Genomic DNA, 57,671 nt, shown 5'->3' with positions numbered 1-57,671 from the left:
ATTACCAGCAGTTCTTAAAGACCTTTGGCAGGGATGGTAATACGGTTGTCGTTGGGATTCATTCGGAAAAGTTCTTCGATACAGCAACTTTTAATCAGGTAGCTGAGCTGCAAAAAAATATCAAAGCAGCCAAAGGTGTGACAGGGATATTAAGCGTCCCTACAGCGGTAGATCTGATTAAAATGGACAGCCTTGAAAAATTTCAGCCGGAAGTAATATTCCATGCACCTTATACGGATCAAAATGCCCTGGATAGTAATACTGCCGAGTTTCTAAATCTGCCTTTTTACCAGGGACTACTCTATAACAAGCAAAACCAGGCTTATCTGATTGCCGTATCGCTGAATGATACCTTGATTAATAGTAAGGAAAGAACGCATATTATTAATGGGATTATGGCTCCCATTGAAGCATTTGAGAAAACTTCGGGTATAAAAGTGCATGTCAGCGGACTGCCTTATATCCGAACGACGGTAGGTGACAAAATCGCTCACGAGCTTAATTATTTCTTACTGGGATCTTTTATACTGTCGGCTATTACACTATTACTTTTTTTAGATCCATTAGTGCCATGCTGATGAGTCTGGCTGTTGTGGCAATGGGGGTGATATTTAGCGTGGGCACCATGGTACTGCTGGGCTATAAGATCACTTTGTTGACAGCGCTTATACCGCCTTTGATTGTGGTGATCGGGATACCAAACTGTATTTACTTTTTTAATAAATACCACAGTGTCTATAAGGAGAAAGGCAATAAATACCAATCCATTATAATGATGGTGGGCAAAATGGGTATTGTGACGCTGTTTTGTAATATTGCTGCTGCCATTGGTTTTGCCGTATTTGCTTTTACCAGTAGTGATCTATTAAAAGAATTTGGGGTCGTGGCCGGGATAAATATCATGGTGTTATTTATTATCTCCTTGATCTTTATTCCAGCGGTACTCAGTATGCTTGCGGCACCCAAACCAATCCACATGCGGTATCTGGATAATAAATATCTGACACGGGTACTAATCAAAATTGAAAAATGGGCCTTTTATCATGTAAAATATGTGTATGGGATCACAATTGTACTGCTAGTTGTAGCTGTTATAGGCACACTGCGAATGAAAACAGTCTCCCATGTGGTAGATGATCTGCCACATTCTGATAAAATTTATACTGATTTAAAATGGTTTGAGCAGAATTTCAACGGAGTAATGCCCCTGGAGATTGTTGTAGATAGTAAGAAGAAAAACGGCTTATTTCGCAACCTGAATACGATCGGTAAGATTGATCGGTTCTCTGGCTATTTAGAGAGGCAACCGGATGTAGCCAAGCCGCTTTCTTTTGTAAATGCATTAAAATTTGCCCGTCAGGCTTTCTATGAGGGTGACAGCTCTTATTATGGGATACTTACCCAATTTGAAGTGCCTTTTATGGGCAATTATATTAAAGGCATCAGTAAACAGTCTAAAGATGTGGCATCCAGTAATAGCGCGCTCAGCTCCATGGTCAGCCGCTTTATTGACTCCAACAAGCAGGTAGCCAGGATCAGTGTTAATATGAAAGATGTTGGTACGACCAAACTACCGGTTTTACTAGATAGTTTTAGGCATGAGGCAGATAAGATCTTCGATTCCGCGCATTATAAGGTTACATTTACGGGGTCAACAGTTACCTTTTTGGAAGGGTCGACCTATATTGTAGAAGGGTTGGGAGAAAGTATTTTCTGGGCTTTTATACTGATTGCCCTGGCAATGCTTTACTTGTTTAAATCTACAAGGATGCTGTTTTGTTCTTTGATTCCCAATGTTATCCCTTTAATTGTCACCGCAGGCGTTATGGGCTGGTTGGGTATTTCTATAAAACCGTCCACTGTACTGGTTTTTAGTGTGGCACTGGGTATTGCCATAGATGTGACCATCCGGTTTTTAATTAACTATAAACAGGAATTGCCTCATTTAAATAATGATGTGGATGCAACCCTGAAACAAACCATTACCCATACGGGTATTAGTATTATTTATACCTCCCTGGTTCTGGTGGCGGGATTTATTATATTTATATTCAGTCAGTTTGCCGGAACCGAGAGCCTTGGTTGGCTGACCTCTTTAACGCTGGCAGTGGCCACCTTCACCAATCTTGTATTACTGCCGGTACTGATAAAGTCGTTATCGGGCAAGGGGGCTAGAAGGAAGGTGAATAAAGCAAAATAAGCCTGCAACGCTGTTTGAGCAGTCAATCAAACAGGTGTGCATAATTATACTTGCAGGATATCCCTTGTTCTGACTATATTTGATTTATGCAAACAAGTCATCCGATAGGCGTTTTTGACTCTGGTTATGGTGGTCTGACGATTTTACGCCAGATAAGGACTTCTTTGCCTGACTATGACTATATCTATCTGGGTGACAATGCAAGAGCTCCCTATGGCTCCAGAAGTTTTGAGACCATTTATGAATATACTCTGGAGGCAGTTAAATGGTTTTTTGACCAGGGCTGCCCGCTGGTTATTCTGGCATGTAACACAGCTTCTGCCAAGGCGCTGCGAACCATCCAACAAAAGGATCTGCCAGGTCTCGCCCCACAAAATCGCGTATTAGGTATTGTCCGACCAACCAGCGAAGTCATCGGCGATATGAGCGAAGGAGGTAATATTGGCATACTCGCTACCCAGGGTACGGTAGAATCACAGTCTTATATTCTGGAGATCAAAAAATTCTTTCCCGAGGTAAAAATAGAGCAACAGGCCTGCCCTATCTGGGTTCCGTTAGTAGAATATGGAGAGCAGGATAGTCCGGGAACCAACTATTTTATTAAAAAATACATAGATCTCTTACTGAAAAAAGATGCCCAGATCGATACGGTATTACTAGCCTGCACGCATTATCCACTGCTGGAAACAAAAATAAAGGAATATATGCCAGTGGATATCCAGGTCGTTACACAAGGGAAAATCGTGGCAGATAGTCTGTTTGACTATCTGAACCGCCATCCGGAAATCAGTGAGCGTATTACACAGGAAGGAGCACTTTCTTTTTATACTACGGAGCAGGCTACGACTTTTAATCAGCAGGCAGCAAGATTTTTTGGAGCGGAAGTAAATGCAACGCAGGTTCATAAATTGTAAGTGGTTTTACAGCAAATTAGCTAAAAGTGCTGCGCCCCAAATTAGGTTCATGCGGGCAGGAAGCAGTGAAAATTATATTATTTATATACATCAATTGTAAGAAATATGGCAGGTACGGACCAATTTATAGAGACTATTATTGGAGGTTATCAGTTTAAGGGAGCCTCGGTAAAAATAGGGGTAGGGATGCTTGACGGTAAGGCTGTCCCCGGGGCCAACGTAAATCTTTATTTGAAAATGATGAACCGCCACGGCCTTATTGCGGGCGCAACCGGCACGGGTAAAACCAAAACCCTGCAAACTATCAGTGAATTTTTAAGTGATGCCGGGGTACCGGTATTGCTGATGGATATTAAAGGCGATTTAAGCGGACTGGCGGCGGCCGGGACTGCCAATGATAAGATCAAACAACGCTATCAGTTATTGGACCTGGATTATACGCCTAAAGCCTTTCCTGTAGAGCTTTTAACCCTGAGTCATGAAAAGGGGGTGCGTCTGCGCGCCACGGTCAGTGAATTCGGGCCGATCCTGATTAGTAAGATTCTGGATTTAAATGAGACGCAAAGCTCTCTGGTGGCCGTAATTTTCAAATATGCGGATGATCAGAAACTGCCACTGGTTGGACTCAAAGATCTGATCAAACTCTTGCAATATGTGAGTGATGAAGGGAAAGATGAAATAGAAAAATCATATGGGAAGATTTCTACTTCTTCTACTGGTACGATCCTTAGAAAAGTAATTGAACTCCAGGGGCAGGGGGCCGATGTTTTTTTTGATGAACCCAGTTTTGAGGTCGCTGATCTGATGCGGACGACCAGCGATGGGAAAGGAATGATCAATATATTACGCGTTACTGATTTACAGGACCGTCCAAAGCTATTTTCAACCTTTATGTTGCAAATGCTGGATGAGCTGTACGCCAGCAGCCCGGAAGAGGGTGATCTGGATTTGCCAAAACTAGTCTTATTTATTGATGAAGCGCATTTGCTCTTTCAGGAAGCCACAGATGCCTTGCAGGAAAAAATAGAGACAGTCATCAAACTTATTCGCTCCAAAGGGATCGGTATATTCTTTTGTACGCAAAACCCGCAGGATGTACCGGCGCCCATCTTAAGCCAGCTGGGACTAAAAATACAGCATGCACTGCGCGCTTTTACGGCTAAGGACAGAAAGGCAATTAAGACAGCCGCAGAAAACTTCCCTGAGACGCCATTTTATAAAACAGATGAACTACTAACTCAAATGGGGATCGGTGAGGCGCTGGTGACCATGCTGAATGAAAAAGGGATCCCGACTCCGCTGGTCCATACATTGCTTTGCTCCCCCAGGAGCCGGATGGATATTTTGAGCGCTGAAGAGATTGAAAAGGTGGTGGCAGGCAGTAAGCTGGTTGCTAAATATGACCAGGTGGTGGATGAGAAAAGTGCCTATGAAATCCTGACAGACAAACTGGCACATGCGGCCCAGCAGTCTTCAGATCAAAGTGCACAAAAACAAACAAAGAAGCAGGACGGAGGCTTTTTCAGTAACCCAATTGTGAAGTCCGCTGCCAGAACCGCGGCGGTGACTATTACCGGTTATATTACCCGAAGTATTTTGGGCGCACTCGGCTTAGGTGGCAAGCGTAGAAAATAAATTATCCTTGGTTTATATTTGGGGCAAAACGGTGCGTTGAACAGCAATTGTTGCAAACGTAGTTTATTCGACTTAGCTGAGATGGATCTGGCGAAATAGTGCTGAAAAACTGAGTGCCGGCGTAGAGCATAAATGCCAGCGGTCATTATTTTGGCGGGTATTGCAATTATTATATTTTTTTTAAGATTATGTATAACAATAGGTTTAGAGTAGGTGTTTTTGGTGCGGGGCATTTAGGAAAGTTTCATATTAATAATTGGCTGGAACTGGACAAAGCTGAGCTGGTCGGTTTTTATGATCCCAGTGACCAGATCTCAGCGGCGGTTGTTGAAAAATATGGCCTTAAAAGGTTCGAGTCGGCTCAGTCACTGATTGAGGCAATTGATATTGCGGATATTGTAACGCCGACTAATTTCCATTTTGAAATGTGTGAGCTGGCCATCAAAAATGGCAAACATGTATTTGTGGAAAAGCCCCTGGCCTATACCCTGGAAGAAGGTAAACGCTTAATTGAGATGATCAAGGAGGCCAATGTTAAGGTCCAGGTGGGTCATGTAGAGCGTTTTAACCCTGCCTTTGTGGCGGCCCGTAAATACAGTCAGAACCCGATGTTTATCGAAGTGCACCGACTGGCGCAGTTTAACCCCAGAGGAACCGAAGTCAGTGTTATCATGGATCTGATGATCCATGATCTGGATATTATTTTGAGTCTGGTTAAAAGTGATGTGAAGCATATTTCTGCTAGCGGGGTCTGTGTTTTGACAGATACACCTGACATTGCTAATGTACGTATTGAGTTTAATAATGGTTGTGTGGCCAATTTGACGGCCAGCCGGATCAGTATGAAAAAAATGCGCAAAATCCGTCTTTTTCAAAAGGATGCCTATATCGGCATTGATTTTATGGAAAAAAAGACGGAAATCATTAAAATGAAAGGTGAGGCTGACCAGGATGCCTTTAGTTTTGATATTGATGTGGCGGAAGGGAAGAAAAAGACCATTGCCATAGCGAACCCCAAAATCATGGAAACGAATGCAATAAAAGAAGAGCTTTCAGCGTTTATTAGTTCAATTGAAAACGGTAAACCAGTTATTGTGAGTGAAATAGATGGCTATCTGGCTATGGAGGTCGCTCATAAGATCCTGGAAAAGATTGGTAAAAACAACGCTATTGCACCCCGGTAATAATTTGCTCGGTCGTGCATAACCTATATTGATGCATGAATGAGAAAGCCCTAATATTAAAGAACAGAGCCAAAACCTATTATTTTCTATTAGATTTCTTATCCATTATACTGGTATGGATTTTAATAGCTCAGGTGCGTTCGACACAATTACATTCCAGCCATCATGGCCTCTTAAGCACCGTGGCGCTCATTAAATCTGCCGCTGTTTTTGCCTTCTGGATCCTGCTTTTTACGATTACGGGAGCTTACCGCTATTCTATTTTTGAAAAGTCCCGTTTAAACGAGTTTTTCATTACTTTATTTCAGACCCTTTTTGGATGTCTGGTCATTTTCTTTCTACTTTTTTTACGTGATAAGGAGGATTATGGCTATCATTTTAAGATTTTCTTTTTGTACTGGTGGATGCAGATGGGGCTTACTTTTTTTCTAAGAGTGATGCAACTGCGCTGGGCCAAGCAAAAGATGAAAGTGGGGGAGTTTTCTTTCAGGACGCTGCTTATTGGGAATCGGTTTAAGGCCCTGAAGGCCTTTTATTCTGTGGAAGATTATTACAAGAATCTAGGCTACCGGATTGTGGGATTTTTAACCACCAGCTTTGCAAGTTCGCCGGTTACGGCCACCCTGGAGACCAGGATCAAAAAATTGGGTATGGTGGAAGACCTGAGCCTGGTGATGAAATCCAATCAGGTCGATCAGGTAATTGTTGCCCTGGAGGAAGATGAGATTCAGGTGATGCAACCACTCATCAGTATCTTAAGTGAACATGATGTCTTAATTCGGATAGTGGCGGAAGATATGGATATCATTAAAGGCGCAGTAAAGACTTCTAATGTTTTGAATGCACCTTTTATTACGATTAATACGACGGTCATGGTGGACTGGCAGTATAACCTGAAAATGGTTATGGATAAAGTATTTTCAGTGTTGGGTATCATTTTATTAAGTCCGGTGATCTTGTTTGTGGCGTTACGAACCTATTTTTCAGGCAAAGGTTCGATCATTTATTCACAGGAAAGAATTGGTTTTAAAGGAAAGCCTTTTAAAATATATAAGTTTAGATCCATGGTACCATCTGCGGAGAAAGATGGGCCACAACTCTCTTATGACGATGATCTCCGCATTACTTCCTGGGGGAAAGTCATGCGCCGCTGGCGCCTGGATGAGCTGCCTCAATTCTGGAATGTCCTCAAAGGAGAAATGAGCCTGGTAGGCCCCCGTCCGGAAAGAGCGTATTTTATTGATCAAATCATGGAGCATAACCGGTATTATAAGTATCTGCTGAAAGTAAAGCCAGGGTTGACATCCTGGGGAATGGTCAGGTTTGGATACGCTTCCAGTATCCAGGAAATGATGGAAAGGATGCAATACGATCTGATGTATATAGAAAATGCCTCTTTGCTGATAGATTTTAAGATTATATTACATACACTGAAAATTATATTTTTAGGGCAGGGAAAGTAATACTGTGCCACTTAATTGAGCGTTTATTTACTTTACTGGAAAGAAAATTTCTACATGAATACTGTTAAAAATGCTTTGTTCACAACCATGCATATCCAGATAAAAAGGCATATTTCCGTTGCAGGTAAAATGGTGGGGAGTCTGGCTATGCTGATAATAATGATGCTCAGCCTTATAATGACATGCCCAGTTGTTTCTTTGGGGCAAAGCCTAAAGGAAACAAAGACGGCAGTAAGGGCCGATCGGAATCAAGTCTCCCTGGAGGTTCATTATGTGATATATGCGGCTTTAGATCCTGCAAATGAGCCCATTGCAAGTAATGACAAAAGACCGGCCGGAAAGGTGATTGAAGCAATGGAGCAAATCCATTTGGTGAATACAGGTAATGCGAGTTTGACGCATCTCTGGTTGTATATATATCCGAACAGTTATAGCAGTGATAGTACAGTGCTTTGTGAAGCGTTGCTAAAGGCAGGTGATCTCAGACTGTATTTTGCAAAGCCTGACCAGTTGGGTGGGGTATCTGATCTGGATATTATAAGTGTAGGAGCCATTAATGGTAAATCTCAACATAAATTAGCGGTAGCAGATCCCACGGGTACCCGCGAAAGGTTGCTGTTAACGCTAGCTGAACCCTTAGGACCGGGAGATAGCCTTAATTTACAGACGCCCTTTTCTTTGCATTTGCCTGAAAAACTACTGGATTTAGGATATAATGATGGCGTGAGTTATTTGGAAAACTGGTTTGTGCAATTAGATCCGTCTTATAAAATAGATCAATCATCGGTACATGTCATCCTAACTACAGGTGGGGATCAGCAACTGTATGTGGATGGTCAGCTACAAAGACCAACTGATAGGGTGACGTCGGGAACAACTCAAAGTTCCAGTGAAATAGTTGCGCGCTCCGAAAGTGATCAGTTGCGTTTTGACTTACAAGTAGCTCCCCGGTCTACCATTGCAGTTAAAGCCTCTGATAATAGTACGTCTATTCTCGAGACTGGAGCCCACCCTTACTTTGATTCAAAGAGTGGCCAAATAGTCAGACCTTCCAATGATTTTTTTCAAAAGCTTTTACCTGGGCCTTTGGCGGCCAAAAGACCGCTTAGGCCCGATAGTGTTTTTGCGCAAATGAGGGCCGCTAGAAACGGGGATGCTCCCAAAATAACCAAACCAGTGAATCTGGCTTTTCTTTTTAATCTGAAAGAAGCGGATACCAAAAGCTATCTTTCCTTGAGTCCCGCTATTGGCTTTAATAATTATGATAAGTGGATGCCTGGTTTGCTGATACATAATTATGGATTGCCTGTTAGGCCATTTAATTTTGTATTGGCGCCATTATATAGTACAGGTGATCATACTTTAAGTGGGTTAGGACATTTAAGTTATACAAAGCGTAATGTTTCCAGCGCCTGGCAGATAAGTCTGGACGGTAGTAGCTATGCTTATAGTGCTTATAATAGCTGGATAGACGCCGCGGGTAAAACCCATGAAGCGGGTAAAATGCGCCTGTTAAGAATCGTGCCTGCCATGCGCTATAAGTGGTCACCTGATCCGGATCAACCTGAAAAACAGTGGCGTTTGGAAGCCAAAACTTTTGTCCTTAAAAAAGATATATGGAAGCCCGGAGAAGCAAAAATAATCAGTCCGACTACTTCAATCGGGGAGTTGGATGTAGCACTAAACAATAACAGAGCGCTGTATCCTTATGCAGTGAGCTTGCAAGTCCAGGGGACGGATCAGTTTTTAAGGGCAGGACTTACTGGGAACTATTTTCTGAATTATGACGGCCAGGGAAAGGGATTGCAGTTGCGCGGTTTTGCGGGTAAATTCTTTTATTTGCAACAAAAAGATATCCTGAGCAGTTATAATCTTGGCAATTATTTTTTTAACCTGAGTGGATCAAACGGGTTGCAGGATTTTACAAATAGTGATTACTTTGTAGGCCGATCTGAATATCAGGGGTGGATGAGTCAACAGATGACGACTACGGGAGGATTCTTTAAGGTGGCTACCCCTTATTTAACCGAGCCGATTGGCCAGACAGATGATTGGCTGGCAGCGATTAACCTGACATCGGATTTGCCGGATGGGATCAACCCGTTTTCCGTATTGCCTTTTAAATTGCCTGTCCGGGTTTTTATGGATTTAGGCACTTATAGCAATTTGTGGTCAGAAAACCCTGATGCTGGTCGTTTTCTCTATGACGCCGGCCTGCAGGTGAGTATATTTAAAGAGGCTGTGACCATTTATTTTCCGTTATTGTATAGCAAGTTCTATAGAGATACCTATAAATCTATGGGAGATTTAGGAACCTATTCAAAGCGGATTCGTTTTTCCATTAGCCTGGGTAAGTTGTTGCCAAAAAGGCTGCAAAAGGACATTAATTTTTAGTACAAGATTCATGGGAAATATTCAGATTATATCTAATGCATCCATTAATATGCAGAAGTGGGATCGGCTGGTTTTTGGGAAAAATCGACTTTACCAGGGAAATGTTTTTGCCAGCTATGAATATTTAAATGCTATGGCTGAAAAATGGTATGGTGTAGTCCTTGGAGATTATGTTTCTATTATGCCATTAATTTGTAAAAAGAAAAATGGATTCCACTATTTTACCAGTCTTGCTTTTGGTCGTCAACTTGGTCTGATAGGGGATGAGCAGGTTAGTTTCCAAAATATTATTAACAAGGCAATTGGAGTATGTAAATATGGGGATTTAATTTTTAATGATGCAAACTATGACATTTTATTTCAGAATTTTGAACATTTTAAACATAAAGGTCAAGGTCGACTTATAAAACAACCTAACTTTTTACTACCATTGGATACTACTTATGAAAAAATTTGGTCTGATTACGCAACTGTACTTAAAAGAAAAATAAGGAAAGCGAAGAAATCAAATTTATGCTTTGTTATGCCAGGCATTACTTCAGAGCCAGGCAGACTTTCGATGGATCGTGAAACCTTGGTTAGAAAGGTGATTGCTGTCAATCGGCATTTTCTAGCAGAAAAGATGGGAAATCATTATAATCTGGATCATGCATTAAATGCTTTAGAGGTTTTGATGCTGACAGATTTTGGCCAAAAATATTTTTTCCCGTGTGCTGTTCTTGATAACGAGGGGACAATACAAATGATGGATGTTTATGCAATCGACCATCGCAGAGTATATAAAATGTTAAGCGTGCTAGTTAATAATGGCAGGGCGTTAAATGCGATGGCATTTGGGGTGGATGCATTTTTTCAATTATTTGAGCGACAGCCGTACGTTTTTGATTTTATGGGTTCTTCAATACCTTCTGTTAGAGCATGGGTAGAGGATTTTGGTGCAAAAGAACAGCCAAATTATGTTTATCGGTACAATGCTTTACCGTGGCCTATAAATTTATTAAAAAGTATATAGTGATTTTTATACCTGCGCTCTTTGTTGTAATACCGCTTCCGCTACTATTAAGTCAAATGGGCGGGTGATCTTTATGTTTTTCGGGTCACCCTCCATTAAATATACAGGTTGGCCCATCGCCTCTACCACGGAAGCCTCATCTGTGAAGCTGTTTTCATAGGGCCTCGCAAACGCTTTTTTCAAAAGAGTGGATTTAAAGCTCTGCGGGGTCTGCACCATTCGGATATTTTCCCTATCTATACTATGAGAGGTTTGACCTTCTTCCTGGGGGATAATTGCCCGCAGACTGTCAGACACCGGTACGACAGGTATCGCGGAGCCTTTACTGGCTGCCCCTGCAAAAGAACGCTTAATCAAATCAGGCGTGATCAGGCAGCGTACACCGTCATGGACGGCCACCAGGCTGCCTTCCGGGACGAGTGCCAGTCCATGAGATACGGACTGGAATCTGGTATTACCGCCTGCTGTAAAGGTCAGCTGATCCTTATAGGCCTGGTTTTGAACCAGTGTTTTGCAATACGCCAACTGATTTTGTGGCAATACCAGAATGATTTTTATGCCGGGCACTGCCTGAATAAAAGCCTCTATTGTGTATAAAATAATAGGTTTTCCTGCAAGCAGCAGAAACTGCTTGGGCAGATCTGACCCCATACGGGTACCTGCGCCGGCGGCAACAATGATTGCAATTTTGTCCATAACCCAAAAGTACCTAACTTTCGCATAAAAATACGATGATCCCTTTATATGTAGTTTTAGCCGTGCTGATTATTATCATCTTCAGCGGATTAGTAAGTGTGAATCAGGGCACCATTGCAGTGGTTACGATGTTCGGCAAATACAGGCGAATATTGCCGGCTGGCCTGAACTTTAAAATTCCGCTCTTGGAGCGGATTTATAAGAGAATCAGTATTCAGAACCGTTCCATAGAAATGGAGTTTCAGGCGGTTACTTCTGATCAGGCCAATGTTTATTTTAAAACCATGCTGCTCTATGCAGTAATGAGTGCGGATGCGGAAACCATCCAAAAGGTCGCTTTTAAGTTTATAAATGACAGGGAGTTGATGCAGGCCCTGGTCAGAACCATAGAAGGCAATGTCCGCTCTTATGTGGCCACAAAAAAACAGGCGGAGATATTAGCCCTGCGCCGCGACATTGTGGGATCCGTAAAACTAGAAGTAGATCAGGTACTGGAGGAATGGGGATATCATTTGTTAGATCTGCAGATCAATGATATTACCTTTGATAAAGTCATCATGGAATCTATGAGCAAGGTCGTGGCCAGCAATAACCTAAAGGCCGCGGCAGAAAACGAGGGTCAGGCCCTTTTGATCACTAAAACAAAGGCGGCAGAGGCGGATGGGAATGCCATAAAGATTTCCGCAGAGGCGGAGCGGGAAGCGGCCAGACTCAGGGCCAAGGGGTGGCTTTATTCAGAGAAGAAGTAGCGCGTGGTATGAGCGATGCGGCCGAGCAGATGAAACAAGCCAATTTGGATACCAATGTCATTTTATTTAGTATGTGGACGGAAGCCATTCAGAATTTTGCAGAATATGGCAAAGGCAATATGATATTTTTAGACGGTAGTGCAGATGGAATGCAGCGCACCATGAAAGAATTAATGGCGATGATGCAAATGAATGGTGAGCCGCAACATTCCGGTACACAATGGCAGTCGGCAAAAAAACAGCAAGGGCCACAGGGACATAGCCAGAATCCTCCGCCGCTCCAACCATAATCAAAAATAAGGATGGATATCGTCCTTTTAATAACGGATTTATGGTGGCCATCCTGCGAGCTGTCCCGTTTAGCCTGATCAATTTTAAGTAGGGTAAAATCGTATCAATAAAAGTTGCAATGAATGAATTTAACGTAAGGGTCTATGGTGTACTTATACACCAGGGTAAACTGCTGGTCAGTGATGAGTATATTAAAGGCGCATTTTATACCAAACTGCCGGGCGGGGGCCTGGAACTAGGTGAGGGTACCAGAGACTGCCTGAAAAGAGAATTTAAAGAAGAAACTGGTCTGGAGGTAGAAGTCGGCCAGCATTTATATACGACAGACTTTTATCAGATGTCTGCCTTTAGTGCAAACCAACAGATTATTTCCATTTATTATTGGGTGCATTGTAGTGATGCAGCTATAATGAGTCTTAAAACACATACGGCTCCCTTTGATTTTGAGGGGGCAGAAAAGAAAAATCCTGAACAGGACATTGAGTCTTTCAGGTGGTTAACCTGGGACAAAGTTACTCCAGAAATCATGTCCCTGCCTATTGATCAGAAGGTGATGGAATTGATTGTTAGTCAACGGCCGGTGGCCGCTCAGACGCTTAGCTCGCAACCTGCTGCTTATTTTGTGCAAAAATCACCTTTTGTCGTACCTACAGAGGACGGCAAATTAATTGAAGAGCATTTTGGCATTGCAGCTACTAAAGGGAAGGGGTAAGCGTGGCACATATGGTCGCTCCTGCCGGTTGGGCAGAGCCGGCCCAATGGCCGCAGTTTGATGAATGGACACTGATTAGTTCAGGCAAAAAGTGTGTGGAAATTAATGGGGAGCAGCTAATACTGGAAGCCGGACAAAGTATCTGGGTCTCAAAAGGTGCAAAAGTAAGGTATAGCAACCCTTTTGATGAACCATGTGATTATTGGAGTGTTTGTTTGCCCGCTTTTTCTCCAAACCTGGTCCACCGTGAGCCGTCATGATGCGATCGAGGGGACCCGGCACAATATTTATTGCAGTTGCAATTTTCAGATAGTAAATTTTTAGGTTACCTTTGCCCTTCAAAATTTTGTTAGTTATGACGCACCACGTACAGATCAAAGTTATGCCTTTAAAAGATTTACTGGATCCGCAGGGAAAGGCGGTTATGGGTGGCCTGGACAATCTGGGTATCAAAGAAGTACAGGATATCCGTATTGGAAAACACATTACCATGGAAATTGATGCAGGTTCCAAAGAGGTGGCAAAACAGATCGCTGAAACAACTGCCACAAAGTTATTGGCAAATCCGGTTATGGAATACTTTGAAATTGAGGTGATTGGCTAAAATGCCAATGGCATTTTAGGAGATCTACCCCTGTTTTTATGCTTTATATTGTACCCACACCCATTGGCAATCTAAAAGATATCACCCTGCGCAGTATTGAAGTGCTGCAGCAGGTGGAGGTGATATTATGTGAAGATACCAGGACTTCTGGCAAATTGCTCAGTCATTATGGTATCCAGAAGCCGACGATGTCCTATCATATGCATAATGAACATAAGGTGGTGGACAGATTAGTCGATCAATTGCTGGCTGGTAAGTCAATGGCACTGATTACGGATGCAGGAACACCCGGGATTTCTGATCCTGCTTTCCTGCTGGTTCGTGCCTGTGCTAAGGCAGGTATCCGGGTGGAGACCTTGCCTGGTGCCACGGCCTTCGTGCCTGCACTGGTTAACAGTGGCATTCCCTGTAACCGGTTTTGTTTTGAGGGGTTTTTACCCCTTAAAAAAGGACGGCAGACGCTGATGAAGCAACTGGCAGAAGAGACCAGGACGATGGTATTTTATGAAAGTCCGATGCGACTGGTCAAGACTTTAAAAGAAATGGCCCTGTATTTTGGAGCTGAACGCTGTTGCAGCGTTACACGAGAGCTTACAAAGCTATATGAAGAGACCATGCGGGGTACATTGCAAGAGGTACACGACTATTACGAAAAGACGGGTGTAAAGGGCGAGATTGTCTTAATTGTTCAAGGCAAAGCATAAGCACCGTTAAATGTGGTATATTTTACGGTAATTTTCTAATTTGTATAAATTACAGCTAACTGTCAGGGATTTTCTGCCTCATAGACCCTGTCAATGCCTAAATTAGCCTTATCGTCTGCAGCGCTTGTGGCCAGCAGGTCACACCTGTTATTATAAGGGTTATCTGCATGGCCCTTTACCCAGTGAAATTTAACGGTAAATTCCTTTGCGATGGCGGCATATCTGATCCAGAGATCCTTGTTTTTTTTGCCACCACTGAAATTTGTCCGCAGCCAGCCGTTCAGCCATTTTTTCTCTACACTGTCTACCACGTATTTACTGTCTGTAAATATTTTTACCGGAATTTGCTTTTTGGTCAGCGATTCCAGGGCGATGATGACGGCCAGCAGTTCCATGCGATTATTGGTGGTCTTTCTAAAACCGGCAGAGAATTCTTTGATGTGTTGTCCAAACATCATTACAACCCCATAACCGCCAGGTCCGGGATTACCACGCGATGCACCGTCAGTATATATAATCAGTTCAGCCATTTGCGGGCGAAGATAACAGATTATTATATAGAGAAATCTAGTGGGGAAAAATTATAGATAGCGGGTTTGTGCCCGACACAAAGTATTTACCAAGGTCTTGACCATTAGTCCCGGGAACAATTTGTAATTTTGCTATATAATTTTATAATAAACCGTTCGCCCGTCCTATAGGTGGACTTCAAAGTACGGGTGGATTTTGTATCATGAATAACAGAGAATTATTTTTACAACATGTCGCACAGACCTCTGATGCCCCTATGGCACTGGAGATGGTATCTGCTGAAGGTATTTATCAAAAAGATATAAATGGCAAGACTTATGTGGACTTAATATCGGGATTTAGTGTTTGTAATATTGGCCATAGTAACGCCAAGGTGATCGCTGCGATCGACAAACAGATCCGGGAATATATGCACCTGATTGTTTATGGGGAGTTTATAGAAGCCCCACAGGTGCGTTATGCTAAAATGCTTTGTGATTTGTTGCCCCCGCATCTTAACAGTGTTTTTTTTACAAATAGTGGTGCAGAAGCCGTGGAAGGCGCCATGAAACTCGCAAAAAGAGTGACGGGACGCAGTAAAATGATATGTTTTGAAAATAGCTATCACGGATCCACACAAGGGGCGCTGAGTCTGATTGGAGATGAATATTTCAGGCAAAGTTTCCGGCCCTTACTGCCTGGGATATATCATTATCCGTATAATGATCCGGCCGTTATTAAGGCCATTGATGAGGATACGGCCTGTGTTATCATGGAAACTGTGCAGGCAGAGGCAGGCATTATCCGACCAGATGGGGATTGGATAAAGGCTATCAGGGATAAATGCACGGTGACCGGTAGTTTACTTGTGCTGGATGAAATTCAGGCGGGTTTTGGCAGAACAGGTCATTTATTTGCCTTTGAAGGCTATGGTATTGAACCAGATATCCTATTGCTAGCCAAAGCCTTGGGTGGGGGGATGCCACTTGGTGCTTTTATCGCAGATCGCGAACACATGAGGCAGTTAACCTTTAATCCAGTTCTGGGGCATATCAGCACATTTGCGGGGCACCCCGTTAGCTGCGCAGCCGGAATGGCCGCAATGGAAGTGCTGTTGGATGGTAATTATATAGCGGAGGTCCATCAAAAAGAACTGATCCTTAAACGTCGGCTGCAGCATCCGGCCATTAAAAAAATACGGACAGCGGGGCTATGGGCCTGCCTGGAATTTAAAGATTTTGACACCAATAAAAAGGTCATTGCGGCCTGTATTAAGGCCGGACTGATCGCAGACTGGTTTTTATTTAACCCTTCAGGATTGCGTATCGGTCCGCCACTGATCATTACGGTTGAGCAGTTGGAGGACGTTTGTGATAAAATCCTGAAAGCCATTGACGACGCGGGTGTCAAATAATTATAAATAATTATGAATCAACAAATTATAATGACTGTTGCCGCTCTGTTAAAAACTATCTATTGTTAGGTTTTGGCGTTTTGTTATGACCGGCAGGTGGATAATTACTGTATCTTCACAGTAGCGATTTTGCTTTCACACTAAATTTAGTCGTCATGGCAAATCTTATTGAATCCGTACAACGTCATCTGGCACTCGCCAGATTAGAAAAAGAAAGTCCCAATAACCAAAAGACCGATAAGCCTGGAAACAGATTTCATCCAGAAAAGTTGGATCAGGCCTGCGTGAGTTCTGTTTTAGCGGGTATTTATCAGTTTACCCGGGAGCAGGAGGATGCCGCAAAGTTGCTCATGCCTAAAATGAATAGGACCTGGCTGGAGGTTATCTTTCATAAATATCCCTCAAAGCTGGAACAGCGGATTGTAGATTATACTGAGTGTGCTTCCAATATTATCCGCCAGCATCTTTATGCGGTCGCTCAAAGGGCGGTTCTGGAAATCAAAAATGCGATAGGCCCGGCTGCTACGGGCAGGGAAGTGAAATCCTATTTGACCAGCCAGCGTATGGCGATTTTAACCAGACTTCCTGCTGAATTAGAAGTAGGTTCACTCTTGCATAATACTACGCTGGATGATGCCACCAATAAGATGCATGGTCCATTTTCTGATTTTATGCATTGGGTGGAAACTTATATGGCCGAGCCGCAAACGCCGCTTTATTAAGCAATGGATTGAACATAGTTGCGTTTTGGGCAATGGGTGGTTATAATGACCAAATGATAAAAAATAAAAAAGAACGTAGGGCAAAAAAATCCCGCTGCCGCTTTATCTACAGCTAATAATAGAGGCTGATAAAGTGAGCAACGGGATTTTAATATTTTGCCTAATGATAGAATCGCATCAAGTAGCATTATCATGCACCTTCTTCAAATTTTATTTTAGATGTATTGGGATATTTTTCAATCTTGTTCTCCTTTTCAGGATCCATAATATGTAAAAGAATCCAGCCATTGTTTATCAATGCGGATAATTTGCTGTCCTCTACTAGTATAGAATCAACAAAATGTTTAGGTGCCTGAATAAGTATACTTATGCGAATGGGATTATGGTAAAACCGCTTATCGGTAACCATCACTGATTGTAGGGGAAGACCCATTTTTAAATCACTTCCATTTCCTTGCATAGCACCATGTTTTCCAGTGATATTTAGGGTGATTTTTGAACCACCTCCTAGTATGTTGTTGTCAACAGTTGAAAAATAATAATGATTGCTAATCCATTGTACAACCACAAGGGGGCCTTGCATAATAGCTTTTAAAATAGAACCGTCTTTATCAATTTTCCAATCATAGGAACTCATAAAGCAATCATTAAAGGTGCCATTTGAGGTGAGGGCCCTTGGCCCTATTATATATCCTGCATGCCCAGATAATCCCCATTCCGGTCTGGACTCGGACCAACTATTTGATTTTATTTTGGCAAGTGAGACTGCATTTTGAGGCTCGTTTAAGCGTGTTTTGGTCATTGACTTTTTTAGCTCGCTCAAATCCCTCTTTAACTGTTGAATAAGATCCTGGTGGCTTTCGGGTATGTTTTGGTCAAATAATATGACCTCATCTGATGAAGTGATATGTTCTGCGGCAATAAAAATTGTTTCATTAGGAATATAAATTCCGTATTTTTCTTTTAATAACTGCCTGACACTGCTACAATTGGCTAATTTTGCCAACATGCGTGCGTTCCTTTTACCAGGATTACCGGCACAGGCGCCACAATCTAAACTGGAGGCGAAGGGGTTATTGGCACTATGGCTTGCGTGTCCAGTAAATACAATTAAGGGGGCAAAGTCTCTCCAGCCACAGGAATCAAATACGCCTTTTACTAAGGCCGCTTTTTCTTCTAAAGGGATATCTGCTCTGGAATCACTTTTATGAATTCTACTTATATGGGGTTCATAAATATGCTCACATCCTTTATGATGTTTAATCGTCAAGCGTTCAGCAGCATTAGGCTTGAAAAGCCGCATCAACATAAAGCCACCATAATAAAGCCCTGCACCCTCTACAAACCCAAAAGCGGAAGGTAAAATGTTCTTAAGCCGCTTTAGGAAGTATTTGTAGGCGCCGATCTGCTTGCCTTCTTTTATATAGCCTTTCGCTTTTGCTTCATTATTAGCCATTGGACGTTCATGTACCATATACTTAGAAGGTACCATGGCCGGAGAGGACTTGTTAACGAGTCCATTTTCCGGGTGACAGTAATCCATAGGTAGACCAAATGCCCCTGCTGATCCAAAAGTTTCATAATTACCTAATTGCTCTAGTGTTCGCCGTAGAAGTTCTGAACGGGTATCCAGGCAAAATACTAATTGTGCAATTGGTTTAACCTTTTGACAATTTATTGATTTTTCTAAACTCTCCTTAATCCTTCTCTCAAAATTGTCCTGCCAGGTGCTTTCCCAGGCCTCCAGCCATAGATACTTTAACGTTATTAAATTGGAGGTCTTATCTATTGGGGGAAGTTTTGGCAAAATAGGAGCGTCCAAACTATAAGCCATCCAAAGTCTGACCGCCAGATAATCCAACAAGCTCACCGGGAATTCTTTATTCCAGATGGAGTTGTTTTCCATTCTAAATTTAATAAACCCCACCCATCCAGGCAAGCTGCTTAGATGTCTTTTTAAGACTTCTATTTGTTGGTTCTCATCAAAACCCTCCAAAACGAAAGTTAATGCCTCGACAGGAGTTTTTGGGATTTTTCTTTTATTTTTCTTCTTGATTTCATTATCAAAGACAATTAATTTGCGCCAGGCCGTATAAAACCCCATTTCTTTAAAAGGCATAGGCCAAGGAGCCATGCCTTCATCCAAAAATAAAGAAAGCCATTTTACGGTAAGTCGGTCTAGGTCGTGATATTCATTTATCTGCTCCATAGCAGACTGTGCTTTGGCGTGCGCTTCCATTTCTAAAAGTGACTGTTGCGCAGATTGATAAAATCCCGCCTTTCTTAACTTAGATTGAATGTGTTCAGGATCAATCTTTTTTGCTTCCCATGCCTGACGAAACATAAAAGGTTCAGGCAGTAGATTAGCGTTCAGTAACTCGCCGGCTTCTCTAATGGCCTCCAAAAATGATAGCTGCTCATAGCCTGATAATGGGTTAGCCGTTACAAAGGAATATAATGGCCAGGTTTTTCCAACCACTTGGGCAGCCTGATTTATTTTATGTAAAAGTCCTTCTTGGTTCATTTTAAAGTTTTTTTATAGCGTAACACCGTTTTTTTAAAGGGCTGAGAGTCATTGACTAATTTTACATATAGCCATGGGAACCCTTCGTATATGCCTAGCTTCATTATAAAAAAGCCGATAAGAAAAATTACGCCAAATACGATTTGTAACACGGACAATGGTTCCGGATGGTCAATCATCGGCATATCCACCATAAACTTTGTTGCACTATTATACATAAGGGCATATAGGCCAATGCTTATAAAAAAAACGATGGGGCCGATAATGGCTTTTTTTACCACGGAAAGTTCCTGGCGTGTTAAAATGTTGTCCATTGCCTGACCGACTGTGATGGCAACGATGAGGGTCAAAAATATGCCTCCGTCTAATTTGAGACCTTTATTTGTCATCCAGGCAAAAAATACTGCTCCCAATAACCCTAGGAAGCATACCAGTATTGCTTCTGCATAATTTAGGGAACCGTGATGACGCTTATTGGGAGAAATGTGTTCGATTTCTTCACCGGAGGATAAAATAAATAAGCTTTATAAAAACCATGCAAAATTAAATGGACTACGGCGGCATTGAAAAAGCCCAGACCACATTGCATAATCATAAAGGCCATTTGTGCTATCGTCGAACATCCTAGTTTTTGTTTGATATTGACCTGAATTAACTTGGCAAACTGGGCTATAATGGCTGTAATGCCTCCAATAATGATAAGCAAAGTCATTGTGTCAGATAAGTAAAACAACGGTGCTAACAAGGTTAATAATATCCCGGCGCTGTTGACAAAGCCAGCATGCATCAATGCGGAAGCCGGTGTGGGAGAGGTCATCGCTGAAAGGAGCCAACGGTGAAAGGGAAACATCGCGGATTGGATGGCGGCTGCAAGGATTATGCATAAGGCTGCAGTAAGTACAATAGGAAAGGATAGATTATGCAATTGTCCCTGAAGGTGCGTGAGGGTATATTGATGGGTATTAAAGCAAAGCAGCAAAATACCGGCTGTAAGTGACAAGCCACTGCAAGTAAAATGCCATTGGCAATATCTGGCGGCCTCCCGAGCTTCTCCCCATTTGTTATTAATGCCTATTAATCTAGACATAAAAAGTCCCATGCCAAACCAAGCTAGCAAAAATATGGCAATGTGGTCTGCAAAGACCAACAGGGAAACCGAAATGGTGAAACCAAGACTCAGTCCGATAAATCGATTATAATAGCTAAAACCTATTAAATATTTCTGTGCAAATGTGCTTACAACAGCGCTAAAAAAAGTTACCGTGGCCCAAATGATTAAGGTTAGGCTATTTATACGGAAAATGCCCTCAAAATTCCATTGTGGTTTGGTTTTATAAAAGATAGCTATTAGGCACAAACAAAAGAAGAATGCGCCCCACAGCAAGTACGTCACAGATTTAAATAGTACACTGGGACGAGGGTTATTGTCATTCATAAACTAATTATTGTTATTATATATCATTCAGATTCATTATAGTTAAGCGGATCTAGCTTTTCATCCCGGCAAAGTAAGAGAAAACTTTTTAATAAAATCTATTTATATTTGCTATGAAATACATTAATTTAATTTATGGAATACACGCTGAATCAACTCCAGATTTTTTTAAAGATCGTACAAAATCAAAGTATTACAAAGACTGCGGAAGAACTTTATATGACACAGCCAGCCGTTTCTATCCAATTGAAAAACTTTCAAAATCAATTCTCTATTCCCTTAACTGAGGTGGTGAGCAGAAAATTATTTGTAACTGATTTTGGATATCAGGTGGCCAATTCAGTAGAAAAAATATTAAATGAGGTAGATGCATTGAATTATAAAACCTCTGCTTTCAAAGGAGAACTTTCAGGAAGGCTCAATATTTGTTCTGTTTCAACGGGTCAGTATGTCTTGCCTAGTTTTCTTTCAGGTTTTATGGAGCGACATAAAGGGGTCGATTTGAGAATAGACGTTACCAATAAAGTGCGTGTAGTTGAAAGCCTGGAACGGAACGAGGTGGATTTTGCCCTTGTTTCCGTATTGCCGAAAAAACTGCATATCGAGCAGGAAATACTGCTCCCCAATCGTTTATTTTTAATTGGGAAAAAATCAAATAAAATAAAAAGCAATAATTCAAATAAGGACTTATTTGAATCGATGCAGTTGATATTTAGGGAGGAGGGCTCTGCTACCCGTGATGCAATGAAAGAATTTATTGCAAAAAATAAATTACCGGTACATAAGCGGATTCAACTGGCAACAAACGAGGCGGTTAAACAGGCGGTTATGGCAGGCATTGGATATTCCATAATGCCAGTGATTGGGCTAAAATATGAATTGAGCAATGAGGAACTTCAGATCATTCCTATTAATGGATTGCCTATTACCACTAGTTGGCGACTAATTTGGCTTAAATCTAAAAAACTTTCTCCTACAGCTCAAGCTTATCTAGAATATATAAGACAGGCAAAGGAGAAGATCATCAAAGAAAAGTTCAATTGGATAGTAGACTATTATTAGTATAATGTTGTGCCAAGCAAAATAGAATCATACGTACACCAAAAAGAATTATTGTATTGCTAAAATGGGAGGCAGTCAAGCCTGAACTAAAAGACATCAGTTGATTTGAGCTAGAAATGAACCTCTATGTCTTGCAATAGTTGCTAATCTTCCATTTTAATTTATCCGATCAGATTGAGTGGGGTACTTATGGAAAATCAATATCAAATTGAATTTACCTCCCATAGGAAATCCGCACGGATACAAAAGTTTATCCTCAATAACTTGACCTCTCATATCGCAAGCTCAGTTAAGGATGTGATTGTTAAAGGTCCACATATTGGACAAAAAAAATCGGGCATTGCCCGATTTTAATAAAATGCTACATATGCATCCCGCCACAGGCACTGATCACTTGGCCACTAATATACGAGCTAAGCTCCGAACCAAGAAATAAGGCGGTATTGGCAATTTCTTCTGCCTTACCAAAGCGCCCGAGTGGTATGCTTTTCAAATAGGCCTCTCCGGCCGGATTATCTTTAAGATAATGGGTCATATCTGTTTCAATAAATCCAGGTGCAATGGCATTACAGCGGATGTTTCTGCTGCCCAACTCCTGCGCTATGGACTTCGTAAAGCCGATAATACCTGCTTTAGAGGCTGCATAGCTACTCTGTCCGGCATTGCCGGACATGCCTACCACGGAGCTCATATTAATAATGGAGCCGGATTTTGCCTTCATCATAGGGCGAATCACCTGCTTGGTTATATTGTATATGCTATTCAGGTTGGTATCTATCACAGATTGCCACTGATCCGGTGTTAGTCTAAGCAGTAGATTATCTTTGCTGATGCCTGCATTGTTGACACAAATATCTACTTTGCCAAAAGTTTCCACGACCTGGGTAACAAAACTTTCTGCTGCAGCATAATCGGCTGCATTGCTTTGCCATGCTTTTGCCTGAACACCGTAGGCTTTTAACTGCTCAGTCAATGTCTCTGCATTTTCCTTGCTGCTGTCACTAACATAGGTAAAGGCAATATGAGCGCCTTGCTCTGCAAATTTTAGGGCAATGGCCTGGCCTATACCACGGGCAGCGCCTGTTATAATGGCTACTTTATCTTTTAATAAACTCATGAAAGGAGATGGTTATATTTAATTTTATTAATTAATAAGGTTTAAATTTTCGGTCAAAATTAAGGATAAGAGGTTAAATACGCTTAAAAACAAACGGGAACTGTCTGGTTATAAATAAAGCTCCCTGGTAAATCTATATCTATCTTATTTGGATTTAAGGACTTAGGGGATCTTATCAGCTTTCTTTATTTTGCTCGTTTTGCTTATGTAGCAGTCCTAATTGTCTTAACCAATACAGACATAAAAGAAACCAACCGAAAAGTATGGCTCCATTGATGTAAATTTTAGTGGTATGATGAAGTCTGACTGCTAAATACAACGAATAACCATAAATCAACATAAAAATGATGGCAACGATAATACCGATCTGGTATTTATTCTCTCTGGGATCTTTTGTCCTGTTATTTGTGAGACTGTGTTTAATTTTACTCTTTTTCATTATTTATTTTAATCTTATTGGAGCACACCCTGGTTTAAACCAGCGTGGTATCTGTGGCCAAAAGGGCGTTGATCTGCTCAATATATTTTCTATCATTGCTCAGCCGGGGTACTTTGTGCTGGCCACCCAGTTTGTTGATGCTTTTAAGCCATCTATTAAAGGTACGCTGAGGAACGGAGCGAATGACCGGTTCGCTCAGCGCGATGCCCTTATGTCTTTTGGCCTCATAATCACTATTGAGTTGTTGTAATCTGCCATCCAGCACTTTTGTAAAGAGCGCCATGTCGGCAGGTTCCTTTTCAAATTCTATCAACCATTCATGGGCGCCGTTGGCGCTTTGACTAAAATAAATGGGTGCTGCCGTATACTCTGATACCTGACAATGGAGTTTGCGGCAGGCATAATCAATAGCCTGATCTGCGTTATCTATAATTAATTCTTCGCCGAAGGCGTTGATAAAATGTCGGATCCTGCCACTGACCTTTATTCTGAAAGGGAATAAAGACGTAAACTGTATGGTATCGCCTAATAAATAACGCCATAATCCGCCGTTGGTAGAAATGACCGGGGCATAGTTTTTATGCATTACGACATCTTTAAGTCCAATGGTTTGGGGTGCAGCTTTGCCGTATTCTTCGATGGGCATAAATTCATAGAAAATGCCATGGTTGAGCAAAAGCAGCATGCCATCGCCCCCCGGGATATCCTGCACCGCAAAAAAGCCCTCACTGGCATTATACATTTCCAGGTAGGAGACCTTGTCGCCCAAAAGTTGTTGGAATTGCTGGCGGTAAGGGGTGAAGGCCACCCCTCCGTGCATATAAAGTTCCAGATTCGGCCAGACCTCTTTTATGGAAGATTTGCCCGTAATCTCCAGAATTCTTTTGAGCAAAATAAGTGTCCAGGTAGGGACACCAGAAATGGAGGTAACATCCTCTTTGATGGTGGACGCGGCCAGGGCTTCCAGTTTAGCCTCCCACTCATCCATCAGTGCAATGGAGAGTTCCGGTGTTCGGAGCCATTGACCCCAAAAAGGCGTGTTTTGTAAGAGCACCGCACTAAGATCACCATAGAATATCTCTTCATTAAGCTGACTGACTTGATGGCTGCCGCCAATGACCAGCCCTTTACCTGTAAGTAAATCACTGTCAGGTTTGTTATGATAATGCAGGGTCAGTACGTCTTTGGCTGCCTGATAATGGCAATTCTCCAGACTCTCTGCGGTGATAGGGATGAATTTGCTTTTATCACTGGTCGTGCCACTTGACTTGGCAAACCAGCTAACGGGTGTATTCCATAGTACATTTTCTTCCCCCAGCATGATGCGGTCAATATAGGGTTTGATATCCGGGTATTCATGAATAGGAACGGCTGCTTTAAATTGCCGGGTTCCAAATAGCTGATGAAAGCCATATTTTCTGCCAAATGAAGTATTTTGACCATGAGTTACCAGGTCCTGTAATACTTCACGTTGGATATCAATCGGGTGTGCCATCCATTCCTCAATGCGCCAATGTCTGAGTCTTGCTAGTCGTGATATGGTCGGACTGAAAATTTTCATTGATACTTGTTTGTCGCTACCCGGTGCCCTTTTGGGGTAAATATAGTGCAAAAAATATTTATTTAACGTTTTTAGCGGAACCCATTCAACAGCCGCTTCCTATTATTAAACAGGTGGCTAATGTGGATGTGCGTATTTGATATTGGGCCGCCAATTGTTTATGGCCATCTGGCACAAGATAATTAATGTTGAAGAATTTTTGAATTGTTAACAGATATTATTTTTTTTCATTTTTTTGTCTTTTCTGGCCTGATTGCAACAGGACCTTACCAATGAGGCATAAAGGCCTGGGGGATTCTTAATTAAAAGTTGAGATAACAAGTTGATAATTAATGTATTTAGAAATAGTGTTAAAAAAAATTGGATAATAATTTTAAAAAGTAGCTGATTTGGTCATTTATTTTTTATTATTGCAACCATCATTGTTCATGTAAAGTTTATCGTAATGGCAAAGAGGCAATTATATTCAATAGAATTTCCGGTTCGTTGCTCTCCAAATATCTTGTATAGTTTTTTGGCTACGCCTGCCGGGTTACAGGAATGGTTTGCTGATCTGGTGGATCAGCGTGACGGTGTTTTTAGTTTTACCTGGGGAGGTGGCAAGCCAGAGAAGGCTAAAGTCGTCTCCACGGAAGAAAATGTCTGCATCAGATATAGCTGGTTGCATGAGGATCCAAAAGAATATTTTGAATTTAAAATCGATACTGCGGAAGTGTCTAATCAGACGATCCTGACTGTGAGTGCTTTTGCAGAAAAAAATGATATTAAAGATGAGTCCATGATGTGGGAGCACCAGGTAAAGGAGCTTTTTCACAGACTGGGCAGCTAATACTTATCTAAAGCTCATTAAAACCTGCTGTGAAGCAGGTTTTTTTGTCGATAAACTTCACTCGCTATTTGTCAAATTTTGGATAATTTTCAAGATTCACGGTTTGCTTTGCGTATTTTTGACCACTGTAAAGCATATCCAGCGTAGATTCATGATAAAAAAGCTAGACAAACTCATTATCAGGTCCTTTGTCGGTCCTTTTATCGCCACCTTTCTGATCGCCAATTTTGTATTGGTGATGCAGGTATTTTGGCTATGGATCGACGATCTGGTGGGTAAGGGCCTGGATTTTTTGGTCGTAATGAAACTTATTGGCTTCATTACGGCAACCATTGTGCCGATGGCATTGCCTCTATCGCTGTTGCTATCCTCTATTATGACATTCGGCAAGCTGGGAGAATCCTTTGAGCTGGTTGCGATTAAATCCGCGGGCATCTCTCTGGAGCGGTTTATGCGCCCACTATTAGTTGTGGCGATTGTATTAAGTGGCGTGGCTTACCTTTTTGCCAATAATATTATTCCGGTAGTCAATCTTAAAAAAGACCGGTTGATGTTTGATATTATATCTTCTAAGCCGGCGCTGAACATTAAGGTCGGTAGTTTTTATGATAAAATTGAAGGCTATGTGATACGGGTGGGTAAGAAAGACAAAGACAGCAAACATATTGGTGACGTGGTTATTTTTGAGAAAAACCATGATATCCAGGATAACCTTTTAACCGCCAAAGCAGGCACCATGGAAATGAGCCCGGATAAACTGACCATGGAATTTACCCTAAAGGACGGTCACCATTATGAAGAATCTGGCCCCCGTTATGGGACCAATACCCAGTTTGTCAGAATGTCCTTTGATACGTATAAGAAGCGCTTTGATATGTCTAGTTTTAAACTCAATAAAACAGACGAAAGCTCATTTAAATACAATCCCCGTATGTTGACCTACCGTCAATTGGTGCCGGCCATTGACTCACTGGAAGGGATGGAAAAGGGCTATCAGAGACGGACCCGGATTATGATGCGTCCTTATTTTGCGACCGCCAAATATCGGGACAGCGCATGGTCTGCCGCGCAGGTAAGGGTAGCTGCGGTAAAGTCTAAAGAACCTGAGCAGGTTTATTTGGGCACTTTATCAGATTCCATCAAACGTATTGCGATCCCCAGCACACTGAGTCAACTGAGTACTGCAGCTAATAATATAGAAATTGTCGCTAAAGATTTTTCTGATCTGGAAAACAGTATCCGGTCCCATTATATAGAGATGTATCGTAAGTTTACCTTATCGGTTGCCTGTATTTTGCTTTTTATGATTGGGGCGCCTCTGGGGTCTATTATCCGTAAAGGTGGTTTGGGATCACCTTTGGTTTTCTCTATCATCTTTTTTGTCTTGTTTTATCTACTCAATACCATCGGCGAACGCTTGGCGAAACAAGGAGTGGTTTCTTGTTTTACGGGTATGTGGCTCTCTTCCTTTGTGTTATTTCCTATTGGGTTATTTTTGACGATTAAAGCGATGCGTGATTCTCAACTCTTCAATAATGAGGCCTATTTTAGATTCTTTAAAAAGGTGAGGGCAACGATCCGGGGAAAACGTGCATTGAAGGCGCAGGCCGCAGCAAAAAGCTGATTTGGCTGGTTTTAAGGATTTTATACAGGTAGTCGTTTGGATAATTAGGTAGGTGAGGGATGAGTCCTAATGGTATAGCAGCGGCATTAATAATGGTGTGGCTGAGATCGCATTATTTTTAAGTAACATGTAACGTAACTTCTATGGAGGCAGCAAAACAGAATTATAGATTACAGCGGTGGATTTGCGGCCTTTCTGTGGTGCTTTTCCTGGTCAAGATCTTTGCCTGGTACCTGACTAATTCTGTGGCTATATTATCAGATGCGCTGGAAAGTATTGTCAATGTAATGGCTGGCTTTATTGGACTCTACAGTCTTTATATCGCTGCCAAACCCAAAGATAAGGATCATCCTTATGGGCATGGTAAAGCAGAATTTATTTCAGCGGCCGCCGAAGGGGCGCTGATTATCGGGGCAGGCATCCTGATTTTATATCAGACAATTACTGGTTTTGTCAATAACAATCCACTTGAACACCTGGATAAAGGCTTGATCTTGGTTGTTATAACCGCTGTTATTAATTATATAGCCGGTTGGATCTGTATCCGGAAAGGGAAAAAGAATAACTCACTAGCTATTGTATCTAGCGGTACACACCTACAGGTGGATACTTATTCAACCCTGGGCATTGTAGCTGGGCTTTTAATTATTTATTTTACGGGCATTAACTGGCTGGATAAACTCATTGCCCTTGGCATGGGTATTCTGGTTTTATTTAACGGCTACCATATTTTGCGTAAATCCCTGGCAGGTATTATGGATGAGGCGGATATGGACTTGCTTAGAACAATGGTGGTGCTATTAAATACCAACCGAAGACCCAATTGGATTGATATTCATAATCTTAGGGTAATTAAATATGGTACTTTATTGCATGTAGACTGCCACCTGACCTTGCCTTGGTATCTGGATCTAAGGGAAGCGCATAAAGAACTGGATGTTTTTTCCAAGCTGATCAGTTCTGAATTTGGGGATTCTATTGAAATGTTCGTGCATTATGACGATTGCAGACCTTCCAGCTGTCCTATATGTACTAAACAGGATTGTCCGGTCAGGGTACATCCTTTTAAGGAAAAACTAAGTTGGACACTGGATAATATTTTGACCAACGAACAGCATACCAGCTAGGATTTATAGGGCATTTTGGGCTCAAAGTGTCCAATCACCGACTTGCAGATAAAAATTGAAAAATATTTTTACTTCATAATCAAACCATTGAATACAATCGATTGGGTAATTTGCCAGCTATCCATGGGATCTTCCTGAAATTTTATAATTTCGCTAACCATTATTCATTTAAAAGTAGCGAAGTGCAGGATCGACATTTGTTAAGCGATGCTGTTTTGATGGAGCAGCTTGTTTTGGATCAGGCTTGGGCACTCCGGGAGATTTTTGACCGGTATTGGGAGCGACTCTATGGTATGGCCTATAACCGTTTGGGGACGGAGCAAGGCGCTGAGGATGTTGTCCAGGAGGTGCTGAGTGCCTTATGGATCAGACGCCATGAAGTAAAAATCGATCATCTTGGCAAATATTTAAGTGCGGCAGTCAAATATGCAGTTTTCTATGAGATCCGTAAAGCCCAAAAACGACGGGTTACCCGGTTAAATACCGATCAGGATCATATAGTAAACCCTGGGTTCACGCCGGAGGATGCCTTACTTTTTAAAGGCTTTACCAGGCAGCTTGAATCAGAAATAAATAGCTTACCGGAAAAATGCCGGCTTGTTTTTCAATACAGTCGGGAAGAAGGCTTGACCAACAAACAAATTGCTGAAAAATTGCAAATTTCAAATAAAACCGTAGAAGCACATATTTCTCGGGCTATCAGGCACTTAAAGACTGTTTTTAAAGGCCCGGGTAGTTTTATCAGCTTTTAAACCAATTATTTTTTGTAGCTGACTAAGGGTAGGGACCCAATTTTATCACTTATATGAAAGAACACAGCATGTCTGCACCTGACAATTTTCCTGAAAGCCTTCTGGATGCCTATTTAACGGGCAACATCAGTCGGGCGGACGAAGTAAGGCTTATGCAGTGGTTTGACGGGTTCTCGGATGAGGAGATAAAGGTGGTACTGGATTCTAAGCGAAGTAAACAAGCCATTAAAGAAGGAATCTGGCGCAAGGTGGAAAAGACTACAGGCGTAAAACTGGCTGAAAACTTGGTAGCAAATAGAAATGTGGACCAAAATGGAAAATTGTCTTATGTCTCTTATGCAGCAGTCGCTGCTGCTGCAGTTATTATGATCTTAGTTGGCTGGTGGGCAGTGCATTTGATTAATAATAAAAATAACGCTGCGCCCGGTCATTTGACTGCCGAAGTGAGGGTACCTGGGGCTGTTCATAACGGGGCAATACTGACGCTCAGCAATGGAAAAGTAGTACGACTGGATAGCTCAGTGGCTGGACAGATTGCTACTGATGGAGGTGCAAAATTACTGTTAGCAGATGGAAAGCTCCGTTATGCAAATCAAGCGGACGAAGCTTCCGCAGCACCCCAAGCATTACTTAACAAGGTGGTTACACCTAAAGGCAAGCAGTTTTCGATGGTATTGCCTGATGGAACCAAAGTATGGCTGAATGCGGCCTCTTCCATTACCTACCCGGTGCAGTTTGCAAAGAACATGAGAAATGTCAGTGTGACAGGAGAGGTTTATTTTGAAGTAGCTCATTTAACCGGGCCGGATCATACAACCAGAATCCCGTTCAGTGTACAGTCGGGAGATTTGAAAATAAAAGTATTAGGGACGCATTTTGATGTGCGTAATTATCCTGACGAAAATGAGGTTAAAACGACATTATTGGAAGGTCAGGTCAGTATAAGTTATGGCCAGGACATGGATGAAAGAAGGATGCACCCGGGACAGCAGGCGACCTTAAATAGAGCGAAACCGAATTCCTTGACTTTTAGAGAAATAGATGCGAACCGAGCGATTGCCTGGAAAGATGGATTATTCGATTTTAAGGATGAACCGCTGGATGATATCCTCAAAGAGGTCTCCAGGTGGTATAATGTTACGGCAACGGCCGATCCTTCAAAAGGAAAATTACGCTTTAGCGGTGTGGTGTCAAAAAGAGCAGAATTAGCCGATTTATTAAATGTGCTGTCTGCCACAGGAGTGGTACATTTTAAAATAAGAGAAAACGAGGTGTATGGATACTAACCTTAGGATCTGATAAAGCAGTCGTTATCGTTGCATAACTGACTGACAATTTACCCACAAAATATAAGGCTGGACATATGGCAATGCCATGTGCTGGGAGACTCATGTGTCAAGCCATTCAATAAAAAGGATAAAACAGGTACAACGCAATGCTTAAAAAAAGAAAATATAGGTGGTCTATCGTGCTGGTGCTGTGCGGGCTGATGATCATTCAGAGCGGTTATGGGCAAAAAGTGAATTTGCCCAAAAAAAATATGCCGCTGGAGGCACTCTTCAAGTTGATCAGAACCCAAACTGGTTATGAGTTTTTATATAATAGTGATATGCTGGAAGGGATTGGTCCGATTAGCATAGAGGCGCATGATTTGACAGTTCAGCAATTATTGGATAAAACCTTAAAAAGCCTGCCGCTTACTTATTCAATCTTAGACGATAAGACAATCGTGATCCGTAAAAAAGCACTTAAAACGGCCACCCCAGATAAAAAAAATGAACCGCAGCCCAAAAAGGAGTTGAGGGGGCGGGTGCTGGATGAAACGGGGACGCCCATTCAAAATGCCAGTGTGGTGATTCAGGGAACAAAAACTGGAACATTAACTGGCATTAATGGTGAATTCCTCCTTTTGGTAGGGGAAAAGGAAATAAATGATTCGGTTATTATCTCCTATGTAGGTTATAGGAGCAGGCATTTAAAGCCAGACTATACCGCTGATGTCACTTTAAAAATCGTGTTGCAGGCTATTACTTATGAGCATGAAGATGTCATGGTTTCCACCGGCTATCAATTGATTAACAAAGACAGTTATACAGGTACGGCTGTTACCGTAAGCGGGGAGCAACTAAAGAAAGTGAATCCGCAAAGTATATTGCAAAGTCTGCAGGTATTTGACCCCAGTTTTAAAATCGCGGAAAATAATCTGGTAGGATCCAATCCAAATAGTTTACCTCAAATCAATGTAAGAGGGTCGACGGCCTTACCCAGTGGGAGTGCCGGTTCTATTATCAGTAGGAATAATCTATCAGGGACAGTTAATCTGCCAACTTTTATCCTGGACGGTTATGAAGTGGATGTACAGAAAATTTTTGATCTGGATATTAATCGGGTAAAAACCATCACTTTGCTAAAAGATGCAGCTGCAACGGCTGTGTATGGTTCAAGAGCGGCCAATGGGGTGGTGGTGATTACGACAGTGCCGCCCAAAGCGGGCAAACTAAGTCTTAGTTACGATGTAAACTTAAATGTCGCTACACCTGATCTCACGCAATACCATGTATTAAATAGCCAGCAAAAGCTGGAATATGAACAAATGGCAGGGCTTTATAGTCGGGATAATAACCCGGGTTTATCTTCCGATCAATTGGATGACTTGTACTATCATAAAAAGATGTTGGTGTTAAGTGGGGTCAATACCGATTGGTTAAGTCAGCCTGTCAGAACAGCGGTCGGGCAAAAACATACGCTTTTTTTAGAAGGCGGAACCGAGGACTTACGTTATGGGCTCAGTCTTCGCTACCAGACTTCTCCGGGCGTCATGAAGGGGTCATCCAGAGATCGTTACAGCACTGAACTGGATCTGGCTTATAATCTTGGACGTAAGTTTTTGTTTAAAAACAGTCTTTCAGTGACCAAAATGAACGGGGAGGATTCGCCTTATGGCAGTTTTGCTGATTATGTTAAGATGAATCCTTATTATCCGGTCTGGGATTCTACAGGTGCTGTTTTGCAATCAGTAGATGATTGGACCAGGACCTATTCAAATGGGTCTATCTATCAGACACCTGTTTTAAATCCGATGTATGATGCAACGCTGGGCGGGTTTAGTAAATCTGAATATCTGGAGTTGATTGATGCCTTTTCTGCGGACTGGACGATGGCCCGAGGGCTCAGACTTAAAGGGCAGTTAAGCTTAAGTCAGGTTAGAAGTACCGGCAATCATTTCGTTTCTCCATTTGCGAATACCTACTTTAATTATCCTACTGACCAGCTGCAAAAAAGAGGACAATATGACTATAATAATCAGATATCTACCAATTTGGATGGGAGCCTGACTTTTAACTTTAATCGGCAGATCGGCCATCATTTTGTAAATCTGGTAGCGGGTAGCAATATTCGGACAACCAAGGTTGATTATAAGGCCTTCACGGCCATTGGCTTTTCCAATGACAAGTTTTCAGATATTGGATTTGCTTCCGGGTACGCAGAAGGCGCAACACCTTATAGTGATTATCAACAGAGCCGTTTGATCGGACTGTTTACCTCAGTCAATTATTCCTATATGGATAAATACCTGATGGATTTTACCTTCCGGGAAGATGGCTCCTCTACGTTTGGTTCAGCTAAACGCATGGCTCCTTTTTCTGCTTTTGGGATTGGCTGGAATCTGCATAAGGAAGCCTTTATGGAAAATACGCCCTTTAGCCGTTTTAAGATTCGCGCCAGTACCGGACTTACCGGATCGGTTTCCTTTTCTCCTTATATGGCGCAAACCACTTATAGTTATTATATGAATAATTGGTATAGTACAGGGCCAGGGGCCATTGTTAATAATTATGGCAATGATCATTTGCAGTGGCAAAAGACCAGAGATTATGATCTGGGGCTTGAGCTGGGCTTTTTGCAGGACCGGTTACAGATTATGCCGCGTTATTATATTAAAAGGACACGTGGATTGATCGCCACCGTCACACTTCCGCCCTCTACTGGTTTTGCCTCCTATCTTGACAATATCGGAGACATGGAAAATAAGGGCTGGGAACTTAGTTTTCAGTATAATTTAATCCGTAGTCAGTATTTTAACTGGAATATTACCTCCAATCTGGTCCACAATGAGAACACCATTGTGAAGATTTCTGATGCCCTTAAAGCTTATAATAATACGGTGGATGAAGCGAGTCAGCTGGCAGGCAATCAAGGTGTGCCATTATTACATTATGTAGAAGGGCAGTCTTTGAATGCGATTTATGCAGTCCCTTCTCTGGGGATTGATCCAGAAAGTGGCAGAGAGGTCTATCTCAAAAAAGATGGTACCAGGACCTTTGACTGGGACGCAAAAGATGTCAGGCCGGTGGGCGTAGATCAGCCCAAGGCGGAAGGTTATTTTGGATCAAGTGTAAACTATAAAGCGTTCAATCTGAGTTTTAATTTTTATACCAGATGGGGCGGGGATCATTATAATCAGACACTGGTCGACCGGGTGGAAAATGCTGATCCGAGAGATAACGTAGATAGTCGGGTCTTTTCTGATAAATGGAAGGCGCCCGGAGATCATACGTTTTATAAAAATATTGCCGATTTAGGGCAGACCCAGACCGTATCACGTTTTGTGCAAAAGGATAATGTATTGGAATTACAATCCTTTTACCTTTCTTATGATTTACCTCCAGCTAAACTAAAAGGATCCAGTCTTAAATCACTTAGAGTGGCTTTTACGACGAACAATCTGATTCGCTGGTCATCCATCACACAGGAGCGGGGTATTGATTATCCCTTTGCGCGCAGTTTTAATATTTCTTTGACAGGAAGATTCTAAAAATAGTAATGATGCAAATGCAATTGAAGTATATATATCAGGGGTTAAAAAGGCAGTTTTTGCCGGTTATATTGTCTGTTACTTTACTGGGACTCGCAAGTTGTAATAAATGGCTGGATATTCAGCCCAAATCTGACATCTCCGCTTCAGAACTCTTTAGCTCCGAGGCGGGCTTTGAAGAGGCGTTAAACGGGGTTTATATACGACTGGCCAGCACAGATTTGTATGGTGATGAACTAACGACCGGATTGTTAGATGCCATGGCCCAGGATTATAGTTTTTCTACTCAATTGGATCCGTGGTCTTATCTTAAGACTGAAAAGTTTGATTTTAAGGATGCTGAATTTATTTCCAGAAGGGATCAAATCTGGTCAGGCCTATATAATGGCATTGTCAATTTGAATCTGATCTTAGAAAACCTGGAGGACAAGCAATCTTTATTTACCGGAAATAATTTTAATCTAATCAAAGCAGAAGCTATTGGGCTTAGGGGTTATCTGCATTTTGATTTATTTAGGCTATTTGGTAGTTCTATCGCCAGTGGTGGTGCCCAGGGAATCCCCTACGTGACAACTTACAGCAATAAAGTGACAAAGACCGCTACCCCCGCAGAAGTGATGGATGCAGTGGAAAAGGATCTGATGGAAGCCAAGGCACTGTTGAAAGACATCGATCCGATTACTGAAAAGGGCTATGTGATAGATTATCCTGGCAGTGATTCAACAACAGAGAATGCGAACCCTGCTTTGTTTATGCAACTGCGACGCAACCGCTTTAATTACTACGCCGTTACAGCTACGCTGGCCCGCGTATACTTATATGATCAAAATAAATCGGCGGCACTTACTAATGCGCTGGAGGTGATTAATTCTGGAAAATTCCCCTGGACAAATCAAAAAGATTTTCTTAATTCAGATCCGAAACAAAAAGATTTATTGCTTTATAAGGAGCTGATTTTTGGTTGGTATGCGCCTTGGAGTGTGCCTCAGTTGCGCGCAAGGTTTGAACAAGGAACAAGCAGTTTGTTTCTTTCCAAAAGTGATGCAGACCGGTTATTTGAAACCTCGGGCGTCGGTGCAGAGGATTTAAGGTATAAGAAATGGTTACAGGTGGATATAAATGGTAATTATGAGTTGCAGAAATATACGAGAAATCCAGATGGTGATCAGCAGGATCCAACCTCCAACCTTTACCCCGAAACCCTTCCTGCCATTCGATTAAGTGAGATGTATTACATCGCAGCAGAATGCAGCTATGATCAAAACCCGACTGAGGCGATGGCCTACGTAGATGAAGTTCGCGCCCACCGGGGCATTGGGGCAAAGCTAAGTACTACAGGAAAACCTGATTTTATTCAACAACTGATCAAAGAAGCACGCAAAGAGTTTTTAGGTGAAGGCCAGATCTTTTATATGTATAAGCGGCTGAACCAGGCCATTGCCAGTCATGCAGGTACGCAGATTGCCGCAAGCCCAAATGTATTTGTACTGCCCATGCCTGAGAATGAAATTGAATTTGGTAACCGTTAATTGGAATAAATAAAAATTATATGCGATCTATAATAGTTATATTTTTTGGGGCATTTATCTGTTTGGTATTGGGACTTACTGGTTGCTCAAAAAGCGATTTAGCCTTATATAATAGCCCTGCCAGTGTCTATTTTGAATTGTCCGCTGCCCAAAGGGACAGTATCTTGTATACATTTGCTTATACACCTGAGAAAGCGAGTGATACCTTATTTTTGCCCGTTAAACTGGAAGGTATCAGAACCGGCGTAGATCGCAATTTTGTACTAAAAATTGATCCGGATTCTTCGACGGCTGTTGAGGGCAAGCATTACGCACCACTCGCTCCTTCTTATACCATACCGGCAAATGAAGGAATTTGCTATGTGCCAATCATACTTTATAATACCGATGAAGCGCTGCAAAAACGGTCGGTAAGTATTAAATTTTATCTGGAAGGAACACCAGATCTAGGGATATCCATGCCAAAACTTTGTCAGGCTAAACTGGTATTTTCCAGTAAACTGGAAAGACCTGATTGGTGGTCGATGTGGATGGGCGATTATTATTCTCAGGTAAAGCACCAGCTTTTTATTATTGTAACTGGCCAAACCACGCTGACTACTGGCACAGAAGGAGGACTGGATGCACCCAAGAACCTTTATTTTGTCAGTTTGCTAACCAGCTTTTTAAATAATCCCGAAGCATGGGTTGAGGCGCATCCTGATAAGGGCTACGTATTGGAACAGATAAATGATACCACCTATCATTTTTACAATAAGGATAATCCTGACAAAGTCATTATTTACCAATTAGACAGCCAGACTGGAGGCTATTATTTTATGGATGAAAACAACGAGCAGGTGCATTAAACTCATTTTAAAATTAAAAGATTATGCGGATAAATAAAATTCTATTAGCCAACACCTTGCTTAGTCTGATTATACTGGGTTGCTTAAGCAGCTGTTATAAGGACAAGGGGAATTACACTTATCAAGTACCACCGGCTCCGGTCATTGAAAATATGGATAGTGTTTATGAGGTGTTTGTTGGGGATAGCCTGATTATCGCTCCAGAAGTAAAATTACAGGGAGAAGCACCCGGTGGGTTGGCATACAGCTGGACAATTCATGTACCGCCCGTCACTTCCTCAGATACGGACCGCCATTTTGTGGGCAAGGATCTTAGGATTTTGTTTGGGTTAGGCCCATCCAGATTTACTGGCCGGCTGGCTATTGAGAATTTGGCAAATGGCATGAAATACTTCAAGGATTTTACAATTATTGGCAAGACCGCCTTTTCCAAAGGCATGACCGTGTTAAGTGATGATCAGGGTAAAACGGTGCTGAGCTTTATTAAGCCGGATACCACGCTGCAACCCTATCTTTTTGAGGCGGTTAATCCCGGAAAAAGCCTACCAACGGACCCCTCGCAAATCCTGGCCATCCCTGTTGCTTATCAGCCCCCTGTTAACAGTTATTGGATATTTGGCAAATCAGGTGCCCAGACGGGTATTCAGGTAGATGCGAATGACTTTAAGGTGATTAAAACACTGAAGGATAATTTCTTTGATGCACCAGGGGGAGCGTAATCGCACGGAAAATATTTGTCAGCCCGATGGGCGTGATCTCTGGCGTCATTGGTGATAAATTGTATAATGGCACTACTTCCACCTGGAATGAAGCGCCGACTTATGGTATGTTTGGTCAGGCTGCCATGGGAGACTATAGTCTTAGCCCGGAGATGGTGTTTAATTTTACGGGCAACTTTGGCCCTGGCAATTATATTGGCTTTGACCAGTTAAAACGCCAGTTTGTGCGCTTCAACCTATATGGGGATGCCACTTATTTTGGTCCTGATTATGTGGTAAAGGGAGATAGTTTTGACCCAAAGAATATGGGCATGGATTTGTTGCATTTACAACAAATTGCAGGAGGCTTATGTTTTGGTTATTTTAAAGCGGCTAATGACAGCATTTATGAATGTAGCATGAATACAAACTTCAATGGTCCCTTTGAATTTGAGGCCCTCTCCAAACGTCCTTTTGTGCGCCAGGACTTAATAAGTGCATCAACACTTATGACTGCTACCACCAGTCAAATCCTGTTTTTTAGTTTTCAGGACAAAGTATATCGCTACAATCCCATTAACGAATCCATAAGCGCAGTGGCAACAGATTTTGGCGGTAAAACAGTCACAATGGTAAAACTCCAGGACCAACAGACTTTAGTCGTTGGAACAGAGGGTGCCCTTTATTTTCTGGACATTCGTACCGGCCATAACGGCACCCTGCTGTATAAGGTAGATGGTATTCCTGGAAAGGTCATCGATATGGCTTTTAGGGAGCAGTAGACATCAACAACCTAAGTTAATAAAGGAGGGTAAAATTCAAACAGTAATAATAATCAGTAATCCAACAATCAGTAATCCAAAAAAATAAAAGATGGAAAATAAACCCAACAGTACAAAGACAACAAAAGCGTTGAAACCGCGCTCGGATAAAAATTCAGTAGACAGGCCTTCTGGCAAAGGTGGTTACGGCCGCGCAATTTTACTGGCCCTAGCCGGTTTATTTATGCTACAGGCAAGTTTTGCGCAGCAGCAAACCTTTTCCTTACATGGACAGATGGCACATTTACAAGACGGGGAAGTTTACCTGGGCTTTGGCACTTTTGGAAAGATGAAGGCTGATACCGTTATGGCTAAGAATGGGAAATTTACGTTTGCTGATAGCATCCAGGAACCTTGTTTTGCCATGTTGTTTAACCATGATTATTCGCTGAAAGTAGACCTTTATCTGGATGGGGGGCAAATTTATGTGAACGGTGATCTGGATTCAATTTACGATACCCAGGTAAAAGGGAGTGCAATTGTAAATGAATATGCCGCCTATACTTTTGCACAGCTGCAAACCAGAAAGCCTGTCCAGGCTATCTATGAAAAGTGGATGCAGGCATATAAACAAGGCGATTCTGTCCTGGCAGATCAATATAAAACAGCCTTTGAATCTGCAAGAGCGGATCAAACAAATAAGTCCAGAGGGCTACAGATGGAATATATTAAAACGCATCCGGGCAGCATTGCTTCCGCCTGGGAGCTGTTGCATTATGTGACAGACAAAACGCTGGCTGAAAGCAAAAATTTGTTTAAAGGCTTTACTGAGCATGTTCGCCACTCGAATCAGGGTAAAGAGCTGGCCGAAAGAATTGCAACGCTAAGTCGGGTCGAAGTAGGTAACCTGGCACCGGGATTTGCCCAGGCGGATACAAGTGGCATTAAGGTGCAGCTTTCCGACTATAAAGGTAAATATGTGTTGCTGGAATTTTGGGCCAGTTGGTGCGGTCCTTGTAGAGCGGAAAGCCCCAATGTTTTAAAGGCCTATGATAAGTATCATGAAAAAGGTTTTAATGTGCTCTCCGTCAGCCTTGATAATGATAAAGGGAAATGGCTGCAGGCAATCCATAAAGACGGGCTGCTTTGGCAGCAGGTCTCAGATTTACAGGGTTGGAAAAACGCCGTCGCTACTTTATATGGAATCCATGCGGTACCGGCCAACTTTCTCATAGATCCTACCGGAAAGATTGTGGCACAAGACTTAAGAGGAGAGGCCCTGCAGGTAAAACTGGCGGAGTTATTTTGATATAAGATTTGCGCTTATTGTTAATAAAATTTTAATTTACTATATACTACGGGCGCGTCTCCCAATGGGGAGACGCGCCCGTAGTATATAGCGGAGCCATGAGAACCTACCGTAAAAGCACCATACTAACAATCATTGGTATTACGTCAAAAAGTCAATACCTTTGAAGCCTGCACAGTAGTGGCAGGTTTGGGACGCTTTGATTTTTAATCAGGACTAAGCTACCTGCCGGATTTACTCAGTCAAGTGGTTAGAAGGCGTAGATCAAGCGATAAAACGCATTAACTGGACGCTACTATGGACAGCTGGCCATAACTGGAAAGCTAATTAATGATTTGGAGCATTTAAAGTTACTGTGCGATTAATTAAAGAAATTAAAACGATAAAACGATTTTATGCAAGATTGGAAAACATTTCAAGAGGCAAGTAAGCAAAGGTTTCTTGATGAATTACTTGAATTATTACGGATCCCTAGTATCAGTGCCAAACCGGAAAATAAAGCGGATATGGTGAGCTGCGCTGAACTAGTGAAAACCAGGTTGCAGGAGGCTGGCGCCGCTAAGGTAGAAATATACCCAACCGCAGGCCATCCGGTCGTCTATGGAGAATTGGTGACTGATCCAAGTAAACCTACCGTGTTAGTCTATGGTCATTATGATGTACAACCTGTAGAACCCTTAGAATTATGGCACAGCGGTCCATTTGAGCCTGTTATCAAGGACGGTAAAATTTTTGCCAGAGGTTCCGCGGATGATAAAGGTCAGTTTTATATGCATGTCAAAGCCCTGGAAACCATGGTGAAAACAGGTTCTGTACCGCTGAATATTAAATTTCTGATCGAAGGAGAAGAAGAAGTGGGTTCTGAAAATCTGGGTATTTTTATGGAGTCTCATAAGGATCTGCTGAAAGCGGATGTTGTCCTGATTTCTGATACCGCAATGATTAGCCTGGATACCCCAAGCCTGGATACAGGCGTTCGGGGGCTAAGCTATATTGAAGTTGAATTAACAGGCCCTGACCGTGATCTGCATAGTGGTGTTTATGGAGGGGCAGTGGCCAATCCGATTACCATTTTGGCGCAAATGATTGCCTCTTTACATGATGAAAATAATCATATAACTATTCCGGGCTTCTATGACGACGTTAAAGAATTGTCTAAGGAAGAGCGCGCCAAGATCAATCAGGCTCCTTTTAGTGAACAGGCGTATAAAAAGGAACAAGGCGTTCAGGAGTTATGGGGCGAAAAAGGCTATACGACTTTGGAAAGAACTGGTATTAGGCCTACTTTGGAACTCAATGGGATTTGGGGCGGCTATATGGGAGAAGGTTCCAAAACGGTATTACCCAGTAAGGCGCATGCGAAAATCAGTTGCCGTTTAGTGCCGGGGCAGGATCATCATAAGATTACTGATCTGCTAATCAAGCATCTGGAAAAGATCACGCCAGCCTGTGTGACGCTTAAAACCATCATTCACCATGGCGGTAATCCTTATGTTACCCCATTGATAGCATAGAATACAAGGCTGCTGAAAAGGCGATTGAAGCTACTTTTGGGAAATCGCCGATACCGGTTAGAGGCGGTGGAAGTATTCCGATCACTACTTTATTTGAATCAATCCTGAATTGTAAAACTATTTTTATGGGATTTGGCCTTGACAGTGATAATCTGCATAGCCCGAATGAGAAATACAATCTGGAAAATTATTATAAAGGCATTGAAACCATTCCTTATTTTCACAAGTTCTACGCAGAACTGAAAAAATAAGCAGCATATTTTAGCAAGCCTTCGGACTGTCCGCTTTAAATTAATTGGAATTTAAGGCAGGCTGTCCGATTTTTGTTTTTATAAACAGGGTATAATACTAGAAGCTAATGGACGAAAAATTAAGAATTGATAAATATTTATGGGCCATTCGGCTCTTTAAAACCAGAAGCCAGGCGGCTGATGGCTGTGATAAGGGGAAGGTGAAATTACATGGACAAAATGTGAAGGCGGCAAAGGCTGTTAATATCGGGGATGTCTATGAGGTTAAGACGGAGGCTCGTAAATGGGTCATAGAGGTAACAGGCTTACTCCCTAAACGCGTAGCTTACGCAGAAGCCATTAAATTTTATAAAGATATTACGCCCCCGGAAGCCTTAGACCAGGTAACTTTCCAGGCCCTAGTTTTCATACGGGTAAAAGGCTCAGTAAGGTGGGGAGGCCCACCAAAAGAGACCGGCGCGATATCGACCATTTTCTGGATGGGGCGCCGGATCCAGAGCAGCCGGCATAAGCTAAGAGCGGGTGATTTCGGTTTTTAGCGTAATATTTAGATGCAGGATATGGGTTTTTGGTACGAACTTAGGGAAAGAGAAGTAATGTCAGGATTTATAGTATGGATTAAAGGCCAGATTTGTGGCTTTTGATTGGCGTAAGCATAAAAACTTAAAATAATGGATGCACCGTTCATGATAAAACTAGCGGGAAAGAAGAAGGGCAATCGTAAATTATGGCAGGTATGGACGCTGTATATAACGACTGCTTTTTTATGGGGCGCACTCATGGTAATCAGTATTCCCGCATCTGCGCAATTAACCCAAAAAGGCCCTTTTGAAATTACGCCTTTAACGGATAGTGTGTTTCTTTTTACCAGTTATGGCGAATTTAACGGCAGATTCTATCCTGCCAATGGTCTTTTTGCATTAACTCCAAAAGGAGCCATCATTATTGATGGTCCTTGGGACCCCAAAGATCGCCTGCCTTTACTGGACAGTATCTGGCAGCAACATCATGCAAAAGTTATTTTTTGTCTGGCAACGCATTTTCATGAGGACCGTTCTGGTGCCTTAAAAGCGTATGGCGCCATAGGTATCCCTACCTTTTCGACAAAAATGACGGATTCATTGTGCCGTTTGCATCATGAACCCAGAGCTGTTCATTTAATGGTGCCTGATACGACTTTTCATTTTGGCGATTTTACCCTACAGACCTATTATCCTGGACCTGGACATGCACCGGATAATATTGTTGTCTGGCTGCCCGATTCTAAGATATTATATGGCGGCTGTTTTTTAAAAAGCGTAAAGGATGATAACCTGGGTAACCTTAGTGACGCAAATGTGGCCGTTTGGGGACAAAATGCCGGCAAACTTAAAACGCGGTTCAAACATCCCAGCTACATAATTGTCGGGCATGGTTACTGGCGCAGTCTAAAGGCCATTGATCATACCATTGAATTAGTCAGACAGTATAATAGTAGACAAAAAAGCCGGCAAGCGCATTAAGCAAATAAGCTAAATAAATTAAATAGTAAAAATTTAAAAACGATCAAATAAAGGGAATGTACCTCCGTGTACGGGCCTGGAACAAAAAATTATAATAAAATATATGACTGCATTTAAAATCAAAACTCAGTTGACCAAAAGCGAATATTGCAAATTGTTTTTGCGCTTAAGTTACCGCCAGCGTCTCTATCAGATTATCACGATGATGGGGGTGCTCTTGCTGATTTTGTCCATCGTTCGTTTTTTTGTCAAAAGCATCATCTCTGAGAATGTGCAGTTTTTTTTATTTGCCTTTAGCATCTATGGGCTGGTATTGTTCCCGATTCTGATCTGGTTACGTGCCAAAAAAATCTATAATACGAACGCGGGCCTGCAAGGGCCGATTGAATACAGTTTTAATGATCAGGGACTGACACTTGATGCCAGTGGAAATCGTTCTACCTTTACCTGGCGGGATTTTGGTAAAACGGAGCAGACAAAAGAATATTTACTGCTTTTTGGCTATAACAGAGCGGCTTATTTTCTTAAATTAAAAGACCTGCAGCCTGATCAGATTCGTTTTATTGAAGATAGAGTGGCCACCGAGTCTGCTGTCGGGGAAGATAAAACAGAAAAATAACTTTTGGCAAGAGCCAAAGCTGACAAAAAAGAAGTGACATGCATATTGATGTAATTACCGTTCAACCTGATTTATTAGAGAGTCCGCTGTCCCATAGTATTATGAAAAGGGCGCAGGAAAAAGGGCTGCTTTCTGTCCAGTTGCATAATTTACGTAAGTGGGCCTTAAATAAATATGGTCAGGTGGATGATTATCAGTTTGGTGGTGGCGCAGGAATGGTCATGATGTGTGAACCCTTGGTGAACGCCATTGAAGCATTGCAAAAGGAGCACACTTTTGATGAAATCATCTATATGACACCCGATGGGGCAAGATTTGACCAGAAAGCAGCCAATGGATTATCATTAAAAGGGAATTTATTAATTATCTGTGGGCATTATAAAGGTATTGATGAAAGAATAAGGGAGCATTACGTGACGCGTGAGATTTCTATAGGCGATTATGTGCTGAGTGGTGGGGAACTCGCAGCCGCTGTTGTGATTGATGCCATTGGCAGGCTGCTGCCTGGCGTTCTGGGTGATGAAACCTCGGCATTAACAGATTCCTTTCAGGACGATTTGTTGGCGCCTCCGGTATATACCCGACCGGCAGAATTTAATGGCTGGCCTGTTCCTGAGGTACTATTAAGCGGTAATCCGAAATTGATTGATGAATGGCGGTATAATCAGGCTCTTGAAAGAACAAGGCAGCGCCGTCCGGATCTGTTGGATGAACAGTAAATCAGGTTGATGGTCTTAATAAATGGCTGCGGGCAAATCGCTCGTCGTATTATTACGACAATCATTGTCCGGGGATATTATTTAATTTGTCTGCCTGCTTGATGAGCTGACTGGTAGTCCACCTTAGATTTTCTGGCTTTTTGGCAGGATATTGGCGTTATACTTAGGTCAAGTATCAACCTCTTTTTAATATAAGAATAAGTTGCCATGCATTTTAATTGTAAGCAAAATAGACAAGCGTTATTAAAAGCACGCCTGGGTAACCTGTGTATGGTCTGTATGTTATTTTTGGCCATTGGGCTTTCCGCATCCGCGCAGTCTGCTGCCAAAAACTGGGTAGAACCAGTGAGTGGCATTCAGGTTCATCCGATCTTTCATGCCAGCCTGGAAATCAGGGCAGCGGGTAAAATCTTGTTGGTAGACCCTAGTTTTGATCCGAAGTTACTCTCTGAGGTTCAAGCGCCGGATTTAATTTTACTCACCGATATTCATGGAGACCATATGAATCCAGATATATTGGGTCAGATTATGAAAAAATTTGGGGATAAACCGATCATTGCACCTAAGGCCGTTGCAGAGAAACTGCCGGCGGCCCTCAGAAAAAATGTTCAGATACTAAATAATGGGCAGTCGATGCATTGGGAAGGTTATCAGATTGCAGCAGTGCCCATGTATAATCTGGCAGATGCGCCCCAAATGTTTCATCCAAAGGGCAGAGGCAATGGTTATGTACTGACTGTCAATGGAAAAAGGATTTATTTGAGTGGGGACACCCAGGCAACTCCTGAACTCAGACATCTAAAAAATATTGACCTGGCCTTTGTCTGTATGAACCTGCCATATACGATGGATGTATATGAAGCTGCTTCAGGTGTACTGGATTTTCAGCCTAAAGTGGTTATTCCCTATCATTACCGTGGTGACAAAGGGCTAGCTGATTTGAAAAAATTCAAGCAGCTCGTTGATAATGGCCAAAGAGATATCAAAGTTGAATTATTGAATTTTTACCCCGAGTAGTGGATACTTAAGCGTTATGGATTTTTAGTCTTGAAGGGCTACTTTGTATTAATCAGAATTATTAAAATCATATACATGAATACCATACATGCAAATCTGGTCAATGCCTTTAAAAAGGAAATCTATCCAGTGACTGTTGAGTTCGATAAACACATTATGAAGGTGGAGAAAAATGGAGATAAACAAGATCCTTCCCTGCCTTATCTAATGCCTGGATTCATTGATGCTCATGTTCACATTGAAAGTAGTATGTTGATTCCCAGCGAGTTTTCCCGGATTGCCGTTACGCATGGAACGGTGGCTACCGTCAGTGACCCGCATGAAATTGCCAATGTTTGTGGTGTGGAAGGTGTGCATTTTATGATTGATAATGGCAAAAAGGTGCCTTTTAAGTTTAATTTTGGTGCCCCTAGTTGCGTTCCGGCCACAACTTTTGAAACGGCAGGTGCCACCATTGATAGTCAGGCCATCAAAGAATTACTTATGCTGGATGATATAAAATATCTGGCAGAGATGATGAACTATCCGGGTGTTTTACATAATGATCCAGAGGTCCTGCAGAAGATCCAGCACGCCAAAACAATGCAAAAACCCGTGGACGGTCATGCGCCCGGCCTTAGAGGTGAACAGGCTGCTCGCTATATTCAGGCGGGCATCTCTACAGATCATGAATGTTTTACCAGCGAAGAAGCCTTGGATAAGTTAAGTGGCGGCATGAAGATTCTTATCAGAGAAGGCAGTGCTGCCAAAAATTATGAGGCCTTGATCGATCTTTTAAATGACCATGAAGATGAGATAATGTTCTGTAGTGATGACAAGCATCCTGATAGTCTGGTGGAAGGGCATATTAATCAACTTTGTAAAAGAGCCGTTGCAAAAGGGATTGATATTTTTAAAATCATCAAAGCAGCAGCTATCAATCCTGTTTTTCATTATAAACTAAATGTCGGCTTGCTTCGGGTAAATGAGCCGGCTGATTTTATCCTGGTGGAAGATCTGGTAGATTTTAAGGTACTTCAAACGTTTATTGATGGCAATCTGGTCGCAGAAAACGGGCAAAGTAAGATTAAGCCGGTCTCAGAAAAGGTGTTGAATAATTTTTCAGCTAAAGAAATAAAACTGAAAGATTTACGTTTAGAAAAAGAGCCTCATTTATTAAATGAGCAGGGTGAATTCCCGGTGATTGAAGCCTACGATGGACAATTAATTACCGGCAGAATTGGCTGGGAGCCAAAAGAGCAGGATGGAGCCTGGGTATCGGATCCTGAAGCGGATATTTTAAAAATAGTCGTTGTCAATCGTTATCAGGATGCGAAACCGGCTATTGGATTTATTCGTGGATTTGGCTTTAAAACCGGAGCAATCGGTTCAACGGTTGCACATGACAGTCACAATATTGTTGCTGTGGGTGTATCGGATCAGGACCTTTTGGAAACGATCAATCGGCTCATACGCGAAAAAGGGGGGATAAGTCTTGTGAGCGGAGATCAAGGGGCTATTTTACCTTTACCTGTAGCCGGACTTATGAGCAATAAAGACGGGTATGAGGTGGCCAAAAATTATGCGGCCATGGATAATATGGCAAAAAAATTGCAGAGTAGTTTGTCCGCGCCTTATATGACCCTGAGTTTTATGGCTCTTTTAGTGATACCGGCATTGAAACTCAGCGATAAAGGCCTTTTTGATGGGGAGAAGTTCGCATTTGTAAAACATTAACCAAGCGCAAAGGAGCTGAAAGCGTTTGGTGATACGCATAAAAATAGAAAAGTTAAAGTATGAGCAAATACATGGGTTTTTGGATGGGTCTGATGCTTTTATGCGCAGGTGCCCTGCAAGCACAAACAGGTGTTCGTTTACGTAAGATTGTCAAGCATAAAAGTCAGCATCTTTATGGCTTACCTATTTCAATGGTAAAAGTCCCAACCGGCACCTTCGTTCAGGGAGCAGAAAATGATCAGGATTCCAATAATATTACTAGCAATGAAAACCGGCATCCGGTTTTAATCAGTTCTTTTTATATCAGTACAACAGAAACGACCAATGCCCAATACAAGGAATTTGTGAACTGGGTACGTGATTCTCTGGCAGCCTTGAATTTGGGCGGAGAATATCTGAATATCAAAGATGGTGATACCAGTATTAACTGGAAAAATGCCGAAAGAATTAATTACCAGGATCCGGCAGTAATGACCAAACTGACCAATTTATTACTGGATCCTTCAAAGAGCCTTTCCCATAAACCGCAAATCGACCCTGCTAAACTGGTTTATGAAATGAAAGGATTTGATTATCAGGAGGCAGCTAAAATTGAAAATAAAGGCCGCAGCCCGAAAGATTTTGTATACCACTATACGGTTCAGGTTTATCCCGATACCTTGGTATGGATGCGGGATTTTGGCTATTCTAATAATGAGCAGATGGCCACCAGCTACTTTGCCAGCGATAAATACAAGAATTTCCCGGTGGTGGGTGTGAACTGGATGCAGGCAACTGCTTATTGTGACTGGTTTACCAAACAAAGGATCAACAGGGATCAACGAGAACATAAAATGGCTATTGGTGGACAGTGTCGCCTGCCAACAGAAGCCGAATGGGCCTATGCCGCTAGTCTAAATGATAAGGACCTGAATAAAGGCCGCAGTAATGACCAATTGGATCAGGCGGATAAACCAGAAAAACAGAAAAGACGCCGTGGTAAAAATAGAGAAGAGGAAGCGGTGTCCGCCCAGGGCAATAAACTTTTTCCTGAAAAAGTAATAGAAGGTAAGCACGGTAAAATGGGTATTTATAATCTGGCAGATAATGTTTCTGAATGGACGAATACTTCTTATTATGCCGGTGGTGCCAATTTTGAAAACAGATTCAATCCCGATATTCAATGGGGAACCATTGATTCCAAGAGTAAAAGTAAACGCAGAAAAGTTGTACGTGGTGGTAGCTGGAAAGATACGCCGCAGTTTACGACAGTATCCAATCGTTTCTTTGAAGATTTAGGAACAGCACACTCTTATATTGGATTTAGGGTTGTGGTGAACCTTCCTGAATAGTTTAATATATCTGCAGCACCTACCGGCAACGGCTGGTGCTGTTTATTGTAAATACATAAATAATCATTAAAAATAAATACTCCTGATTATGGCAGTAGAAAAAGTAAGGCCAATTGATCGTTTCCTAGAGATCGTTTATTCTTTTGCCGCTGTGCCGGTTTTATTAGGCGCCCTGTTTAAAATCACCCATACAGCACCTTTTGGTTCTGCCAATGGTTGGCTGAATTTTGGCTTATACACAGAAGCCTTTGTGTTTATGAGTTTTGGCCTGCTCTATATTTTTGCACCGCCGAAGGCCGTAGATGAAATGGGTATTCCCATCGGGGATGATGTAAAATTTGGTAAATCAGGTGGGCAGGCGGCGCAGCCTTCCGCTTTGGCAGCTGTGGATAATATGCTGAAGGACGCAGATATCACACCAGACTCTATGAACCGGTTAAGCGATGGGTTTAAGAATCTGGAAGCCAGTATCCAAAGAATCAGTACAGCCAGCAACTCTATGGCCAATACAGAGGAATATATGCAGAAATTGCAGGAAGCGACCGCTTCTTTGACTTCCATGAACAGTTTCTATGCAAAGCTGGCGGAAACGTCTCAGGCACTGGTAACCAGCGCAGATGATGCGAAGAAAACCCAGGCGCAAATTGGGCAGTTGGCGGAAAATCTGGCTAAGCTCAATCAGGTTTATGGTGGCATGCTCTCTGCCATGCAGGGGCAAAAATAAAAACAAGCAATTAATGGTTCCGTTGTTTTAATGGCATTTTCTCTAAGCTTAACCTTGATAAAAGGGGAAAAGGAGAATTGCGACGAAAGGATCGGAAACAGCATTGACATCTTGCGTATTTATCTGAGGATCCTAAGAATGGAGGGATTTAGTTTAATTCACCAAATAGGTCTCAGCGGTAGAATATTAATTATCAGTAGCTAAAAATTAGAAATTAAATAAATTATGGCAATACCTAGGGAGCCGCGGCAGAAAATGATCAACCTGATGTATTTGGTGTTGACTGCCCTTTTGGCGCTGAATGTATCGTCCGAAATATTAAATGCCTTTCGTACTGTAAATAACAGTCTGGAGAATTCTATTCAAACCATTGATCAGAAAAATCAGACCTTGTTTACTTCGCTTCAGGAAAAGCTGAAAAATCCGGCCTCTGCGAAACTGGCGGCCATATGGGCGCCTAAAGCCCAGCAGGCTAAGACATTGTCGGATGGGATGTATGCTTATATTGACGCAGTTAAGGAACGCTTAAAAAGAGCATCGGGTTATAATCCTGCCAAAGGAGATACAACCTACAGTGAGGATGACCTGGATGTACCAACCAATATTTTGGATGACGGGAAAGTGGGGGATACTTTATATCAGAAACTCGCAGAATACAAAAAGAACATTTTAGCCATTGATCCAGAGATCAATGAGCAATTTAAAAGTACGCTCCCCATTGATTTGTCTATGCCGGTTGTGCAGGAAAAAAGCAATAGAACCTGGGCAGCCGCCTATTTTAGGATGACACCCACCATAGCCGCCCTTACCATTTTGACAAAGTTCCAAAATGATGTGAAGAATGCAGAGGCGCAAGTCGTCCTTTTCTGTCATAACAAGATCGGACAGGTGCAGGTGGTATATGATGAATTTCAGGCATTGGCATCGGCCAATACCCAATATTTACTTCCGGGGCAGGAGTTTACGATCTCAGCCGGGGTTGGGGCCTTTAGTAAAGGAGCTAGACCTACGGTGACCATTGACGGTCAACCAGTACCACTCAATGCTAATGGGATGGCAGAATATAAAACAACGGCCGGCAGTCCAGGAACTTATACCAAGAAAGTCAATATATCCTTTTTGAAGCCAGATGGCTCAACGGCTACATTAACCAAAGATATTCAATATACAGTGGGCTCTCCGACAGGTATTACGGTAAGTGCGGACGCGGTTAAAGTGCTTTATATCGGGCTGGATAACCCGATCTCTGTTGGTGGTGGTAATGGCCGAGGCGCGGAAAATATGCGCGTTTCAATGGATCAGGGATCCATCGTATCAGAGGGACATGGCAAGTTTATTGCACGTCCTTCTAAACCTGGGGAGGCGCATTTACATGTTACGGATGGCAAATCCAGTGAAAACTTTGTTTTCCGTGTGAAGACGGTGCCGACACCTACGGCAATGGTAGGGGCAAGCAAAGGTGGCAGAATGTCTGTTAATGCCTTTAAAGCACAGGCTGGTGTCAGAGCGGAACTGGAGAATTTTGTATTTGAAGGGGTGAAATTTACGGTAACGAGTTTTACCATGACTTTTGCCGGAGCCGGTTATCCGGAATTTATGCATAAGTCTGTTACTGGTAATACATTTGGCGCTGCCAGATCTTTGATCGAAAGAGCAAAACCTGGAAGTACGATTACTATCGATGAAATCAGGGCTAAAGGTCCGGGTGGTTCCAGAACCCTGGCACCGATCGCCTTTAATCTGTATTAAATAGAAATTATATAAAGAGGGGAATATTCTAATGAGAAAGCTAATTTTATTATTGATATGCGGGATGACATTAGGCGTGTACGGCGAAGCGCAATCGGCCTATGACACACCGCCTGTGAAAAAAAGGACTAGTGTGCCGCCAAGAGATACCACAGAATTACCGGATAATAGCGGTTATAATGGTGGTGTTACCAGTGACACCAGTGGGTTATTGCAGAATCTGCCTATTGAAGTGATTAAAGACTCTTCAGGCAATGAACTGATTAATGGGGCAAAGCCTTCCATGAGAAGAGATAATATCCTGGCCGATAATGCAGGTGACAGCACAGCGACGCCGCTGCCTTACACGCCGCTGTACTCAACAGATGCGTTATATCGGGTCAGAGTGTGGCGTGTGATTGATGCCAGGGACAGGGCCAATTTGCCTTATTTCTATAATTCTTCCATTGATGGAGAGAATACCACAAGACTGATCAATGTGATGATTGATGCTATTAAAAATGATAGTGTTCAGGCCTTCAGTCCAATTGACGACCGTTTTACCACACCCATTACCTTTGATCAGGCGATGGCTGCCTTTGGTGGTGGAACCGATACTTCAGCCTCTTATGACCTGGATGGAAATATAGTCGGGTATCAAGTCCGTCATAAAGAAATCTCAGCGGATTCTATTTACAAATACAGAATCAAAGAGGAGTGGGTGTTTAATAAACGAGACGGAAAAACCTATGTCAGGATTCTGGGCATCGCTCCCTTGATTAATTATACAATGTCCACTGGAGAAGTGATGGACAACAGCGAACATGCTGCCTTTTGGATATATTATCCTGACCTACGTACAAAGCTGGTCAGGACACTGATCCCCAATCCCCTGAATGCTGGAGGACGGCTGAGTTGGGAACAAGTATTTGAGAACCGCTTGTTTAAAAGCACCATAATAAAATCGTCCCTGGACGCGGCTAATGGTTATACAAAATGGCCACTAACCGCCTCTCAGGCAAGTCAGATTCAAAATGAACTCAATAACCTAAGTAAACAAATGTGGGAGAAGCCTTCCGCAGCAAATTAACAAAGAACCTATTATGAAAAACAAATTGATATTGTCACTGCTGATCGCCTTTATGGGAATGGCAGTGGGTGCTTCTGCGCAAGTGTTGGATTTTGGACAACGAAGTCAGATCGGTGTTAGTGTGGGAATGATGAACTACAGTGGTTTTATGAATAAAACGGCTTTTACCTTTAAGGAAAGTCATCCTAGTTTTGAGGCCTTCTACCGTTATGATGTGGTGAAAAATTTCAATGTGCGGGCTACATTTACCTATGGTAGTCTCTCAAAGGATAATGGAGAAGAAAGTATTGACGGCACTAACAGGTCGGGGCAGTTCAAAACAAATATCTTTGAGGTGTCTGTATTACCGGAATACAATTTTCTGGACCTGACCACGCATAAGGTCTCCCCTTATATTTTTATGGGTGGAGGGTTTTATAGCCTGACCGGCTACCAGAGAAATGGAGCGGATTATAGTAAACCCAATGATAATGGATTTAATTTCAGAGGGGGGATTGGTGTTAGGTATTTGGTGAATCCAAATATCCAGATCTTTGCTGAAGGTAGTCGCCGAGAGTTCTCCCATAGTATCGATTTTTATGAAAGCTCTAATAGCCCTAGCCGTTATTATACCATTCAGTTGGGTGCTGCCTTTAGATTAAGCAAGCTGAGACTGGAAGAACTTTGGTAAAGGGGATATTAATTAAAATAAAATCCAGGCATATTATACATTGCTCTATTTTAATATCTGATTTATGTGAGGGTGAAATAAACCCTAAAACAAAAGCTGGCCTGCAATTAATTTGCAGGCCAGCTTTTGTTTTAGGGTAATGGCGATAAATTAGAATGAATTAGTGTTGTTTGTATATCTGCGAAGGGCGCTATGGTTGGCCGTAAATAAAATTACACAGATGGGGTTACAATTGCTTTTAAACTTGTTTGCCCATTTTAGTAGAGCAGTCTATTTTCTGAAAAGCCTCTAGGAAGGATTGGTTCGCGTAATCTTAATACGCAGCTAATGGTGTTTAACTTTGGTCTTTTGGCATTAATTTTTCAAAGCACCAGTTTTTTTATGGCGAGTTTGATAAATGTATGCACAAAAAAACTATCCTATGATTGAACGATTTTGTTCTAGGATAGTTTTTTATTATTTATTTGCTTTCTTTCAAGCCTAATATTCATCTTCATTAAACATGAAGTCTTCCTGACTAGGATAGTCTGGCCAGATATCTTCAATACTTTCGTAAACCTCACCTTCATATTCTAATTCCTGGAGGTTTTCCACCACTTCAATAGGAGCGCCGGAACGAATAGCGAAGTCAATTAACTCATCCTTGCTGGCGGGCCAGGGAGCGTCTTCTAGGTAGCTGGCTAATTCTAAAGTCCAAAACATAGCTTTCGGTTTTAAATTTCGGCAAATGTAAGTTATCAATCGGAACTACCAAATATCATTTGGCCTCCAATGAATTAACATATCGTTAAATTATTTAAAAAACATAATTTTGCCCTATGTTTGCATTAATTAGTGTCAAATATTATGCTAAAAGCCGTTGATATTCATAAAAGATATAATCAGTTAGAGGTGCTCAAAGGGGTCAGCTTAGAGATACAAAAGGGCGAGATCGTATCCATTGTAGGCTCATCTGGCGCTGGGAAAAGCACGCTATTGCACATTTTAGGGACACTTGACAGCAGTGACAGGGGGGAATGTTTTCTCAATGGGCAGGCTTTCCATCAGTTGCGTGACAAACGACTAGCGGCTTTTAGGAATAAGCACATAGGTTTTGTCTTCCAGTTTCATCATTTATTGCCGGAATTCTCTGCGCTGGAAAATGTCTGTATCCCCGGCTGGCTTGCCGGTTATCGCAAAAAAGATGTTGAGAATGAGGCAAAAAGACTCCTGGATACTTTGGGGCTTTCTCACCGGCTGGAAAATAAACCCCATGAACTCAGCGGCGGGGAACAGCAAAGAGTGGCTGTAGCCAGAGCACTGATTAATAAGCCAGATATTGTATTTGCAGACGAACCTACTGGCAACCTAGATAGTCACAATGCTAAAGAACTGCATGATTTGTTTTTGGATCTGAGAAAACAGTTTAATCAGACTTTTTTAATTGTGACCCATAATGCCCAACTTGCTGAAATGAGTGACAGGATCCTCAGAATGAGTGATGGCCTGATTATGGAAAATTAATCTGACGAATAATACGGTTGTTTTACTGCTTTTCAGGTATCCATTTATTCTCCGGGATATTGAGTAGATGCCCTATATAGCGGCTTAGCACAAAAAAATAATCACTGAGGCGGTTCAAAAACTGGATAATCAGTGGGTAGGATTTTACAGCAAAATTATCTTCTGTGAGTGGCTGCGCTTCAACAAAGGCCACACATAATCTTTCCGCCCTTCTGCAGACAGCTCGGACGATATGTGCCTGGGCAACTACCGGATGACCTCCTGGTAGGATAAAATGGGTCATTTTTGGCAGGTGAAAGTTCATTTCATCGATCTCCAGCTCCAAATTGGTAATATCTGTGGATGAGATCATAGGGAGGTTAAATTTCTCCCCTTTACCAGGATCGAGCGCCAAAACGGCGCCCATGTCGAACAATTGTTTTTGGATATTAACCAGCACTTTAGTGGGCTTATCGATGGCTGCTTTTTGCAATTGACAGATTAATAGGCCTAAATGTGCATTTAGTTCATCTAGTGTACCATAACATTCAACTTGTAATGCGCCCTTTGAAATTCTTGTTCCGCCGATTAATCCCGTTGTTCCTTTGTCTCCCGTTCTTGTATATATTTTTGCCACGTATTAATTTAACTGATTGCTTATTTTAAATGTTTGCAGTGGATTTGGTCAATGTTTGATGTTCGTTTAAGGCATCTGATTCTATAATGCCATCTTTTAAACGGATAACTCTTTTGGCGTATTCTGCAATGTCTTCTTCATGCGTTACCAATACAACTGTATTGCCAGCGGCCTGTATCTGTGAGAAAATCTCCATGACCTCTACGGAGGTCTTTGAATCCAGGTTACCGGTTGGCTCGTCTGCCAGTAAGATTGCCGGATTATTAATAATGGCCCTTGCGATGGCAACACGCTGGATCTGGCCTCCACTCATCTCATTGGACTTGTGATGGCTGCGGTCTCCCAGTCCAACTTTTTCCAGGGCTGCTACAGCCCTGGCTATTCTTTCTTCTTTGCCCACCCCGGCATAAATCAGGGGTAAAGCCACATTTTCTGCAGCGGTCAATCTGGGCAGTAAGTTGAACTGCTGGAAGACAAATCCGATTTCAACATTTCGGATGTCGGCTAGTTGATCATCAGCCATTTTGCTTACATCCTGCCCATTGAGGACATAACTGCCTCCAGTCGGCGTATCTAAACAGCCTAATATGTTCATTAAGGTGCTTTTTCCACTACCTGAAGGTCCCATGAGGGCTACATATTCATTTTTATAGATATCCAGGGAAAGGCCTTTTAGAATGGGTATACCATGGCCACCCATGTAATATTGCTTTTCTATTTTGTCTAAATGAATAATGCCTGACATATAATGACTGGTTTAATTATTTTTTGATGACTTTGGGCACCTGGATATAAGTGCCATCCGTTTTAGGCACATTTTGTAGGGCCTCTTCTCTTGAAATACTACCTTCTACTATATCTTCCCTGAAGATATTCTGATTAGGGGTGATATGCAGTAAAGGGGCTACACCAGTGGTATCAACCTCCTTTAGCTTTTCTACAAACAGCACCATTTGCTCCATATCGGTTTTGATGGCTTCCTTCTCAGTTTCGTCAAAACTTAACCTGGAGAGATGTGTTAAATCATCTATGAGTTGATCTGTAATTGCTACCATAGGACAAAAATAAAGTTTTGCGGCTTAGGTTCCCAATTTATTGGATGGGCGGTGGGCCGCCTAGCCAATAAATTGGGAACCTAAGCACTGTTGGAAAGCAGAATCATCTATTTTTGCCTGAATGGGGAATGATTTTTTCAGGTTTAAGCAGTTTGAAGTCAGGCAAGACAGGTCAGCCATGAAGGTATGTACGGATTCCTGCCTTTTTGGGGCTTTATTGCCGGTAATGTACCACCTGCAACCGGTCCAGGTTTTAGATATCGGCACTGGCACCGGGTTGCTTAGCCTGATGTATGCGCAAGTTGACCCACATGCGGTAATTGAGGCGATGGAATTAGACGAGGCCGCTTGTAGCCAGGCAGCGGAGAATTTTAAAGCCAGTCCCTGGTCTGAACGCTTAAAGGCCATCCATATTGATTTTAAGTGTTTTAGTAAGGAAGGGTTAACGAATACTGGACACTACGACCTGATTTTCTCCAACCCACCATTTTATGTGGGTGATCTAAAATCACCTGACGCACAAAGAAATAGTGCACTTCATAGTACAGATTTGAATTTTAAGGATTTATTGGAAGGAGCGGCTGGGCTGCTCAAAGCGGATGGTGTTTTAGCGGTATTGGTGCCATATACTAGGGCAGAGGCATTTGTTCAGGAGGCTGGATTAGTTGGACTATATCTGAAACGCCATTATAAAGTAGCGAATGCGAATGGTAAACCTTTTTTTAGATCTGTGTTACTGTTTACCAGTATAAAGGGAGATCTCGAAGAAGAAGTAATCTATATTAGAGACGCAAATCAAGAATATTCCTTAAAATTTAGGGAGTTACTGCATCCTTTCTATCTTAACTTGTAACTTTGATATTGATTAACTGATTTTCAATCGGTTCTATAAAAAAAGAGAGAATATGAATACTTTAAAAAAAATATTGAGGATAATGCGTAAGGTTTTCTGGCGCAAAAAAAGTTGTTGCCAATAAAATCAAAAAATAGTTTTGCTAATTATTGGCAAGGCCTTACATTTGCACTTCTCAAATAGAGCGCCCAGATGGCGGAATTGGTAGACGCGCTAGACTCAAAATCTGGTTTTCGCAAGGGAGTGCAGGTTCGATTCCTGTTCTGGGCACTTGATTATCAATCAATTAGAAAGATCCGCTTTTGTGGATCTTTTTTATTTGCACACAATTTGCACACAGAATTTTTCAGAGGTGTAAAAGAACTAAATTTTAGCTAAGTTAATTGATTTTTGCCAGAAATTCATTTGCTTAATTCTTGGGAGCTAATCTAAATCACCTTGAGTATGTCGCTTTATAATATAAAAAAAGCTAATGCTGTCGCAAGAAGATTTGGCCAGATAAAATCAACAAAAGAACCTATTCGTCACGATATTTCAAGACGGCCGGAACGAAGTCTTTAATAATTTTGACAAGTTTCTTGCAGCTTATGATGTATCCCCACAACAAAACAACCATGTCTTGAAAGCTTACGGGGCTTCAATACGTTCTGCAGTCATCAGTTAATTCGAATCAATTTGCAATTATTTAATGACCATTTTTACTTTCGCCAGCGTAAAAGTTCCAAAGTTGGCGTTCTTTTGTAATAAAATTGAAAAAATCTTCAAGCAGTTGTTGCTGTACAATAATTGATGCGAAGCATTTTAATGTGGATGTTTAAGGGATCACGGCCAAAATATGATTATTTAATTTAATATTAAATATATGGGAATTAACTGTACCTTTGTTTTTATAGAATGAAAAAAGGTTTAGCCACCATATTATTTCTTATTTATCTTACTACGGTAAGTGGTGTAGGTATAAACCTACATTATTGCTGTGGTCATTTGGATAAAGTGGAGTTAAGTTACGCAGCTAAGACTTTTGTCGGTCATTCAACTTGTGCGATGCATTCCACCTATAAAGGCAAGGACTGTTGCAAAGATGTGCACAAGCAAATAAAAATTACACAGTCTCAAAACATCGTATCG

General features: G+C 42.0%; 56 protein-coding genes and 1 tRNA gene (2 of these 57 only partly in view). 45 read left to right on the top strand and 12 right to left on the bottom strand.

Going from position 1 to position 57,671, the window contains the following annotated elements; genetic code table 11:
- The 8 genes from FSB73_RS24355 to FSB73_RS06630 form a co-directional block, all read left to right on the top strand.
- Positions 1 to 578 carry the 3' portion of an RND transporter family protein gene (locus FSB73_RS24355; protein ID WP_225974561.1) on the top strand. Its footprint begins 115 nt before the window's first position, so the window shows 578 of its 693 coding nt (coding positions 116–693); its start codon lies beyond the left edge, outside the window; the stop codon is at positions 576 to 578.
- Positions 572 to 2,200, top strand: coding sequence for an efflux RND transporter permease subunit (locus tag FSB73_RS06660; protein WP_262712522.1), 1,629 nt, complete (start codon positions 572 to 574; stop codon positions 2,198 to 2,200). The genes FSB73_RS24355 and FSB73_RS06660 overlap by 7 nt, the downstream gene beginning before the upstream one ends.
- Positions 2,201 to 2,286: 86 nt before the next feature.
- The gene (gene murI, locus FSB73_RS06655) at positions 2,287 to 3,114 is read left to right on the top strand and encodes a glutamate racemase (RefSeq protein WP_146780752.1); all 828 of its coding nucleotides are present in this window, start codon (positions 2,287 to 2,289) and stop codon (positions 3,112 to 3,114) included.
- A gap of 105 nt (positions 3,115 to 3,219) precedes the next feature.
- Entirely contained in the window at positions 3,220 to 4,749 is a 1,530-nt protein-coding gene (locus FSB73_RS06650; RefSeq protein WP_146780750.1) for a helicase HerA-like domain-containing protein, read from the top strand.
- A 188-nt stretch (positions 4,750 to 4,937) separates the two neighbouring features.
- On the top strand, positions 4,938 to 5,933 hold the full coding sequence (locus FSB73_RS06645; protein WP_146780748.1) for a Gfo/Idh/MocA family protein: 996 nt from the start codon (positions 4,938 to 4,940) through the stop codon (positions 5,931 to 5,933).
- Positions 5,934 to 5,968: 35 nt separating this feature from the next.
- A complete protein-coding gene (locus FSB73_RS06640; protein ID WP_146780746.1) occupies positions 5,969 to 7,396 on the top strand; it encodes a sugar transferase in 1,428 nt (475 codons plus the stop codon).
- A 54-nt stretch (positions 7,397 to 7,450) separates the two neighbouring features.
- The gene (locus FSB73_RS06635; protein WP_146780744.1) at positions 7,451 to 9,790 is read left to right on the top strand and encodes a gluzincin family metallopeptidase; all 2,340 of its coding nucleotides are present in this window, start codon (positions 7,451 to 7,453) and stop codon (positions 9,788 to 9,790) included.
- 49 nt (positions 9,791 to 9,839) lie between these two features.
- Positions 9,840 to 10,802 (top strand): hypothetical protein, encoded by a 963-nt coding sequence (locus tag FSB73_RS06630; RefSeq protein WP_146780742.1) that lies wholly within the window; start codon positions 9,840 to 9,842, stop codon positions 10,800 to 10,802.
- 6 nt (positions 10,803 to 10,808) lie between these two features.
- Here the strand turns inward: FSB73_RS06630 and FSB73_RS06625 are convergent, their stop codons facing one another.
- Positions 10,809 to 11,498 carry a 2-C-methyl-D-erythritol 4-phosphate cytidylyltransferase gene (locus FSB73_RS06625; RefSeq protein ID WP_146780740.1) on the bottom strand — a complete coding sequence of 230 codons (690 nt, stop codon included), beginning with the start codon at positions 11,496 to 11,498 and terminating at the stop codon, positions 10,809 to 10,811.
- A gap of 35 nt (positions 11,499 to 11,533) precedes the next feature.
- Here FSB73_RS06625 and FSB73_RS06620 point away from each other — a divergent pair, with 35 nt between their 5' ends.
- The 6 genes from FSB73_RS06620 to rsmI all read left to right on the top strand — a co-directional run bounded on the left by FSB73_RS06620 (position 11,534) and on the right by rsmI (position 14,558).
- Entirely contained in the window at positions 11,534 to 12,247 is a 714-nt protein-coding gene (locus FSB73_RS06620) for an SPFH domain-containing protein (RefSeq protein ID WP_225974560.1), read from the top strand.
- Positions 12,223 to 12,537 carry a hypothetical protein gene (locus tag FSB73_RS24350; RefSeq protein WP_225974559.1) on the top strand — a complete coding sequence of 105 codons (315 nt, stop codon included), beginning with the start codon at positions 12,223 to 12,225 and terminating at the stop codon, positions 12,535 to 12,537. Before FSB73_RS06620 ends, FSB73_RS24350 begins: the two co-directional genes overlap by 25 nt.
- A 119-nt stretch (positions 12,538 to 12,656) precedes the next feature.
- Positions 12,657 to 13,250 carry an NUDIX domain-containing protein gene (locus FSB73_RS06615; protein WP_225974558.1) on the top strand — a complete coding sequence of 198 codons (594 nt, stop codon included), beginning with the start codon at positions 12,657 to 12,659 and terminating at the stop codon, positions 13,248 to 13,250.
- Positions 13,251 to 13,261: 11 nt separating this feature from the next.
- A complete protein-coding gene (locus FSB73_RS24345) occupies positions 13,262 to 13,510 on the top strand; it encodes a cupin domain-containing protein (protein WP_225974785.1) in 249 nt (82 codons plus the stop codon).
- Positions 13,511 to 13,605: 95 nt separating this feature from the next.
- The gene (purS, locus tag FSB73_RS06610; RefSeq protein ID WP_146780738.1) at positions 13,606 to 13,854 is read left to right on the top strand and encodes a phosphoribosylformylglycinamidine synthase subunit PurS; all 249 of its coding nucleotides are present in this window, start codon (positions 13,606 to 13,608) and stop codon (positions 13,852 to 13,854) included.
- 38 nt (positions 13,855 to 13,892) lie between these two features.
- On the top strand, positions 13,893 to 14,558 hold the full coding sequence (gene rsmI, locus FSB73_RS06605) for a 16S rRNA (cytidine(1402)-2'-O)-methyltransferase (RefSeq protein ID WP_146780736.1): 666 nt from the start codon (positions 13,893 to 13,895) through the stop codon (positions 14,556 to 14,558).
- Positions 14,559 to 14,620: 62 nt separating this feature from the next.
- Here rsmI and rnhA read toward each other — a convergent pair whose 3' ends face one another.
- Complete coding sequence (rnhA, locus tag FSB73_RS06600) at positions 14,621 to 15,088, bottom strand: ribonuclease HI (protein ID WP_146780734.1); 468 nt, start codon at positions 15,086 to 15,088, stop codon at positions 14,621 to 14,623.
- A 203-nt stretch (positions 15,089 to 15,291) separates the two neighbouring features.
- Here rnhA and FSB73_RS06595 point away from each other — a divergent pair, with 203 nt between their 5' ends.
- Together FSB73_RS06595 and FSB73_RS06590 are read left to right on the top strand one after the other, a co-directional pair.
- The gene (locus FSB73_RS06595; RefSeq protein ID WP_146780732.1) at positions 15,292 to 16,482 is read left to right on the top strand and encodes an aspartate aminotransferase family protein; all 1,191 of its coding nucleotides are present in this window, start codon (positions 15,292 to 15,294) and stop codon (positions 16,480 to 16,482) included.
- 155 nt (positions 16,483 to 16,637) lie between these two features.
- Complete coding sequence (locus FSB73_RS06590; protein ID WP_146780730.1) at positions 16,638 to 17,204, top strand: hypothetical protein; 567 nt, start codon at positions 16,638 to 16,640, stop codon at positions 17,202 to 17,204.
- Between the two features lie 190 nt (positions 17,205 to 17,394).
- Here the strand turns inward: FSB73_RS06590 and FSB73_RS06585 are convergent, their stop codons facing one another.
- The 3 genes from FSB73_RS06585 to FSB73_RS06580 all read right to left on the bottom strand — a co-directional run bounded on the left by FSB73_RS06585 (position 17,395) and on the right by FSB73_RS06580 (position 21,163).
- A complete protein-coding gene (locus FSB73_RS06585) occupies positions 17,395 to 19,728 on the bottom strand; it encodes a DUF2309 domain-containing protein (RefSeq protein ID WP_146780728.1) in 2,334 nt (777 codons plus the stop codon).
- Positions 19,725 to 20,117: a hypothetical protein gene (locus tag FSB73_RS24340; RefSeq protein ID WP_225974557.1), complete on the bottom strand. Its 393-nt coding sequence runs from the start codon at positions 20,115 to 20,117 to the stop codon at positions 19,725 to 19,727. Before FSB73_RS24340 ends, FSB73_RS06585 begins: the two co-directional genes overlap by 4 nt.
- Before the next feature lie 62 nt (positions 20,118 to 20,179).
- Positions 20,180 to 21,163 carry a proton-conducting transporter transmembrane domain-containing protein gene (locus tag FSB73_RS06580; RefSeq protein WP_225974556.1) on the bottom strand — a complete coding sequence of 328 codons (984 nt, stop codon included), beginning with the start codon at positions 21,161 to 21,163 and terminating at the stop codon, positions 20,180 to 20,182.
- Positions 21,164 to 21,298: 135 nt separating this feature from the next.
- On the opposite strand from FSB73_RS06580, the gene FSB73_RS06575 reads away from it, so the two are divergent.
- Positions 21,299 to 22,225, top strand: a complete 927-nt coding sequence (locus tag FSB73_RS06575) for a LysR substrate-binding domain-containing protein (protein ID WP_146780726.1) — start codon at positions 21,299 to 21,301, stop codon at positions 22,223 to 22,225.
- A 361-nt stretch (positions 22,226 to 22,586) separates the two neighbouring features.
- Here the strand turns inward: FSB73_RS06575 and fabG are convergent, their stop codons facing one another.
- The 3 genes from fabG to FSB73_RS06560 all read right to left on the bottom strand — a co-directional run bounded on the left by fabG (position 22,587) and on the right by FSB73_RS06560 (position 25,342).
- Positions 22,587 to 23,342 (bottom strand): 3-oxoacyl-[acyl-carrier-protein] reductase, encoded by a 756-nt coding sequence (gene fabG / locus FSB73_RS06570; protein ID WP_146780724.1) that lies wholly within the window; start codon positions 23,340 to 23,342, stop codon positions 22,587 to 22,589.
- Positions 23,343 to 23,517: 175 nt separating this feature from the next.
- Positions 23,518 to 23,781 (bottom strand): hypothetical protein, encoded by a 264-nt coding sequence (locus FSB73_RS06565; RefSeq protein ID WP_146780721.1) that lies wholly within the window; start codon positions 23,779 to 23,781, stop codon positions 23,518 to 23,520.
- 34 nt (positions 23,782 to 23,815) lie between these two features.
- A complete protein-coding gene (locus tag FSB73_RS06560) occupies positions 23,816 to 25,342 on the bottom strand; it encodes a GH3 auxin-responsive promoter family protein (RefSeq protein WP_146780719.1) in 1,527 nt (508 codons plus the stop codon).
- A 445-nt stretch (positions 25,343 to 25,787) separates the two neighbouring features.
- Between FSB73_RS06560 and FSB73_RS06555 the strand changes: the two genes are divergently transcribed.
- The 24 genes from FSB73_RS06555 (at position 25,788) to FSB73_RS06445 (ending at position 52,516) form a co-directional block, all read left to right on the top strand.
- The gene (locus FSB73_RS06555) at positions 25,788 to 26,171 is read left to right on the top strand and encodes an START-like domain-containing protein (protein ID WP_146780717.1); all 384 of its coding nucleotides are present in this window, start codon (positions 25,788 to 25,790) and stop codon (positions 26,169 to 26,171) included.
- A 151-nt stretch (positions 26,172 to 26,322) separates the two neighbouring features.
- Positions 26,323 to 27,795: an LptF/LptG family permease gene (locus FSB73_RS06550; RefSeq protein ID WP_146780715.1), complete on the top strand. Its 1,473-nt coding sequence runs from the start codon at positions 26,323 to 26,325 to the stop codon at positions 27,793 to 27,795.
- A 143-nt stretch (positions 27,796 to 27,938) separates the two neighbouring features.
- Positions 27,939 to 28,922 carry a cation diffusion facilitator family transporter gene (locus FSB73_RS06545; protein WP_146780713.1) on the top strand — a complete coding sequence of 328 codons (984 nt, stop codon included), beginning with the start codon at positions 27,939 to 27,941 and terminating at the stop codon, positions 28,920 to 28,922.
- Positions 28,923 to 29,104: 182 nt separating this feature from the next.
- Positions 29,105 to 29,674 carry an RNA polymerase sigma factor gene (locus FSB73_RS06540; RefSeq protein WP_146780711.1) on the top strand — a complete coding sequence of 190 codons (570 nt, stop codon included), beginning with the start codon at positions 29,105 to 29,107 and terminating at the stop codon, positions 29,672 to 29,674.
- A gap of 53 nt (positions 29,675 to 29,727) precedes the next feature.
- Positions 29,728 to 30,960, top strand: coding sequence for a FecR family protein (locus FSB73_RS06535; protein WP_146780709.1), 1,233 nt, complete (start codon positions 29,728 to 29,730; stop codon positions 30,958 to 30,960).
- A 149-nt stretch (positions 30,961 to 31,109) separates the two neighbouring features.
- A complete protein-coding gene (locus FSB73_RS06530) occupies positions 31,110 to 34,490 on the top strand; it encodes a SusC/RagA family TonB-linked outer membrane protein (RefSeq protein ID WP_146780707.1) in 3,381 nt (1,126 codons plus the stop codon).
- A gap of 17 nt (positions 34,491 to 34,507) precedes the next feature.
- Positions 34,508 to 36,019 carry a RagB/SusD family nutrient uptake outer membrane protein gene (locus FSB73_RS06525; RefSeq protein WP_146788123.1) on the top strand — a complete coding sequence of 504 codons (1,512 nt, stop codon included), beginning with the start codon at positions 34,508 to 34,510 and terminating at the stop codon, positions 36,017 to 36,019.
- Between the two features lie 20 nt (positions 36,020 to 36,039).
- Entirely contained in the window at positions 36,040 to 36,867 is an 828-nt protein-coding gene (locus tag FSB73_RS06520) for a DUF4843 domain-containing protein (RefSeq protein WP_146780705.1), read from the top strand.
- A 23-nt stretch (positions 36,868 to 36,890) separates the two neighbouring features.
- Positions 36,891 to 37,586, top strand: coding sequence for a PKD-like family lipoprotein (locus FSB73_RS06515; protein ID WP_146780703.1), 696 nt, complete (start codon positions 36,891 to 36,893; stop codon positions 37,584 to 37,586).
- Positions 37,587 to 37,612: 26 nt separating this feature from the next.
- Positions 37,613 to 38,347, top strand: a complete 735-nt coding sequence (locus FSB73_RS06510) for a hypothetical protein (RefSeq protein ID WP_146780701.1) — start codon at positions 37,613 to 37,615, stop codon at positions 38,345 to 38,347.
- A 91-nt stretch (positions 38,348 to 38,438) separates the two neighbouring features.
- Positions 38,439 to 39,635, top strand: coding sequence for a TlpA disulfide reductase family protein (locus FSB73_RS06505; RefSeq protein WP_146780699.1), 1,197 nt, complete (start codon positions 38,439 to 38,441; stop codon positions 39,633 to 39,635).
- A gap of 395 nt (positions 39,636 to 40,030) precedes the next feature.
- Positions 40,031 to 41,149, top strand: a complete 1,119-nt coding sequence (locus FSB73_RS06500; protein WP_225974555.1) for a dipeptidase — start codon at positions 40,031 to 40,033, stop codon at positions 41,147 to 41,149.
- The gene (locus tag FSB73_RS24335; RefSeq protein ID WP_225974784.1) at positions 41,137 to 41,400 is read left to right on the top strand and encodes a M20/M25/M40 family metallo-hydrolase; all 264 of its coding nucleotides are present in this window, start codon (positions 41,137 to 41,139) and stop codon (positions 41,398 to 41,400) included. The genes FSB73_RS06500 and FSB73_RS24335 overlap by 13 nt, the downstream gene beginning before the upstream one ends.
- Positions 41,401 to 41,507: 107 nt before the next feature.
- Positions 41,508 to 41,939: an RNA-binding S4 domain-containing protein gene (locus FSB73_RS06495; protein ID WP_225974554.1), complete on the top strand. Its 432-nt coding sequence runs from the start codon at positions 41,508 to 41,510 to the stop codon at positions 41,937 to 41,939.
- Between the two features lie 132 nt (positions 41,940 to 42,071).
- Positions 42,072 to 42,902 carry a subclass B1 metallo-beta-lactamase gene (gene bla, locus FSB73_RS06490; protein WP_146780697.1) on the top strand — a complete coding sequence of 277 codons (831 nt, stop codon included), beginning with the start codon at positions 42,072 to 42,074 and terminating at the stop codon, positions 42,900 to 42,902.
- A 103-nt stretch (positions 42,903 to 43,005) separates the two neighbouring features.
- Entirely contained in the window at positions 43,006 to 43,521 is a 516-nt protein-coding gene (locus FSB73_RS06485; RefSeq protein ID WP_146780695.1) for a YcxB family protein, read from the top strand.
- 38 nt (positions 43,522 to 43,559) lie between these two features.
- Complete coding sequence (trmD, locus tag FSB73_RS06480) at positions 43,560 to 44,240, top strand: tRNA (guanosine(37)-N1)-methyltransferase TrmD (protein WP_146780693.1); 681 nt, start codon at positions 43,560 to 43,562, stop codon at positions 44,238 to 44,240.
- A gap of 207 nt (positions 44,241 to 44,447) precedes the next feature.
- Entirely contained in the window at positions 44,448 to 45,257 is an 810-nt protein-coding gene (locus tag FSB73_RS06475; protein WP_146780691.1) for an MBL fold metallo-hydrolase, read from the top strand.
- A 75-nt stretch (positions 45,258 to 45,332) separates the two neighbouring features.
- A complete protein-coding gene (gene ade, locus FSB73_RS06470; RefSeq protein ID WP_146780688.1) occupies positions 45,333 to 46,973 on the top strand; it encodes an adenine deaminase in 1,641 nt (546 codons plus the stop codon).
- Positions 46,974 to 47,032: 59 nt separating this feature from the next.
- The gene (gene porK / locus FSB73_RS06465; protein WP_146780686.1) at positions 47,033 to 48,304 is read left to right on the top strand and encodes a T9SS ring complex lipoprotein PorK/GldK; all 1,272 of its coding nucleotides are present in this window, start codon (positions 47,033 to 47,035) and stop codon (positions 48,302 to 48,304) included.
- An 88-nt stretch (positions 48,305 to 48,392) separates the two neighbouring features.
- Positions 48,393 to 49,028, top strand: a complete 636-nt coding sequence (locus FSB73_RS06460; protein ID WP_146780684.1) for a GldL-related protein — start codon at positions 48,393 to 48,395, stop codon at positions 49,026 to 49,028.
- Between the two features lie 225 nt (positions 49,029 to 49,253).
- The gene (gene porM, locus FSB73_RS06455; protein WP_225974553.1) at positions 49,254 to 50,777 is read left to right on the top strand and encodes a type IX secretion system motor protein PorM/GldM; all 1,524 of its coding nucleotides are present in this window, start codon (positions 49,254 to 49,256) and stop codon (positions 50,775 to 50,777) included.
- Between the two features lie 31 nt (positions 50,778 to 50,808).
- A complete protein-coding gene (gene porN / locus FSB73_RS06450; RefSeq protein WP_146780682.1) occupies positions 50,809 to 51,846 on the top strand; it encodes a type IX secretion system ring subunit PorN/GldN in 1,038 nt (345 codons plus the stop codon).
- Positions 51,847 to 51,859: 13 nt separating this feature from the next.
- A complete protein-coding gene (locus FSB73_RS06445) occupies positions 51,860 to 52,516 on the top strand; it encodes a DUF6089 family protein (protein WP_146780680.1) in 657 nt (218 codons plus the stop codon).
- Positions 52,517 to 52,996: 480 nt separating this feature from the next.
- Here FSB73_RS06445 and FSB73_RS06440 read toward each other — a convergent pair whose 3' ends face one another.
- Complete coding sequence (locus FSB73_RS06440) at positions 52,997 to 53,218, bottom strand: DUF2795 domain-containing protein (RefSeq protein WP_091397889.1); 222 nt, start codon at positions 53,216 to 53,218, stop codon at positions 52,997 to 52,999.
- A 144-nt stretch (positions 53,219 to 53,362) separates the two neighbouring features.
- Between FSB73_RS06440 and FSB73_RS06435 the strand changes: the two genes are divergently transcribed.
- Complete coding sequence (locus FSB73_RS06435) at positions 53,363 to 54,019, top strand: ABC transporter ATP-binding protein (protein ID WP_146780678.1); 657 nt, start codon at positions 53,363 to 53,365, stop codon at positions 54,017 to 54,019.
- A gap of 22 nt (positions 54,020 to 54,041) precedes the next feature.
- Here the strand turns inward: FSB73_RS06435 and FSB73_RS06430 are convergent, their stop codons facing one another.
- The 3 genes from FSB73_RS06430 to gatC are packed head-to-tail and all read right to left on the bottom strand — an operon-like array spanning position 54,042 to position 55,690.
- Entirely contained in the window at positions 54,042 to 54,635 is a 594-nt protein-coding gene (locus FSB73_RS06430) for a cob(I)yrinic acid a,c-diamide adenosyltransferase (protein WP_146780676.1), read from the bottom strand.
- Positions 54,636 to 54,660: 25 nt separating this feature from the next.
- On the bottom strand, positions 54,661 to 55,380 hold the full coding sequence (locus FSB73_RS06425; RefSeq protein WP_146780675.1) for an ABC transporter ATP-binding protein: 720 nt from the start codon (positions 55,378 to 55,380) through the stop codon (positions 54,661 to 54,663).
- 16 nt (positions 55,381 to 55,396) lie between these two features.
- Positions 55,397 to 55,690, bottom strand: coding sequence for an Asp-tRNA(Asn)/Glu-tRNA(Gln) amidotransferase subunit GatC (gatC, locus tag FSB73_RS06420; RefSeq protein WP_146780673.1), 294 nt, complete (start codon positions 55,688 to 55,690; stop codon positions 55,397 to 55,399).
- 121 nt (positions 55,691 to 55,811) lie between these two features.
- Between gatC and FSB73_RS06415 the strand changes: the two genes are divergently transcribed.
- From FSB73_RS06415 to FSB73_RS27935, 3 genes are all read left to right on the top strand, one after another.
- Entirely contained in the window at positions 55,812 to 56,543 is a 732-nt protein-coding gene (locus tag FSB73_RS06415) for a tRNA1(Val) (adenine(37)-N6)-methyltransferase (protein ID WP_146780671.1), read from the top strand.
- Positions 56,544 to 56,729: 186 nt separating this feature from the next.
- A tRNA-Leu gene (locus tag FSB73_RS06410) sits at positions 56,730 to 56,813 on the top strand.
- Positions 56,814 to 57,437: 624 nt separating this feature from the next.
- Positions 57,438 to 57,671, top strand: partial view of an HYC_CC_PP family protein gene (locus FSB73_RS27935; protein ID WP_449371692.1) — the 5' portion only. It continues 144 nt past the right edge of the window; only the first 234 of its 378 coding nucleotides appear in the window; the start codon lies at positions 57,438 to 57,440; its stop codon lies off the right edge, out of view.

Source organism: Arachidicoccus ginsenosidivorans (assembly GCF_007971385.1).
Classification (GTDB): domain Bacteria; phylum Bacteroidota; class Bacteroidia; order Chitinophagales; family Chitinophagaceae; genus Arachidicoccus; species Arachidicoccus ginsenosidivorans.
Note: the sequence above shows the minus strand (reverse complement) of the source record. Positions and strands in the feature narration are given on the sequence as shown.

Bases quoted from the DNA above. Each gene is read 5' to 3' on its own strand.
- FSB73_RS06525 (WP_146788123.1), top strand. From the start codon at position 34,508: ATGCAATTGAAGTATATATATCAGGGGTTAAAAAGGCAGTTTTTGCCG.
- FSB73_RS06460 (WP_146780684.1), top strand. From the start codon at position 48,393: ATGGCAGTAGAAAAAGTAAGGCCAATTGATCGTTTCCTAGAGATCGTT.
- bla (WP_146780697.1), top strand. From the start codon at position 42,072: ATGGATGCACCGTTCATGATAAAACTAGCGGGAAAGAAGAAGGGCAAT.
- FSB73_RS06565 (WP_146780721.1), bottom strand. From the start codon at position 23,781: ATGAAAAAGAGTAAAATTAAACACAGTCTCACAAATAACAGGACAAAA.
- fabG (WP_146780724.1), bottom strand. From the start codon at position 23,342: ATGAGTTTATTAAAAGATAAAGTAGCCATTATAACAGGCGCTGCCCGT.
- FSB73_RS06550 (WP_146780715.1), top strand. From the start codon at position 26,323: ATGATAAAAAAGCTAGACAAACTCATTATCAGGTCCTTTGTCGGTCCT.
- FSB73_RS06535 (WP_146780709.1), top strand. From the start codon at position 29,728: ATGAAAGAACACAGCATGTCTGCACCTGACAATTTTCCTGAAAGCCTT.
- FSB73_RS06620 (WP_225974560.1), top strand. From the start codon at position 11,534: ATGATCCCTTTATATGTAGTTTTAGCCGTGCTGATTATTATCATCTTC.
- FSB73_RS06520 (WP_146780705.1), top strand. From the start codon at position 36,040: ATGCGATCTATAATAGTTATATTTTTTGGGGCATTTATCTGTTTGGTA.
- FSB73_RS06660 (WP_262712522.1), top strand. From the start codon at position 572: ATGCTGATGAGTCTGGCTGTTGTGGCAATGGGGGTGATATTTAGCGTG.
- FSB73_RS06425 (WP_146780675.1), bottom strand. From the start codon at position 55,380: ATGTCAGGCATTATTCATTTAGACAAAATAGAAAAGCAATATTACATG.
- FSB73_RS06515 (WP_146780703.1), top strand. From the start codon at position 36,891: ATGCGGATAAATAAAATTCTATTAGCCAACACCTTGCTTAGTCTGATT.
- FSB73_RS06560 (WP_146780719.1), bottom strand. From the start codon at position 25,342: ATGAAAATTTTCAGTCCGACCATATCACGACTAGCAAGACTCAGACAT.
- FSB73_RS06580 (WP_225974556.1), bottom strand. From the start codon at position 21,163: ATGAATGACAATAACCCTCGTCCCAGTGTACTATTTAAATCTGTGACG.
- porN (WP_146780682.1), top strand. From the start codon at position 50,809: ATGAGAAAGCTAATTTTATTATTGATATGCGGGATGACATTAGGCGTG.
- FSB73_RS06475 (WP_146780691.1), top strand. From the start codon at position 44,448: ATGCATTTTAATTGTAAGCAAAATAGACAAGCGTTATTAAAAGCACGC.
- rnhA (WP_146780734.1), bottom strand. From the start codon at position 15,088: ATGGCTGAACTGATTATATATACTGACGGTGCATCGCGTGGTAATCCC.
- rsmI (WP_146780736.1), top strand. From the start codon at position 13,893: ATGCTTTATATTGTACCCACACCCATTGGCAATCTAAAAGATATCACC.
- gatC (WP_146780673.1), bottom strand. From the start codon at position 55,690: ATGGTAGCAATTACAGATCAACTCATAGATGATTTAACACATCTCTCC.
- FSB73_RS06625 (WP_146780740.1), bottom strand. From the start codon at position 11,498: ATGGACAAAATTGCAATCATTGTTGCCGCCGGCGCAGGTACCCGTATG.
- FSB73_RS06615 (WP_225974558.1), top strand. From the start codon at position 12,657: ATGAATGAATTTAACGTAAGGGTCTATGGTGTACTTATACACCAGGGT.
- FSB73_RS06445 (WP_146780680.1), top strand. From the start codon at position 51,860: ATGAAAAACAAATTGATATTGTCACTGCTGATCGCCTTTATGGGAATG.
- ade (WP_146780688.1), top strand. From the start codon at position 45,333: ATGAATACCATACATGCAAATCTGGTCAATGCCTTTAAAAAGGAAATC.
- porK (WP_146780686.1), top strand. From the start codon at position 47,033: ATGAGCAAATACATGGGTTTTTGGATGGGTCTGATGCTTTTATGCGCA.
- FSB73_RS24340 (WP_225974557.1), bottom strand. From the start codon at position 20,117: ATGACAAATAAAGGTCTCAAATTAGACGGAGGCATATTTTTGACCCTC.
- FSB73_RS06485 (WP_146780695.1), top strand. From the start codon at position 43,006: ATGACTGCATTTAAAATCAAAACTCAGTTGACCAAAAGCGAATATTGC.
- FSB73_RS06530 (WP_146780707.1), top strand. From the start codon at position 31,110: ATGCTTAAAAAAAGAAAATATAGGTGGTCTATCGTGCTGGTGCTGTGC.
- FSB73_RS06645 (WP_146780748.1), top strand. From the start codon at position 4,938: ATGTATAACAATAGGTTTAGAGTAGGTGTTTTTGGTGCGGGGCATTTA.
- FSB73_RS06495 (WP_225974554.1), top strand. From the start codon at position 41,508: ATGGACGAAAAATTAAGAATTGATAAATATTTATGGGCCATTCGGCTC.
- FSB73_RS06545 (WP_146780713.1), top strand. From the start codon at position 27,939: ATGGAGGCAGCAAAACAGAATTATAGATTACAGCGGTGGATTTGCGGC.
- FSB73_RS06590 (WP_146780730.1), top strand. From the start codon at position 16,638: ATGGCAAATCTTATTGAATCCGTACAACGTCATCTGGCACTCGCCAGA.
- FSB73_RS24345 (WP_225974785.1), top strand. From the start codon at position 13,262: ATGGTCGCTCCTGCCGGTTGGGCAGAGCCGGCCCAATGGCCGCAGTTT.
- FSB73_RS06650 (WP_146780750.1), top strand. From the start codon at position 3,220: ATGGCAGGTACGGACCAATTTATAGAGACTATTATTGGAGGTTATCAG.
- FSB73_RS06595 (WP_146780732.1), top strand. From the start codon at position 15,292: ATGAATAACAGAGAATTATTTTTACAACATGTCGCACAGACCTCTGAT.
- porM (WP_225974553.1), top strand. From the start codon at position 49,254: ATGGCAATACCTAGGGAGCCGCGGCAGAAAATGATCAACCTGATGTAT.
- FSB73_RS06635 (WP_146780744.1), top strand. From the start codon at position 7,451: ATGAATACTGTTAAAAATGCTTTGTTCACAACCATGCATATCCAGATA.
- FSB73_RS06630 (WP_146780742.1), top strand. From the start codon at position 9,840: ATGCAGAAGTGGGATCGGCTGGTTTTTGGGAAAAATCGACTTTACCAG.
- FSB73_RS06500 (WP_225974555.1), top strand. From the start codon at position 40,031: ATGCAAGATTGGAAAACATTTCAAGAGGCAAGTAAGCAAAGGTTTCTT.
- murI (WP_146780752.1), top strand. From the start codon at position 2,287: ATGCAAACAAGTCATCCGATAGGCGTTTTTGACTCTGGTTATGGTGGT.
- FSB73_RS06505 (WP_146780699.1), top strand. From the start codon at position 38,439: ATGGAAAATAAACCCAACAGTACAAAGACAACAAAAGCGTTGAAACCG.
- FSB73_RS06435 (WP_146780678.1), top strand. From the start codon at position 53,363: ATGCTAAAAGCCGTTGATATTCATAAAAGATATAATCAGTTAGAGGTG.
- FSB73_RS06585 (WP_146780728.1), bottom strand. From the start codon at position 19,728: ATGAACCAAGAAGGACTTTTACATAAAATAAATCAGGCTGCCCAAGTG.
- FSB73_RS06555 (WP_146780717.1), top strand. From the start codon at position 25,788: ATGGCAAAGAGGCAATTATATTCAATAGAATTTCCGGTTCGTTGCTCT.
- purS (WP_146780738.1), top strand. From the start codon at position 13,606: ATGACGCACCACGTACAGATCAAAGTTATGCCTTTAAAAGATTTACTG.
- trmD (WP_146780693.1), top strand. From the start codon at position 43,560: ATGCATATTGATGTAATTACCGTTCAACCTGATTTATTAGAGAGTCCG.
- FSB73_RS06640 (WP_146780746.1), top strand. From the start codon at position 5,969: ATGAATGAGAAAGCCCTAATATTAAAGAACAGAGCCAAAACCTATTAT.
- FSB73_RS06415 (WP_146780671.1), top strand. From the start codon at position 55,812: ATGGGGAATGATTTTTTCAGGTTTAAGCAGTTTGAAGTCAGGCAAGAC.
- FSB73_RS06440 (WP_091397889.1), bottom strand. From the start codon at position 53,218: ATGTTTTGGACTTTAGAATTAGCCAGCTACCTAGAAGACGCTCCCTGG.
- FSB73_RS06510 (WP_146780701.1), top strand. From the start codon at position 37,613: ATGGGCGTGATCTCTGGCGTCATTGGTGATAAATTGTATAATGGCACT.
- FSB73_RS06575 (WP_146780726.1), top strand. From the start codon at position 21,299: ATGGAATACACGCTGAATCAACTCCAGATTTTTTTAAAGATCGTACAA.